Origin of the sequence: Pseudomonas urethralis, assembly GCF_021602465.1 — a bacterium.
GTDB lineage: Bacteria > Pseudomonadota > Gammaproteobacteria > Pseudomonadales > Pseudomonadaceae > Aquipseudomonas > Aquipseudomonas vlassakiae.
In genome coordinates, this window is sequence record NZ_BQIJ01000014.1 from 1 (window position 1) to 55,032 (window position 55,032).

Genomic DNA, 55,032 nt, shown 5'->3' on the forward strand with positions numbered 1-55,032 from the left:
AGGCCCTGCAAAAACACCGGCAAGCACCTGTCAGCCCTCACCCAATCCCCCGCCATGCACCTGCCAAACCCATCTCACCCCACCGGCACTTCCACCCCCACCCCATGACGCTTGCGCTGCACCAGGAAATACGCCGCATAGCACAGCGCAATAAAGCCAAAGCCCCAATACAGCGAAGGCCGCTGCGTCTCATCCATGGCCAGGAACACGAACAGCGAACTGCACAGGGTGATGCACAGCAACGGCACCAGCGGGTACAGCGGCGCGCGATACTTGAGGTCGCTCAGCTGGCCACCCTCGCTCAGGAACTGCTTGCGGAAGCGGTACTGCGCCAGGGCAATGACGATCCAGGTCACCGTGCCAGACATGCCGCTCACCGCCATCAGCACCATGAACAGGGTGTCGGCGGCGATAAAGCTGGTCATCAGCGACACCAGCGCAAAGCACAGGGTGATGAACAAGGCGCGCAGGGGGACGCCACGGCTGCTCAGCGGCGACAGGCTGCGCGGTGCCATGCCCGTTTTGGACATCGCCCAGAGAATGCGGGTGGAGGCATACAGCCCGGAGTTGCCCACCGACAAAATCGCGGTGAGGATCACGAAGTTCATCAGGTCTGCGGCGTAAGGAATGCCGACCATGTCGAACACCTGCACGAACGGGCTTTCCATCAGCCCGGCCTGCTGCCACGGCACGATCGCCGACAGCACCACGATCGCCAGCACGTAGAAGATCAGCACGCGGAACACCACGTTGCGCACGGCCCGCGGGATGCTCTTGTCCGGCTGGTCGGTCTCGCCCGCCGCCACCCCCATGATCTCGCAGCCCTGGAAGGCATAGACCACGGTCATCATCACCGCGAACACCGCTGACAGGCCATTGGGGAACAGCGAATCACCGATCAGGTTGCTCATCATCGGCGCCGGCGCCCCGCTGTTCAGCGAAATGCCACCGAAGATCACCAGCACACCGACGATGATGAAGCCGAGGATCGCCGCCACCTTGATCCCCGAGAACCAGTATTCCGCCTCGCCGAAGGCGCGGGTGGCCAGGGCGTTGATGCCGAACAGCACGGCCACGAACAGCGCTGACCAATACCAGATCGGCACCTCCGGGAACCAGCGGGTCATCAACATGCCGGCGGCGGTGAACTCCAGGCCCACGGTGGTGGCCCAGCTCATCCAGTACACCCAGCCGATCATGAAACCGGTGGCCGGGCCGATGAATTTCGTCGCATGGGCCTGGAACGAACCGGACACCGGCATCTGCACCGACAGTTCACCCAGGCAGACCATCACCAGGTACATCAGGAAACCGGCGACCAGGTAGGCCAGGATCGCGCCCACTGGCCCGCCCTGGTTGATGGTCACCCCCGAGCCCATGAACAGCCCGGTACCGATCACGCCACCCAGCGAGAGCATGAAGATGTGCCGGCTCTTCAATGCCCGCGTGAGGTGGATACCTTCAGCTTTACGGCCTTTCATTATTATTATCTCCAATAAGCGTCGAAGACCGCGTGTGCAGCGGTTGAGTCCGATTATTGGAAGGCGATGTAAGGCCCGGTTGATCGTAAAGATCAAAGATGTAAAAAGTCGTAAGTATTTTGTCGCTCAGGCGGCCAGCAACGCGGCGAGGGTGTCTTCGGCACGCTGCAGACGTTCGCCCAGCAGCGCCCCCATGGCCCGTACCCCCGCTTTGTCGCGGGCCAGGCCACGCGCTTCCAGTTCGCGCAAGGTCGCCGCCAGGCCGCACAGGCCCATGGAATCGCTGCTGCCGGCCAGCCGATGGGCCAGGTGGATCACCTCGGTGCAGTCCCCCGCCTCGACCGCTTCGAGCAAGGGCATGCGCTGTTGCACCAGGCTGTCCTGCAAGCCGGCCAGCAAGCCTTGCAGCTTCTGCTCGCCAAGCAGCGTGCGGTGCGTGCTCAGCAACCCGTGGTCAAGCCAGACGGAGGTTGTCGGCGCCCCCTCCTGGCATTGCCCCGCCAGGGCCTGGCGCAGGCTGGCCAGCTTCAGCGGCTTACCTAGCACCCCCTGCATGCCGGCATCCAGGTAGGCCCGCACCAACCCCGGCTGGACGCTGGCGGTCAGCGCCAGGATGCGCGTGTCGCGGTTGGGCGTGGCGCCGGCACGCAGCTGCCGGCACAGCTCCACGCCGCTGATGCCTGGTAGGTGCACATCCAGCAGAAGCAAGTCGAAGCGCTGCCGTGCACACAGTTGCAAACCCTGTTCGGCATCCTCCGCCAGCCAGACCTTGTGCCCGTCACGCGCCAGCAGCCCGCTGACCACCTCACGGTTCAAGGCCACGTCCTCCACCACCAGGATGTCCAGTGGCGCCGCGCCGGCAGCGGCCGCGGCCATGGCCTGGGGCGCCTGCGCCGTCTCGAGCTCCACCTCCAGCCAGAAGCAGCTGCCCTCCCCTTCGCGGCTGCGCACGCCGATCTGCCCGGCCATCTGCTCGACCAGGTGCTTGCTGATCGCCAACCCCAGGCCGGTGCCGCCATAGCGCCGGGCAACGGCCTCGCTGGCCTGGACGAAACGCTCGAAGATCTTCGGCTGCATCGCCTCGCAGATGCCGATGCCGTCGTCGGTGACACTCAGGCGCAGGCGCTGCCGCCCGGGTTGCTCCTGCATCACCTGCACTTCAACCAGGATCTCGCCGCCCTCGGTGAACTTGATGGCATTGGCCAGCAGGTTGCTCAGGACTTGGCGCAGGTACTGCTCGGCGCCGTGCTGGTACGCCGCCAGTTGCGGGTCGATGCGGCACAGCACCAGGCTGTCGTTGGCCAGCGCGCGGGGTTCGAGCAGGGTCACGACCTCGGCGCACAGCTGGCGCAGGGAGAAATCCACGGCCTCGGGGCGGCTTTCGCCTTCTTCCAGGCGGGCAAAATACAGCACCTCGTTGAGGATGCTCAGCAGCCCCTCGCCGGCCTTGTACAGCGCCTCCAGGCGTTGCCGGTCGGGCGCCGCGAGGCCGGCGCCACGCAGCAGCTCGGCCATGCCGAGAATGCCATTGAGCGGCGTACGCAGTTCATGGCTCATGGTAGCGAGGAAGCGCGACTTGGCCAGGTTGGCGGCCTCGGCATCGTCCTTGGCACGCATCAGGCTCGCCGTGCGCCGCTCCACCTGCTTCTGCAACTCGTCACGCTTGTCCTGCAAGGCCAGCCGGTCGCTTTCGCGGCGTTCGCTGTCACTGAGGATGGCCCGGCGCATGTCGTCCAGTGCCAGCGCCACGCTGTCGATTTCGTCGGTATGAGGGGAACGGCGCTTGTTCAGGCGCAGGGGCTCGTGCCATTGCCCGGCACCGATGCGCCGGGCGAATTCGGCCATGACCTGCAGGTGACGGGTAACCAGGCGATAGAACAAACCCGACAGTGCCAGGGCCAGCCCGCAGAGGAACACGCTCATCCACAACAGGCTGGTCAGGCCGGTAGCGAACAGCCGGCGGTGCACCGCGCCCAGGTCCGTGCTCACTTCCAGCTCACCCAGATGGCGCGCAGGGCCTGAAGGCGGCTGATAGTCCAAGGCAAAACGCTCGATGCGCAACGGCCCCTGCGGGCTCGGCTCGCCCTGCTGCAAGCTGAAGTCGGCGCTGTTCAGGCGCACCCGCGCCACATCGGAAAAATCCACCAGCCCACGCAACTGCACGTTCAGCTGCTCCTGGTTCAGGTCCCACAGGCTGCGCTCCAGGCTGGCCAGGTAGCCAGCGCGGATCAGCGCCATGCGCGCATCGATCTCGCGCATCTCGCGGCGGTACTCGAAATACAGCTGCACGCTGCTGGCCAGCACCGTGAAGCACAGGCTGAACAGCAGGATGAACAGCAACAGCCGCCGCAGCAGGCCCCCCGGTTGCAGGCGGCTCATGGCTGCTTGACCATGTCGCGGTAGGTGACTTCGCTTTCATGCAGCCAGCGCTCCAGCTCGCCGGCGTCGGCCATCTTCTGCAGTTGCGCGTCGATGTCGCCCATCCGCTCGCTCAACGGCGAATGGCGCGACACCGCCACGCGCAGGTAGTCGACGCTCAGTGCCGGTGGCAGCGCAACGATGTCCTGGGCCCCTGCCAGGTGCTCGACGAACAGCTGGCCGGTACGCCGCTCCTGAACCACGAAGTCGATACGCCCGCGAATCAGCTTGCCGAAGTTCTGCCCGCTGTCCGACACCCATTCGATGTTCTGGTGCTGCGCCACGAAGCGGTCGAATGCCGGGCCATAGCTTTCGCCGAACAATAGCCCGCCGCGGTATCTGGCCAGGTCTTCGAGCTGGTCGAACTGCAGCGGATGCTGGCGGTTGGCGAACACCGCCACCTCCTCGCGCAGCACCGGCACCTGGGAAAAGCGCATCGACCTGGCACGCTGTTCCGAGGCGTAGGCCAGCACCACATCCACCCGCCCTTCGGCAGCGTCGAGCAGGCAGCGTTGCCAGTTGCCCAGCACCACCATCTCGACCCGATAGCCCAGCCGCCCGAACAGCTCGCGCACCACCGTGGGGGCCAGCCCGCGCGGTTGCTTGCCATCGCTCCAGGACACCGGTGGGTACACCGGGTAATCGCAATAGCGCACGCTGTCGGCGGCCTGCAGCGCAGCACTGGCCAACAGCGCCAGCAGGCCGAACAGGAACGGGCTCACGCGGCCACGCTGGCGGTGAACAGATAACCGGCGCCGTGGATGGTGATGATCAGTTCAGGCTCGGCGGGGTCGTCGTGCAGCTTGCGCCGCAGGCGGCCGACCAGCACGTCGATGGAACGGTCGTTGGGCACCCACTCACGGTTGCGGATCTGGTCCATCAGCTGGTCGCGGCTCAGGGTGTGGCCGCTGTTGCGCAAGAACACGCTGAGCAGCTGGAACTCGCCATGGGTCAACAGGGTTTCGCCGCCCTGCGCATCGATCAGGCGGCGGCGGTCGCAGTCCAGCGACCAGTCGCCGAACTGTTTGAGGGTAACGGTAGCCAAGCTGGCTGGCCGCGCGCCTTGGGCGTGGCGCACGCGACGGATCAGGTTCTTGGCGCGGGACACCAGTTCGCGAGGGTTGAGCGGTTTGCTCACATAATCGTCGGCGCCGCATTCCAGGCCGACGATGCGGTCGATCTCGTCGTTGCGCCCGGTGATCAGGATTATCCCCACTTCCGAGCGCACCCGCAGCTCGCGGGTCAGGGTCAGGCCGTCCTTGCCCGGCAGGCGGATGTCGAGCATCACCAGTTCCACCGGCTGCTCGCTCAGCAGCGTTTCGGCCTGTTCCGCCGTAGCGGCACAGTGGACGGTATAGCCTTCCTGGGACAGGTAAGCCTGGAGCAAGTCACGAATCAGCGGATCGTCATCGACGACCAGTACCTGAGAGGTCATTGCAGTTAGTCCTGAAGTGCCCGAAGGCGATATTTTTATTAGAGTGAGCCAAGACTAGCGATTGCTGAACGGTCGATCAACAGCCCTCGGTGGCGCTACTGAAGCGTTGCCGACCACCGGCTTGCAGGCCATCGACCCAGGCCTCGCAGATCTGCACGCCCTGGGCCGGGGTAAAGGTGCCCGGGTTCAGCCCGGACTCCAGCCACAGGCCATCGAGCAAGGCGCTGAGGCTGATGGCGGCGAGGTCGGCATCGAAGTGTTGCCAGCCCTCCTCCCGCGCAAGCTCGGCAAGCAGCGTGCGCAGTTCGCGGCGGTATTCACCATAGGAGTGGTCGTGCACCTGGTTGATCGCCTCGGCGGTCTTCACCGCGCCCCAGAACGCCAGCCACGCATCGAGCAGCTGCGGGTCGAGCAGCTCGGCGCTGAACGAGCCACGGAAGAACGCCGACAACCGTTCGCGGGCGTTGGGTGCGGCCTGGGCCATGGCCTCGCGCAGCAGGTGCATGACCCGGCCGGTGACCGCCATGTAGGCTTCGGCGACCAGCTCGTCCTTGCCCGAATAATGGTGGCTGATCAAGCCTACCGAAACCCCGGCTTCGGCGCAGATCTTGCGGATCGAGGCGCCCTGGAAGCCATGGCGCTTCAGGCAGGCCAGGGTGGCCTCGACCAGGTTGGCCTTGCGCAGTTCGGGCAGCATGCGGCTGAAGCGGGCTTCCTGGGTCATCGGGGGCTCTCGTGGGTCGAATAGTTGAACGACTGTATAGCAACTCGCCTCGGTCGCGGAAGCCTGTTTATACTCGGCCACCCTGACAATAACAAAGGCACTGCCATGACCGACCTGATCCAGCAGCAGCTCGACGAAGGCCTGCTGACCGTGCGCCTGAACCGTGCGGACAAGCTCAACGCCCTGACCAACGCCATGTACACGCGGCTGGCAGAGCTGTTCGAGGCCGCCAACGGCGACCCGCAGGTCGAGGTGATCCTGATCACCGGCAGCACCGAGTGCTTCACCGCCGGCAACGACTTGGCGGACTTTCTCGACCAACCCCCGACCGACCTGCAAAGCCCGGTGTTCCGCATGATGTGGGCGGTGCTGGCGCTGGACAAGCCGCTGATCGCGGCGGTAGCAGGGCCGGCGATCGGCATCGGTACCACGCTGCTGTTGCACTGCGACCAGGTGCTCATCAGCCGTGACGCCAAGCTGCGCACGCCGTTCGTGGCACTGGGCGTATGCCCGGAGTTTGGCGCAAGCCTGTTGCTGCCGCAGATGCTGGGGCATGCGCGGGCGGCGCAGCTGTTGCTGTGCAACCAGGCGCTGAATGGCGAACAGGCAGTGCAGTGGGGCCTGGCGAGCGAACTGTTCGAAGATGGCGCGCAATGCCTGGCTGCCGCCGTCAAGCTGGCGCGGCGCCTGCAACAGTTGCCGGCCGATGCCCTGCGCATCAGCAGGCGTCTGCTCAAGGATGCGCAGCGCGAAGCACTGGCCGCCACGGTGGCCAAGGAAGGCCTGCTGTTCATCGAGCGGCTCAACAGCGACGAAGCCAGGGCTGCCTTGACCGCGATGGTATCGCGCAAGACGGGTTGATACGCTTGGTAGCACAGTATTACGGCATACCACATGCCAACCGGTAACACTGCCAAGCTCGACCCGTCAAAGTCGATGTTCCTGGCGCATCTGCGGTGATGGCCCGAATTTTGCTGCCATGGCTGAACGATTAACGCGAGTGTTCTGCTCATGGCCCGCCTCCTCTCCATCACTGCCAAGTTTCGCACCCGCCGCCCTGGCCGGGTATGTGCTTTGCCGTGCGGGGCCATGAACGGGTTCCTGCGCCGAGCGGCGGCACCGTTGCAGATCACGCTGCAACGCCTTCCCGCCGCTGTCGCCGCCAAGCAGAACGGGTTCTGGCAGATAGTCGGCTGATTTCTTCCACGAGCGTTGCGCTCGCCCCTCGCAGGCACCGTTGTCGCGGCGCCCGCCCACCTTCATCCGCAGCACCGCCCGGCGAGCCCTTTGTAGCGCGCCCGGGGTGCTGCACCTGGAAGAAATCCGATGACTCAAGACACCGCTATTCTCGTGGTCGACCTGCAGCAGGAGGACAGCTTCCCCCTGCCACGCCTCGACAGTGTGATCGAAAACGCGGCCGCGCTGATTGACCGCGCCCGCAGCCGCAACCTGCCGCTGTTCTACACCCGCCACGTCAACGATGCGCTCGGCCGCGACCTGGCATTCGGCGAGCCGGTCGACGCACAAGGCCAGCCAACCACCTACCGTGCCGGCACCCCGGCCATCGAGATCATCGACGCCCTGGCACCGCAGGCCGGTGACACGGTGATCGACAAGCAGCGCTACAGCGCCTTTCACGGCACGCGCCTGGCCCAAAGCTTGAAAAGCCGCGGCATCAAACGACTGGTGGTGATCGGTGTACTGACCGACGTGTGTGTGATGAGCAGTCTGTTCGATGCCTACCAGCACGACTTCCAGCTGGTGCTGGTCGCCGACGCCTGCACCGCGACCACGCTTTCCGCCCACTACTCGGCGCTGTTCATTCTCTCCAACTGGCTCTACGGGCTGGAAATCTTTTCCACCGAGCAGTTGCTGCGCAGCTGGAACAACCAGCCGGCCGCCTCTGTGCTCAGCGCAGAACCCGACCATCTTGCCTTTGCGCCAGAAGCGTTCGTGCAGACGATTGCGCGCTTCGAACGCCAACTGACTGCGCAGCGCTGAGCGGAGAACGACATGAAAGTAGAGAAAAGAAGCATCGACTTCATCCCGGAAGCCGAACGCCATGGCGAGCCGCACTCGCTGTTCTTCGTCTGGTTCGGCGCCAACGCCAACATCACCACGGTGGCCGCCGGGGTGCTGCCGATCAGCCTGGGGCTCAACCTGTTCTGGAGCGCGCTGTCGATAGTGCTCGGCGCATTGATCGGCGCAATCTTCATGGCGTCGCATTCCGCCCAGGGCCCGCGCCTGGGGATCCCGCAGATGATCCAGAGCCGTGCGCAGTTCGGCGTGTTCGGCGCCATCGTGCCGTTGCTGTTCGTGATGCTCATCTACCTGGGCTTCTTCGTCAGCAACACGCTGCTGGCCGCCCAGGCCATCGCCAGCGCCAGCCCGTTCGGCAACGGCGGCAACATTGCCCTGCTCGGCGCCCTGTGCTTCCTGGTGGCGCTGTTCGGCTACCAGCTCATCCACCGCCTGCAGAAGCTGCTGACGCTGCTGTCGATCGCGGTCTTCGGCATTGCCACCCTGCTCGCCCTGGCGCTGCCGATGGAAGCCGGACTATGGTCTGCGCAAGGCTTCAACCTGGCCAGCTTCCTGGCCTCGGTGAGCATCGCGGTCACCTGGCAGCTGTCCTACGCCCCTTACGTAGCCGACTACTCGCGCTATTTGCCGACCCGCACGTCCACCCGCCAGGTGTTCTGGTACAGCTACGCGGGCACCGTCATCGGCGGTAGCTGGATGATGCTGCTGGGCGCCGTGCTGGCCAAGGCCGTCGCTGGCTTTTCCGACAACGTCGGCCTGCAGCTGCTCGGCGTGCTCGGTGGCGGGACGTTGCTGGCGGTGGCGTTCGTGCTCTACGGGCAGATCGCGATCAACGTGTTCAACCTGTATGGCGCGTTCATGTCGACGGTGACGGTGATCGAACCGTTCGCGGCGCTGAAAGTCACCCCCGGGGTGCGCGCGGGCTTCATGCTGGTGATCTGTGCCCTGGCGACAGCGTTGTGCACCCTGGCCCAGGATGACTTCATCCAGTTCTTCCTGAACTTCATCTTCTTCATGAGCTACTTTTTGATCCCCTGGACCGCCATCAACCTGGTGGACTACTACGCGCTGCGCAAAGGGCAATACCAGATAGCCGACATCTTCGACCCCTCGGGCATCTATGGCCGGGTCAACTGGATTGCGGTGGGCGTGTTCCTCGCCACCATCGCCCTGGAGATCCCGTTCATGAACACCTCCCTCTACGTTGGGCCGGTCGCCGCCTCGTTGCAGGGCATCGACCTGGCCTGGGTGGTGGGGCTGCTGTTCCCGGCAGCCTGCTATTACCGCCTGATGAGCAAGCGCAGGAGCCTGGCAGCCGCCACTGTGAAGTCCTGATAACCGCTGGTGTTGCGGCCACCTGGGTGGCCGCAATGCCCGTCAGGTGCGCAAGACCTGCTCACCGGCATTGCCCGGCAGGCGCACGGCATCGACCAGCGCCAGGCAGGCAATCAGCGCCACGCCGAGCAACGCCCAGTGGAAGTCGCTGACCGTCATCCCACCCTCGCCGCCGCGCACCATCATCGCGACCCGCAACAACAGCGCCACCACGGCGACCCCCAGCGCCATCGCCAGCTGGAAGAACATGCTGAACAGTGTCGACGCCTCGCCCATCTGTGGCCTGGGCACCTCGGAGAAACCGACGGCATTGTAGGTGGTGAACTGCATCGAACGTGACAGCCCGCCCATGAACAGCACCAGCGCCATCCAGTACCACGGCATGCCCTGCTGCAAGCCCAGGCAGGCCAGGATGCTGCAGACACCGATCATGCCATTGACCAGCAATACGCGGCGGAAACCATAGCGGCGCAGCAAACCGGTGGTGAACGGCTTCATCGCGAGGTTGCCAGCGAAGATCGCCAGCACCAGCCAGCCGGCATCCACCGGTGACAGGCCGAAGCCGACCTGCAGCATCAGCGGAATCAGGAACGGCAAGGCGCTGATCGACAGGCGGAACAGCGTACCGCCGACGATGCTGGCCCTGAACGTAGCGATGCCCATGGCTGCCAATGGCAACAGCGGCGCCGGGTGGCGCTGGCAATGGCGAACCGCGAGCCAGCTCAGCAAGCCGCCCGCTGCCACCAGTACGGCCCCGCCAGGCAGGCTGCCAGCGGCCAGCGAACCGAGCATTTCCAGGCCGATCAACCACGCGGCGCAGGCCGAGGCGAGCAAGCCGAAGCCGAGCAGGTCGAAGCGGCGTGCTTCGCCAGGGCGGCCAGCGGGAATCAGCCACCACGCTGCCGCAAGGGCCAGCACGCCAAGCGGTATGTTCAGGTAGAAGATCCACGGCCACGACAGGTGGGTGACGATCAGCCCGCCGATGGGTGGCCCCAGTACCGGCGCGACCAGCCCGGGCCAGGTGATCACCGCGAGCCTCTTCACCAGGTCCTGCTTGTCGGTGGTGCGCAACACCACCAGGCGGCCGACCGGCACCATCAGCGCCCCGCCGATGCCTTGCAGCACCCGTGCGACGACGAAGGTCTCCAGGTCGGTCGCCAGGCCGCAGAGCCACGACGCCAGGGTGAACAGGGCGATGGCCCCGGCGAACACCTGCCGCGCGCCAAAGCGGTCGGCCAGCCAACCGCTGAGCGGGATGAACACCGCCACCGCCAGCAGGTAGGCGCTGATGCCGATGTTCAGGCTGACCGGGTGCTCGGCGAAGTCACGGGCCATCTGCGGCAACGCCGTGGCGATGACGGTGGCGTCGAGGTTCTCCATGAAGAAGGTTATGGCGACCAGCAAGGCGATGAAAGTGGTGTGCCGAGACGCGTTCACGAGTCCCTCCGGTGATTGATGGGTCCGGACCTGCGCGCTTTGTGCAGGCGCGCCGGCCATCAGATCATGTTCAGCGCCGCACGCAATGCCAGCAGGTAGGTCTCGACGCCAAACCCGCAGATCTGCCCGCGCACCACCTCGGCAAATACCGAGTGATGGCGGAACGGCTCTCTGGCGTGGATGTTCGACATATGCACTTCGACCACCGGCGCCTCGACAATCGCCAGTGCGTCACGAATGCCGTAGCTGTAATGGGTCCAGGCCCCGGCATTGATCAGCACGGCATCCACCCGTTGCTCATAGGCCCGATGGATGCGTTCGCACATTGCGCCTTCGTAGTTGGTCTGGAAGCACTCTACCTGTGCACCGAGTTCCTCGCCCAGCGCCTGCAGGGCCTGGTCGATGTCGGCCAGGGTGGCCGTGCCGTACTGGCGCGGGTCGCGCTTGCCGAACATGTTGTGGTTGATGCCGTGCAGCATCAGGACATTGGCGGGCATGGCTCACTCCAGGGGAATGGTCAGGCGGTCGATCACGGCACGGGTTTCAGGCCGTACCCCGCGCCACCAGGCAAATCCTTCTGCCGCCTGCTCCACCAGCATGCCGACGCCATCGGCCAGGCGCGCCACCCCTTGCGCCTGCGCCATGCGCAGGAACGGTGTCAGGCCTTTGCCATAGGCCAGCTCATAGGCCAGGCGCGCGCCGCCCAGCACGCCAGCAGGCAGCGGCGGCAACTCACCGGTCAGGCTCGCGGAGGTGGCGTTGACGACGATATCGAAGGCTTGCCCGTCCAGTTCTTCATAACGGCTGATGCGCAGCCGGGGGTGATCCAGTTCGTTGCGCAAGGCCAGTGCCTTGGCCATGTCGCGGTTGGCGATCACCAGCTCACGCGGCCCGGCCTGCAGGAACGGCAGCAAGGCGCCGCGCACTGCGCCGCCGGCACCAAGCAACAGCACCCGGCGCTGGCGCAGCGGTTCACCGAGGTTCTGCTCGATATCCCGCAGCAGGCCAATGCCATCGAAGTTCTCGGCGTAGATGCTGCCATCCTCGAACTTCAGCGCATTGGCCGCCCGTGCCAGCTGCGCACGCTCGCTGCGCCGGTCGGCCAGCTCGAAGGCGCGCAGCTTGAACGGCGCGGTGATGTTCATGCCCAGCCCGCCCTCACTGCGCAATTGCAGCACCTGGGCCTCGAAGCCCTCCAGCTCGCCCTCGATGGCGCCGTACTCCAGGGCCTGGCCAGTGGCCTCGGCGAACAGGCCATGGATCAATGGGGACTTGGTGTGGTTGATCGGCCGGCCGATCACTGCATAGCGGTCGCTCATCGTGCATCTCCGTGGGTGAACAGCACACCGTCTGCCTGCATGGCGGTGATTTCTTCGGGGCTGAAGCCAAGTGCCGCGGCGACTTCGGCGTTGTGCTGGCCGAGGTCCGGAGCCAGCTGGTGGATCGCGGTGTCGCAGTCGGAAAAGCGAAACGGCAGGTTGGGCAGGCGCAAGGTGCCGTAGCGCGGGTGCTGCTGTTCGATGACCATGTTGCGGGCCTGGATCTGCGGGTCGGCCAGCACTTCGTCGATGCGCTGCACCTTGGCGCTGGGGATGTCGATGCCATCCAGCAGCTGCAGGATATCGGCCACCTGGCGCGCGCCGACCCAGTCGCGGACCACGGCCAGGATCGCCTGGCGGTGGGCGTTGCGACCGTTGAGGCTGTGGTAGCGCGTGTCGCTGCCAAACCCGCTCGGGCCACCGTTGGCTTCGAGCATGGCGGCAAAGCGTTGCCAGGCATCGTCGACCTGGGCGGCGATCACCAGGTCGCCATCGGCAGCGCGGAACACGCCGTACAGGGTCGAGGTGGGCATGTCATGGCCCGTCTGCTCCGGCAACACGGTGCCATCGGACAAGGTGTAGCACTGCACCGCGTACTCATGCATCGACACCAGCGTGTCGTACAGGGCCATGTCGATGTGCTGGCCGCGGCCGCTGTTGGCCCGGCCCAGTAGCGCCGCGTTGATCGCCGCCACGGCATGGATGCCGGTGTACATGTCGCCCAGCGAAATGCGCAGCAGCGGCGGCGCTTCGCCGGGCACGCCGACCATCTGCATGATCCCGCTCTTGGCCTCGGCGATCAGCCCGAAGCCGGCGCGGTGGGCGTCCGGCCCGGTATGGCCGTAGGCGGAAATCGAGCAGTACACCAGGCGCGGGTTGCGCGCCGCGAGTTCGGCGTAGCCCAGGCCCAGCTTGTCCAGGGCGCCGGGGCGGTAGTTTTCGATGAACACGTCGGCCGAATCGGTCAGGCGCTGCATGAAGGCCTTGCCGCGCGGGTCCTTCATGTTCACGCTGACGCCCTGCTTGCCCATGTTCAGTTGCAGGAAGTAACCGCTCTGCTGGTCGTCCAGAGTGAATGCATGCTGCCGGCCGGCATCGCCGCTGCCCGGCCGCTCGACCTTGATCACCTCTGCGCCCAGGGCTGCCAGGCAGCGCCCGACATAAGGGCCGGCGAGGAAGTGGCTGTAGTCGATGACGCGGATACCCGCCAATGGCAATGCCTGGCTCATGCTCCGGCCCTCCGCGGCACCATCAGCCGGTGCTCGCCGCGTTGCACGACTTCGCCGTGCTGGTTGATCAGCTCCGAGGGCAGCACCACGATGCCCCAGCCTGGGCGACTTTTGCTCGGGCGCATCGCGCCCACGCGCATGCGCACATGGAGCACATCGTTGACCTTGATCGGCAGCACGAAGTCCCAGGTCCAGCCCAGCGACATGCCCGGCAGGAAACGGTAGTCGCACTGGGTCTTCAGGCCGTCGGCAATCGACAGCCCGAACAGGCCGTGGGCGACCAGGCAGCCGAAGTGGCTGGCGTTGGCGTACGCCTCGTCGACGTGCACCGGGGTGTGGTCACCGGTCAGGTCGGCGTAGGCCAGGATCCGTTCGCGGGTCACGGTGTAGGTCGGGCTGATGCATTCATCGCCTTCGCGGGCGTCGTCCCAGTATCTTTCCACCACGCTCATGCCTGAACCTCCGCGCGGGGGTCGATGGCCAAGGCCTGGGCGACGCAGGCCGCCGGCAACGCCTGGATGAATTCCACGGCCAGGCCGTCAGGCAGGCGCAACCAGTTACGCCCTTGGGGCATCTCGCTGACGCCGAAACGCTGGGCCGCCGCCAGGGCGGCTTCGAGGTCTTCGCACATGATGCCCAGGTGCGCCATGCGCCCTTCCGGGCCGGCGAAGTCCGGCTGGTGGATGAACTGCAGGCCCCCCAGGGTCCAGTACTGCGCGGGCCGCTCGACGTCGCCCTGCACTTCGCGCATGGTCATGCCGCACACTTCGCTGAAGAAACGGATATGCCACTGGATGTCGCGCACCCAGAACGCGACATGTTCGAGGTAGGCTTTTGGCTGGCTCATGGGTTTTCCCTCTTCTGGTGATCGGCCATGGCGCGTTCGATGCCCTTGATGCAGGCCACCAGGGTTGCGTTGACCGGTGTGGCCACGCCATGGCGCTGGCCCCAGCGCACGACGGAGCCGTTGATGAAGTCGATTTCGGTGATCGAGCCTTTTTCCAGGCTTTGCAGCATCGAGGTGCGGAAACTCGCCGGCAGGCCTTCGGCGGCCAGCGTCCAGGCAGCCTCAGGGCTGGTCAGGCTCAGGCGGATGCCGGCGCGCTCGGCCACGGCGATGGCCTCGGCCACGGCGGCCTTGGCGGTGCTCGCCAGCAGCGGTTCGCTGTACAGCTGGCCGTAGCTGAGCATGGTGATGCCGCTCAGCGCGCCGGTGGCGACGTTGACCAGAAGCTTGTCCCACATGGTGCCGAGGATGTTGTCGCTGACCGTGGTGGCCAGCCCGGCACCGTTGAAGGCGGCGGCAATGGCTTGCACACGGGGCGTGAGCTGGCCGTCCAGCTCACCGATGAAGGTCTGCTTGCCCGCCACACCGGCACGGATCGAGCCCGGCGCCAGCAGCACGCCGCCGACGTAGGTCTTGCCCGCCAGCACCCGCTCGCGCCCTACCGCCTCGGCCAGGATGTCCTCGTGGCCCAGGCCATTCTGCAGCGACAGCACCAGCGTCTGCGGCCCGATCAGCGCGCTGGCACCGGCAATGGCCTCGGCGGTGTGGAACGACTTGACCAGCACCACCACCAGGTCTGCCACGCCGACGTCCTCGGCATCCATTGCGGCGTTGACCCGCACCTGGCGCTCGCCGCGTTCGTCCTGCACCTGCAGCCCGTGCAGGTTCATGGCCTCGACATGCGCACGGCCACGGTTCAACAGCCAGGTTTCATGCCCCGCCTCGCTCAAGGCCGCGCCAATGGCGCAACCCAGGGCACCGGCACCGAGAATGCAGATTTTCACGTCGCAGACCTCCTGTGGTTTGCGACTACCTTATGCAGCGAGGCTTATTTGGGCTATACAATGGCCTCAATAGCACTATTGAGATTTTCAATAATGACCCCGTTCGAGCCCTTGCCGGAACCCAAGCTGCTGCAGTTGTTCGAGGTGCTTTACCAGTGCCGAAGCGTGACCCGCGCCGCCGAGCAGTTGGGCCAGAGCCAACCGACCCTGAGCATCTGGCTGGGGCGCCTGCGTGAGCAGTTGAACGACCCGTTGTTCGTGCGCACGCCGGGCGGCATGGCCCCAACCCCGCGGGCCGACCAGCTGATAGGCCCATGCCGGGAAGTGCTGGAATCGCTGCGCCGCCTCAGCGACTGGGCGCCACAGTTCATGCCAGCCACGGCACAACGGCGCTTTCGCCTGTGTGTCAGCGATGCCAGCCATATCACCTTGCTGCCCAGCATCCTCAACCATTTGCGCAGCCATGCGCCGGGCATTCGCCTGGAAGCGGCGCGGATCGATGGCAATACCGAGAGCGCGCTGGAATCCGGTGAAGCGGACCTGGCCATCGGCTTCGTACCCGGGCTTGGCGCGGGCATGTATCAACAGGTGCTGTTCGAGCAGGACTGGGTTTGCCTGAGCAGCGCACAGCATCCGCGGTTGGGCGATGGCATGAGCGTGGCGCGCTACCGGGCCGAGGGGCACGTGCAGATCAGTGCCGGGACCGGGCAGAAGCTGCTCGAAACCGGCCTGGCGCGGGCCGGGATCGAGCGCAGGACCATGCTCGAACTGCCCGGCTTTCTCGGCTTGGGCATGATCGTCGGGACCACCGACCTGGTCGCCACGCTGCCGCGGCACATCGGCCAGACGCTTGCCGACATGCACGGGCTGAGGCTGCATGACTGCCCGTTTGCCGTAGAACGCTTCACCGTCAAGCAGCACTGGCATGCGCGCTATCACCAGGACGCTGGCAATCGCTGGATCAGAGGGGTGATCCGCGAGTTGTTTCAACAGCCGCCAGCCTGATGCTGCACCTCAACGCAGGTAGTCCCGGACCCATTTCACCCAGCAATCGGCGCCTATCTTCACCAGCGCATCGTTGAAGTCATAGTGCGGGTTGTGCACCGAGCAGCCATGGAACTCGCCGGTACCGTTGCCCAGCATGAAATAACAGCCTGGCCGCGCCTGCAGCATGTAGGCGAAGTCCTCGGTGCCCATGACTTTTTTCGGCATCGTGTCCAGCAGCGCACCGTCAGCGAACAACGGCCTCAGGCTGTCACGCAGCAACGCGCTTTCCTGGTCGCTGTTGCACAGCGCCGGCGCCAGTTGAGTGAACTGCACATCGATCTGCACGCCGAAGCTTTCAGCATGGCCTTTGACCAGGGCGTCGATGCGACTGTTGATTTTCTGCTGCGTTTCGGCCGTGTCGGTGCGCACGCTCAGCAGCATGCACGCTTCATCGGGGATGATGTTGTAGACGGTGCCGGCCTGGATCATGCCAATGCTGATGACCGCGTATTCCTCGACACTCAGGTTGCGCGACTTGATGGTCTGGATGGCGTTGATCAGGCTGTTCAGCGCCATCACCGGGTCGACCGACAGTTCCGGCATCGCACCGTGGCCACCCTTGCCGGTGATGCGAATGCTGACGCGCTGCGAAGACGCCATGGTTGGCCCGGCCTGAACCACGCAGGTGCCCACCGGCAAGCCGGGCATGTTGTGCAGGGCGTACACCGAATCACACGGAAAACGCTCGAACAGGCCATCGTCGAGCATGGCCTTGGCCCCGGCCAGGCCTTCTTCATCCGGCTGGAAGATCACATTCAACGTGCCATTGAAATCGCGCGTGGCAGCCAGCTGCGAAGCGGCGGCCAGGAGGATTGCGGTATGCCCGTCATGGCCACAGGCATGCATGCGGCCGGGGATCTTGCTGGCATGGGCGAAGGGGTTTTTCTCGGTCATGGGCAAGGCATCCATGTCGGCGCGCAACCCGATGCTGCGTGGACCGTTGCCCACCTTCAACACGCCGACCACACCATGCCCGCCCACGTTGCGATGGACCTCGTAGCCCCACGCCTGGAGCCTGTCGGCCACCAGCGCGGCGGTGTCGGGGGTGTCGCCGCCCAGTTCCGGCGCGGCGTGGATCTGTCGGCGCAGCGTGACGAACTCATCCAGTGCCGCGGCCTCGCACTGAGGCGGTTTGCTCAGGAACGTACCCATGTCACTCGCATCCTTTGTTTTCAGGGAAATAACGGAGGCAGGCCAGGCTGACCACGCCACCCGCCAGGAGGAAATAGGCCGGCGCCATCGGGGTCTGCAGCGCGGCGATCAGCCAGGTGGCCACCAGCGGCGCGAAGCCGCCGAAGAGGGTCACGCCCAGGCTGTAACTGACCGAGGTGCCGAAGGAGCGCCGGGCTTTCGGGAAGCCCTCCATGATCAGCGCGAAGAATGCGCCCGCACCGATGCAGGTCGGCAAGATCAACACCGCGACGCACATCATGGCCAGGCCCAGGTCGCGCACCTGCCCAAGCAGGTGGAACACTGGCAGGATCAGCACCACCGGCGTGGCCACCGTCCAGGCCAGCAGGCGCTTGCGCAGCTGGTACCGGTCGGCAAACTTGCCCGCCAGCGGGCAGATCACTGCCATGCAGCCGCTGCTGATGCAGGCGATGGCCATGGCGCTGCCAGGCGGATACTGCAAGGTGGTGGTGAGGTAGGTGGGCATGTAGAACACCAACAGGTACATGCCGATGGTCGAACTGGCCATCAGGCCGATGCCCAGGGTGATGCGTTTGAGCAGTTGCGCATCGAGCCCTTGTCCGCCATGCGACACTGGCGTCGCCTCGTGGGTTTCTGGCAGGTGCGTGCGAATGTACCAACCCACCGGGCCGATCAGCAGCCCGACGATGAAGGGTAGCCGCCACCCCCAGCTTTCCAGGGCCACAGGGTCAAGCGACTGGTGCAGCGCAAAGCCGAATGCGGCGCCCACCAAGGCGGCATACCCCTGGCTGGCGGCCTGCCAGCTGACATTCCGACAACGGTTGCTGACCGCACTCGACTCCATCAGAAACACCGATGCAGTCCCGACCTCCCCGCCTGCCGACAGGCCTTGAATGAGTCGACCGAGCACCAGCAACAGCGTGGCGAAAATGCCAATCTGCGAATAGGTGGGCGCAAAGGCAATCAACGCGGTGCCCAGGGTCATCAGGCCGATGGTGAGGCTCAACGCGGCCTTGCGCCCATGCCGGTCGGCATAGCGGCCGATGACCATTGCCCCGATGGGACGCATGAGGAAACCCACACCAAAGGTGGCCAGCGACATCAATAACGACGCCGTCGCCGATTCGGCGGGGAAGAAATGCTTGCCGATCAGCACGGCGAAGAAGCTGTAGATCGTGAAGTCGTACATTTCCAGCGCATTGCCCAGCGAACAGGCGACCAAGGTCTTGCGCGAAGCACGCCCCCCTTGTGCGGCGCTATGCGCGCCGGGCTGCACGGCGGTCGATGCGGGTAGCGGTGTTGTCATTGTGTTCTCCGATGGCAAATCGCGGCGTGCCACGACTATCGGCCAATCGGGCACGCAACACACTTGCAGTTTCGGCATACACCTAACCGAGGGTTAATCACTCCGCGCAGGCGACGGCCAACATGCCCTGAAGTGGCGCACCGTTCGCCCTGCCTGTACCCGCTGCCCCGTTAACGCACACTGAGCGGCCCACCGCACGGCACCTTGTCGGGTGATGGCAGGCGCTCTGCAGCAGGCGTCGCCGCCAGACGTGGGCAGCGCCAGCAGCTGATTAACCAAGCGGCATAGGGTTGCCGAATAAGCAATCGCGCTGAAACGATCTGTTCATCGACGCTACGGGCCACCCCATCAGTGAGTTGGCCTGGAGTCGTGAATGAACACTCGCACTACCTCGATGCTGTTGATGATTCAATGTGCCGCCCTTGCCGTGCAGACGCACGCCGAGGGCTTCCCGAGCCTGGGCCGGATTGCGCCAGGCTTCGGTTATTACGGGGTGGATAACGGCTTCGATGACAAGCTCAAGGTCTACGGCACCGTGGACGCCTTCACCAGCTATCACGACTCGCAGCACCATTCGGGTTTTCGTCTGGCCGGTGGCGGCGCATGGACCAACAAGCTCGGGCTGTATGCCAGGAAGGCAGTGGGCACCGATACTGTCGTGGAGCTGGATGTCGAAGAGGGCTTCAACGTCAACGGCAAAGCCTTGGAAGGGACCTGGGACACGATCGGCAGCCTGCGCCTGGCCACGCTGGCCTTGCGCTCGCGAACCCTGGGCAAGCTCGAGTTCGGCAAGACCTACAGCATGGGCACCCCGACCTACGCCGACCCGTTCCTCGCCACGTATGGCTCGCCCTACACCTTCCTGGCCCTGCCTGCCGCCGGCAAAGGTGCCTACAACCTGGACCTGCGGCCGAAACATACCCTGGCCTACACCAGCCCGACCCTGAACGGTTTCAGCCTCGGCACCGCAGTGACCTTCGGCTTCGATGATGCCGCCAGCCAGGGGCGTACCGTGCGCGGTGGCGGCGCCAGGCTGCAATACCGCACCAGTACGCTGATGCTGCTGGCCTCCTACAACCTGTATTACAGCGACCCTTGGGACGACGGCGGCACCTCACGCCAGACCGCCAACCATTACAAGAGCCTGTCGACGTTCTACGATTTCGGCCCGCTGGCCACCAGCCTGACCTGGCAACACCAGGCCGTCGACCAGCACGGCACCCCGAGTACCACGCTGTACACCTTCGGCGTGATGGCACCGGTTGGCCAGCTGGACGTGCTGCGCCTGGCCGTGATGCAGCGCCAGGTCACGGCGCGCGACAAGAATGCCCAAGGGGTGATGCTCGGCTACGATCATTTCATCACCCCGCGCTGGGCTGTGTATGGACGGGTTGGCAAGATCTTCAACCAGCCTGCGTCCTCGGTCACCTACGCTGGCACCCCGCTGGACCAGTTGGGCGACGACCCCAGCAACCTCTCCCTAGGCATGTACTACCACTTCTGACGGCGCCGGGCGGGTTTGCCTGAGCACCTGCCCACGCAAGCTGTGAAACAGTTCCTGGGCGGGCGCGGTCAGGCTGTGGCGGTCGATGCAGACCAGGTTGACCGGGTAATCCGGAATCAGCTCCTGCACTGCCACGGCCAGGTACTCGCCATCAACGCCAAAGGCAAACCCCTGGTCCACGGCCAGCTCACTGATGGTCATCAACGATTCGGTGTTCTTCAACAGCTTCAGCGCCATCATCACCGACGTGCATTCAATGGTGTTCTGCGGCACCCGCAGGCCGTTGCTATCGAACAGCTGGTGAAACTGCGATGCCGGGTCCGAGAGTTCATCCAGGCTGATCCACGGAGCGTATTGCAAGGTGCGCAGTGACTTGGCGAACTTCTGCTGATTCGACGCATGGCAGATCACCCGGCCCTTGATGCTGCCAAGCGCTTCCCAGTCCAGGTTGAGCCGGCTCAACGGCTGCTGCGAAGTAATGGCGAAATCCAGGCTGCCATCGCGCAGCCGTTGCAGAATCTGACTGGGGCGCAGGTCGGTGATGGTGATCTTCACCCGCGGGTATTTGCGCCGGAAGGCCAGGATGCTGTCGTCGACCCCGTCCAGCATCGCGGTCAGCGAAGTCACCCCGATGGACACTGCGCCCACCGCGGCGTCCTGGATACTGGCCGCTTCGATCTGCAGGCGGCGAATGCTTTCCACCACCAGGTTGGCATGGCGGATGACGCGCTTGCCTTCCTCGGTCAGGGCCATGCCTTTGGATGAGCGCTGCAACAGGGTGAAACCGACCTCGCGCTCCAGCTCCTTGATCGACCGGCTCAGTGCAGGCTGGGTGATATGCATGAGCTTGGACGCTTCGAGAATGCTGCCTGCGTTGTGGATGGCGACCAGCGCCTTGAGTTGGTGAAGTTTCAAAGGTCTCTACCTTGTTGTCAGCGGGCCAGTTCCATGCCGCGCACAGATTACCGCAAGCACCACCTGCGCAGTGCAACGTCCGTGCCGCTTGCGTTACCATGGCGGCCCCTTCGTTGAGGTCGCGTGCAATGAGCAAACACGGCCAGACCATCCTGGTCGCCCTGCGCAAGATGATCGCCTCCGGCGAACTGGCCGGCGGTGAACGGTTGATGGAAGTCCCTACCGCAGAACGTTTCGGCGTTTCCCGCATGCCGGTGCGCATGGCGTTCCGCACCCTGGAACAGGAAGGCCTGCTGGTGCGCCATGGCGGCAAGGGTTTTCAGGTGCGTACATTGAGCGTCGATGACCTCACCGGCGCGGTGGAGGTCCGCGGCGTTCTTGAAGGGCTGGCGGCACGCCTGTGCGCCGAACGTGGCCTGGACGCGCAGGCCATGGCCACCCTGGTGCAATGCCTCGATGAGGGCGACGCCCTGTTCGCCAAGGGCTACATCACCGAACAGGACCTGGCGGCCTATCACGACCTCAACGTGCGCTTGCACCAGGTGATCGTGGCCGGCAGCGGCAACCCCGCCATTGCCGAGGCGCTGGCGCGCAATGACCATCGCCCGTTCGCCTCGGTGTCGGCGCTGGCCTTCGACCGCCACGACATGGCCCGCGAGTACCGGCGCTTCAATTACGCCCACATGCAGCACCACTCATTGGTCGATGCACTGCGCAACGGCCAGGGCGCACGCGCCGAAAACATCATGCGCGAACACGCCAATGCCACGCTGCGCTATGCCGAAGTGTTCGGCGCGGCCAGCACGGCAAGTGGCGTCCAGGTGATTTCCAGGGGCGACTAGGCGCACCCTACAGGTCCAGCACCAGCATGGGCGTCCTGGCCCGTGAACAGCACGGGGTGAACTGGTCATTGGCGGCCTGCTCGGCTTCGGTCAGGTACAGGTCGCGATGCTCCGGCACGCCTTCCAGCACCCGGGTCAGGCAGGTGCCGCAGACCCCCTGCTCGCACGACACCGCCATCGGCACGCCGTGGCTTTGCAAAACCTGAACCACGGTCTTGTCCGCGGGGATCTCGAACACCTGGCCGGTGCTGGCGAGCCTGACCGAAAACACCCCGTCACCCGCGGTGTCGACTGGCGCGGCGGCGAAGTACTCGCGGTGCAGCTGGGTGTCCTGCCAACCCTGACGGCGGGCATTGTCCAGTACCTGCTGCATGAAGCCAGCCGGGCCGCAGACGTACAGGTGATCCTCCGCGCCGGGCACGGCCAGTACCTGGGCCAGGTCGAGCCGGGTCTGCGGGAGCGCGTCGAAATGCAGATGGACCCGGCCGGCGAACGGTGTCGCCGCCAGGCGCTGGAGAAATGCCGCACGCTCGCTGGAGCGGGCGCAGTAGTGCAATTCGAAGTGATCGCCTTGCAGCCACAACTGTTCTGCCATGCACAGGATCGGGGTGATCCCGATGCCGCCGGCAAACAGCAAACTACGGCGGGCACCGGGCGCCAGGGCAAAGAGATTGCGCGGCTCGCTGATCAGCAGCCGCTGCCCCGCTTCGACCTGCTCGTGCAGGCAGCGGGAGCCGCCGCGCGATGCTGCATCATTAAGCACGCCGATCAGGTAGCGGTGACGCTCCTGCGGGTGATTGCACAAGGAGTACTGGCGCACCAGGCCGCCGGGCAAGTGCACATCGATGTGCGCCCCGGCACTGAATGCGGGTAGCGGCTGGCCTTGGGCGCAGCGCAATTCGTAGCTGCAGATACCTTCGGCTTCACGGGTTCGGGCTGTGACGACGACTTCAATCATGGCTCACCTTGCATGGACGGCCACCGGCATGGCCGGTCTGGGCATCGACGGGGACGGTTACTGCGCGGTTGCGATCAGCGCTGCAGCGGCGCCGGCCTGTTCTTGGGCGACCCGCCGCTCGAGTATGCGTCGCGCCTGCACGCCGCCCGCATCGATATTGAGCTTGAGCAGGTTGCGCTGCGGGTTCGCCAGCAGGTTGGCCTGTTGCTGTTCAAGCATGTCGAGGTCTTCGCTGAAGATCTTGCCCTGCCCTTCGCGAATGCTGGCGGTCAGGGCCTGATCCTGAGGGTTGAAGTTGCGCGCCATGCCCCAGAAGTACCAGATCGAGGTCTCGGTCTCCGGTGTGATGAAGTCGACCACGATGCTCGACGCTTTGTCCTGGACCGCCGCGTGGTAGCCCCCTTTGCCGGCGAGCGCCACGCCCACTTCGATCAGGACATGGCTGGGTGGGGTGAAACGGCAGATCTGCCAGCGGTCGACCGGCTGGTCGTCGGGTAGCTGATTGCCCCGCAGCGCCATGCGCCAGAACGGTGGCGCCATGATGTTTTGCATGTGGCGGGCAGTGACCACCTCGTCGCCGTTGACCGTAGTGACCGGCGGTGCTTCGTCGATTTCCTTCTGGCCGATGCTGGAGGCGTGAACGTAGGTTTCGTGGGTCAGGTCCATCAGGTTGTCGATCATCAGGCGATAGTCGCAATTGATGTGGAACAACCCGCCGCCGTAAGCCCACTCGTCACTCTCTGCCCACGGCAGGTGGCACAGGCTGGCGGGGTCGGCCAGTGCCTGATCGCCGGGCCAGACCCAGACAAAGCCATAACGCTCGACCGTGGCATAGGCCTTGTTGCAGGGGAAGCCCCGTACCCGCTGGCCTGGCATCTCGACGGCCTTGCCATCGCCGCCCATGACCAGGCCATGGTAACCGCAGACGAGGTTGCCATGCTCGACATAGCCCATGGACAACGGTGCCCCACGGTGCGGGCAGAAATCCTCGACGGCGCGGATCAGGTTCTGCTGACCGCGGTAGAACACCATCTTTTCCCCGCAGATCTGCCGGCCCAGGGGCTTTTCGGTGATTTCGTCAGGGGTGCAGGCGACGTACCAGGCGTTTTTCGGGAACATCCGATTCTCCGATTGATTGTTTTTGTGGATCCATTAACAACCAGAAACCGGAAATCAGTCAACAAAAAAGTGGCTTGTGGATATTTATGGATCCACAAGCCACTTAAAACGCGTGGCTACTTGCTGGCGATCGACGGGTTGGCCAGCGGGCAGCTCTGGGCGTTGAGAAACCGCGACTTCTTCAGCCACTCCTGCTGCGGGTAGTAGGCAAACACGTAGCTGCCGCGTTGCAGCGTGTCGATCAGCTTGCCGGCGATGGCCGGCCGCACGGCGGGGCAGCCCTGGCTGCGCCCCAGCCGACCGAGGCCGGGTACGACCTTGGGGTCGGCATAGGCGGCTGCGTGCATGACAATCGCCCGCGACATGCTGTTGTCGTTGAACCCAGGCTCGAGCCCCTGCAGACGCAGCGAGCGGCCGTGCTTGCCGCTGTAGGTCTGACCGGTTTCATACAGGCCGAGGGAGGACTGGTAGCTGTTGGGGGCGTTGGAGAACGTCGTCGGCACATCGGCGCCGCTGTTCTTGCCGTGGGCCACCCACTCCTCGAACAACAGCTTGCGCGCGCGCAAGTCGAACACCCACAGGCGCTTGTCTCGCGATGCCTTGGAGTAATCGATCACGGTCAGCAACTTGTCCCCCTCGCTGTGGCTGGCACAGGCATAGGCGGTGAGTGCCAGGTCCAGGGTCGACAGGTTGGCATTGGGCGCCAGTTGCTGCAGTTCGGCGGCGCTGGGCAGGGGTTGCGCGTGGGCAGCATGCCAGGCGCTGAGGAAAAACAGGCCAAGACTGGCCAAAGAGAGCCGTACGGCTCCCCGCAAGGGATCGAACATCGACATGGTTACCCCGGTAAAGGCCGCTCAGCAAGCGGAGCTGGCTTGCGGCCAAAAGCCACCACTTTGCTTGAATTCTTTGGGCTTGCCGATCATTTCTTGACCAATGGCTTGAGTTTTTCACCGTCATCGGTGCTGATCACCGTGAATTTGCCGTCGCTGCGGGTCTCCCGGGTCGACGCCCAATCCGTGATCACCAGCATCGTGCCGACATCCATCGCCGCGCGCAGGTGGTGGCGGAACTCCGGGTTGATGTCCAGTTGCCCCAACTGCTCATAGGGGGTATCGCCGTACTCCGGGTTGCTCAAGCCCACCACTGACCAACGCAAGGGTAGCGCACCGTCGAGCGCCAGGGCGGACGGTTTTTGCAGCAGCGAATACACCGCCATGCCACTGCGGTGCTGGCTGTTGGCAAGCGAGAGTGCTGGCGCCGAGCCGATCAGCTGGCCACCGCGATAGACGTAGGCGCGCAGGTCGGCGCGGCTGATCAGGATCGACAGCGGCCCCGACGTCGGGTCCGGGTCGTTCCAGAACTGCTGGTTACTCAACACCAGCGGGCCCTGGGCCTTGCCTGCGCTGACCGTGGGCGCCAGCACGCCAGGGTGGTTGACCTCCACCGGAGCACTGTGGGTATCGGAAACGATCACGGTGGTCGAGCTGAAGCCGGTGACCTCGTACAGCTTCTTGGCAAACTCCAGCGGCAGGCGCACGCAGCCATGGGAAGCCGGGTAGCCCGGCAGATGGCCGGCGTGCAAGGCGATACCGTCCCAGGTCAGCCGCTCCATGTACGGCATCGGTGCGCTGTTGTAGAGGCTGGATTTGTGCTCGACCTTCTTCTGCAGAATGCTGAACACCCCGGTAGGGGTTTCCCGCCCCGCCTTGCCGGTGCTCACGGTGCTGACGCCAATGGCAATGCCATTGCGATAGACGTAGGCGCGTTGCTCGGTGAGGCTGACCACTACGGTCACCGGCCCTGCCGGCGAGACCTGCGGGTACCAGAGAAACTGGCCGGGCTTGAGGCTTTCGAGCTGGCTCCTGAGTGCAGCCGGGGTCGGTACCTGGAGCGGCGCCGCCTCGACCACGGTGGCGGCAAGCAACAGACCCAGCGCGAGTGGTACATGCAACATCGAACTGATCCTCATGGCATCCTGCGGTAACAACGGTGCACGAAAACGTGCACAAATTTCCCACTTCAAAGCGTAATCCACAACGCAAATAACGGCGAGAACCCGCAGAGGGCTTGTAATCCAGCACGATCATGGGTTGGTACGAATCTTGTTTGTATACAAATACAAACAATAAAAGTACACAACCATCATGGAGTCCCGATGGCGTCGATTTCCCGTTCCGATGTTGACCAGCTTGCCGATCTCCCCGCCGAATCGGCCGGCTCCAGTGCGTCGCAGCTGAGCCCGCGGCTGTACAGTAACGACCTTGCACCGACCCGGGCGGCCAATCGCACCTGGGGGCGCTACAGCCTGTTCGCGCTGTGGACCAATGACGTGCACAACATCGCCAACTACTCCTTCGCCATCGGCCTGTTCGCCTTGGGCATGAGCGGCGCGCAGATCCTCGCCGCCTTCGCGCTCGGTGCGCTGGTGATCTACGGCCTGATGAACCTGTCCGGTTACATGGGGCAGAAGACCGGCCTGCCCTACCCCGTCATGTGCCGGATCAGCTTCGGCATCCATGGCGCGCAGATCCCGGCCCTGATCCGTGCAGTGATCGCCATCGCCTGGTTCGGCATCCAGACCTACCTCGCCTCGGTCGTCCTGCGCGTGCTGCTCACCGCCATCGCGCCAGACCTCAGGCCCTACGACCAGAACTCGATCCTCGGCCTGTCGACCCTGGGCTGGGTCACCTTCGTGGCCATCTGGTGCGTGCAGGTCGCAATCTTCGCCTATGGCATGGAGATGGTGCGCCGGTTCGAATCGCTCGCCGGGCCGATCATCCTGGTCGCCTTCAGCGCCCTGGCGGCCTGGATGTACTGGCGCAGCGGCCTGTCGATCGCCTGGTCCAGTGGTAACGCGCCGACCGGCGCCGGCATGTGGCTGAAGGTGTTCGGTGCTGCCGCGCTATGGGTATCGCTGTACGGCACCATGATTCTCAACTTCTGCGATTTCACGCGTAACTGCCCAGACCGGCGAACCATCAGCGTTGGCAACTTCTGGGGTCTGCCAGTCAACATGCTGGGTTTCGCGCTGATCGCCGTGGTGCTTGCCGGCGCGCAATTCAGCATCGACGGCAAGCTGGTGCAAAGCCCCAGCGAAATCGTCGCCGCCATCCCCAACACCGCCGGCCTGGTGCTGGCCTGCCTGGCCTTCCTGCTGGTCACCGTGGCGGTGAACATCATGGCCAACTTCGTCGCCCCGGCCTTCGTCCTCACCAACCTGGCGCCAAAGGTATTGAACTTCCGCCGCGCAGGCTTGCTCAGCGCCACCATCGCGGTGGTGATCCTGCCATGGCACCTCTACAACAGCCCGGCGGTGATCGTGTACTTCCTCGGCGGCCTGGGCGCCCTGCTCGGCCCGCTGTACGGCATCATGGTCACTGACTACTACCTGGTGCGCCGTAGCCGGGTGAACCTGCCGCAGCTCTACAGTGAAAACCCTGCGGGCGACTATCACTACCGCGGTGGGGTCAACCTGCGCGCCGTGGCAGCGTTCATCCCGGCTGCGCTGATCGCCATCCTGCTGGCGCTGGTGCCGGCGTTCGAGACGCTGTCGCAGTTCTCCTGGTTCTTCGGCGCCGGGCTGGGTGGGCTGATCCACTACGCTATCGCCAACCGCGGTGTCCGCTACCAGGACGTGTCTGGCGAAGCCATCGCAGTGGACGCCGCGCAGCACTGATCAGGGCTGGTATAGCGGGCGCCTGCCTTGAGTTCAGAGGTGAGGCATAGATCGAGCGCCGCCCGCGCGGCGCTTGATCGTACAGGCGCTATAAATTCAACGGCGAAAGAGACGCTCAGGAAGCCAGCGCTTGCTCACGCCGCCGCACCGGTGCCGCAAACCGCTGCGGTTGCTGCCAGGCCAGCTGGGCCTGCACCTGCTCCGCCGCATCCATCACCTTCTGCGCCCAATCGCCGTCTTGCGGGTCGACCACGACCACCCGGAAACCGTGGTCGAAGCCCTCGATCCCCACCCCTTCGGAATCGTCCACGTGCAAGTCGATATCGAACGCCGGCGGGTACTTCGAAGGGGCATTCTCAAGCCGGTGCTGCGCCAGCACATGCTGATGGCGATCACTGTTGACCACGCCGTCGACGTGAATACCGTACAGCATCAGCCAGCGGCGGATATAGGCCGGTGTGCGGCCCGACGAGGTGTAGATCCAGATGCTGCAGCCTTGGCGGCGCAGGTCGCGGATCAACGACCGCGTGCCGCGGCGCAGCGGCTCGCCCAACCAGCGGTGGACGAACGCCGGCAGCTTGCTGTGTTCTTCATCGGCGTGGTGTGGCAGGCAGGCGAGCGTGTCATCGATATCGAAGGATATGCGCATCTGCGGGCGCCTGAATGTGCGCCCGATGGCTTGCCACGCGCGTCGGCCACCGGCCTTGCCTTGCTCCAGCATCGAATACCTTTCCATCATCGGCTCCCCTGGCGGGCCGGCACACCGGTGCCGGGCAGGAAGAACTTTTCGGGTTCAGGCGCCTGCGCTTCGAGGAAGGCGGCGTACTTTTTCTTGATCTTGGGCAATTCGTACAACGCTTTCACACCATGCTTGGCGGAGTTGCGAATGACCGAGGACGGGTTGAAGTAACCCTCCGCGTTGTCCAGCGTCAGCACGAACGGCGGCAGCCCGGCCCGCATCAGCAGATAGCTGACGATGAGCGACCCGGTGCGGTTGTTACCTTCGATGAACAATTGCGGCTTGCTGAGGATGCGCACATAGACACCGGCAGCGCGCTTCCAGATCGACTCGCTGCGGTACGCCCAATACCAGTTGTACAGGTCCTTGATGCCACCTTCCACGTTGTTGAAAAAGCGTGCCTCGGTGGCCGCGAGGTGCGGGGCGAACTCGCGGCGGCGCGCCGGGTCGCTGCCGCACAGCACGGTGGCGTTGATCTCCAGCATCAGGTTCAGCTGCTGCAGGTCGAACAGGTCAACGCCCCGTGCGACATAGTCGTCAACCAAGGCATAGCCTTCAAGCACATTCAGCAGCACCTCGTCGGTGAACGGATCACGCGGTTCGGTGAAGTGCTGGCTGAGTTCGCCAAAGCGGGCCTGCACTTCGCGCAGTGCGCGCTCTACCGCTGGCAGGTGAAGACGACAGGTCGCATCCATTTCAGCTGAACTTGCCGCTGATGTAGTCACTGGTCAGTTGCTCACGCGGATTCTGGAAGATCTGCGTGGTCGGCCCCATCTCCACCAGGTAACCGGTGCGGGTGCCCTGGGAGATGTCGACCGAGAAGAACGCCGTGGTATCGGCAACACGGATCGCCTGCTGCATGTTGTGCGTCACCAGGGCGATGGTGTAGTCCTTCTTCAGCTCGACCATCAGCTCTTCCACGCGGCGGGTGGCGATCGGGTCCAGTGCCGAGCAGGGCTCATCGAGCAGCAGCACTTCCGGCTCGGTGGCGATGGCACGGGCGATGCACAGGCGCTGCTGCTGGCCGCCGGACAACGACAGGCCGCTGACCTTGAGCTTGTCCTTGACCTCGTCCCACAGCGCGGCGCCTTGCAGGGCGTGCTTGACGCGGTCGCCGATGTCACCCTTGTAGCGGTTCAGGCGCAGGCCGAAGGCGACGTTGTCGAAGATGCTCATGGAGAACGGGTTCGGCTGCTGGAACACCATGCCGATGTAACGGCGCACCACCACCGGGTCCACGCCCTTGCCATAGACATCCTGGCCGAGGAAGTGCACATGGCCTTCGAAGCGGAAGCCTTTGACCAGGTCATTCATGCGGTTGAGGCTACGCAGCACGGTACTCTTGCCGCAGCCCGACGGGCCGATGAAGCCGGTGATCTGGTTCTTGCGGATCGGTACATGGCTGTCACGCACCGCCATGAAGTTGCCGTAGAAAATCTTGTCCAGCTTGCAGTCCATGACGATTGGCGCTTCGCTGACCATGGGAGCGGCTCTCTGTGCAGTTGATACGTTCACGGTCGAATGCTCCCTTTCAATACTTTGGCTTGCCGAAGATTCGGCTAAGAATGTTGACTACCAGCACGATCATCACCAACACCAGCGAGGCCGCCCAGGCGAGCTCCAGCTGGTTGTCGAACGGCATGCCGGAGAAGTTGTAGATCAGTACGGCAAGCGAGGCCGTGGGGTTCATGACGGCCAGGCTGCCGTCGTGGTAGATCCAGTAGTTGCTGAACAGCGCGGTGAACAGCAGCGGCGCGGTTTCGCCTGCGGCGCGGGCCACGGCCAGCATGACGCCGGTAAGGATGGCCGGCATGCCGGTCGGCAGGACGATCTTCCAGATCACCTGGGCGCGGGTGCAGCCCATGCCGTAGGCGGCGTCCTTCATGATCTTGGGCACCATCTTCATGGCTTCTTCAGCGGTCAGCACGACGATCGGCAGCATCAGCACCGCCAGCGCCACACCACCGGCCGGGGCCGAGTAAGTACCGGTGGTCATCACCACCAGGGCATAGGCGAATACACCGGCAAGGATCGACGGCAGGCCGGTGAGCATCTTCGCGGCGAAGCGCGAGGCGTTGGCCAGCTTGCTCTCAGGCCCAAGCTCGGCGAGGAAGACCGCCGCCAGGATACCGACCGGTACCGCAATGGCGGCGGCGATGCCGACCATGACAAAGGTACCGGCCAGGGCGTTACCGAACCCCCCGCCCATCTCGAAACCGGTGGGCGGCAGTTCGGTGAACACTTCCAGGCTCAGGCGCGCACCGCCCCGGGTGATCAGCATGTACAGCACGGAAATCAGCGGCACGCTGGCCAACAGGGCCACGCACCAGACCATGCTGGTCAGCACCAGGCTGCGCAGGGCGCGGCCTTCGAAGCGGCGCTGCAGGCTGGGCAAGGCGGTAGTGGCTGCAGAGAGGTCAGTCATTATTTGTTACCCCGCTGGGCGTAGAGCATGATCAGCGACCCGAACACGTTCACCAGCAAGGTGATGAACATCAGGACCAGTGCGGCGTACATCAGTACTTCGATCTCGTTCGGCCCGGCTTCCGGGAAGTTCAGCGCCAGCAAGGCTGCCAGCGTGTTGGCCGGGGCAAACAGGGACAGGGTGATGGTGTTGGCGTTACCCACCAGCATCGCCAGGGCCATGGTTTCGCCCAGTGCACGGCCAAGGCCCAGCACCAGGGAGCCGAAGATGCCGGTGGCGGCCGACGGTACCATGACCTTGAGGATGGCCTCCCAGTGGGTGGTGCCCATGCCGTAGGCAGCCTGCTTGGTCTTCATCGGTACGCTGGTCAGCGCATCCTGGGAAACCGCGGCGATGGTCGGCAGGATCATGATCGCCAGCACCAGCGCCGCCGGCAGCAGGCCGGGGCCACTCAGGGAGGTGCCGAAAAACGGGATCCAGCCCAGCTCGCTGTTCAGCCAGGCGGTCAGCGGCCGGATGGCCGGAATCACCACGTAGATGCCCCACAGGCCGTAAACGACGCTGGGGATGGCGGCGAGCAGCTCGACGATGGTGCGAAACACCGCGGCGAGCCTCGCCGGCAAGAAATCCTGGGTAAGGAATATGGCCATGCTGACGCCGAAGAAGCCAGCGATCAACAAGGCGATCAGGGCGCTGTAAAGCGTGCCCCAGATGGCGGGCAGAATGCCGTATTTGCCCTGGTTGACGTCCCACACACTGCCGAACAGCACGTCGAAACCGTGCTTTTCCATTCCTGGAAGTGCTTTGCGTCCTACTTCGTATACCAATGCGAATACCAGCGCGAGAATCAGCACCACACCGATGCGCGCAAGGGCACGGAAGGTGCGATCGACCAGGAAGTCCTTGGTGGACGGCGGCTGGCACGCGGAGTCTGGGTTATCCGGTATGGCAAAAGGTGTGTTCATTTAGCGGGTTCCGGGACTAAGGGCAAACACCCCCGGCACGGCTGTCACACCGCGCCGGGAGCGCCTGAAGCTATTACTGGATGCTTTGCGAGGCTTTGCGCACTTCCTCGACCACCGACGGCGGCAGCGGGATGTAGCCCATCGAGTCGGCGATCTGCTGGCCCTTGGTCAGGCCGTACTCGACCATGTCACGCATGGCCTTGGCCTTTTCCGGGCTGCCGTTGTCCTTGCGGAAGATCATCCAGGTGTAGGACGTGATCGGGTAGGACTTGGCACCTTCCGGGTCTGGCAGGTGAGCGATCAGGTTTTCCGGCATCTTCACTGCAGCCAGCGCTTCGGCACCGCTTTCAGCGTTCGGCACGACGTATTGGCCAGCCTTGTTCTGCAGCGAGGCGAAATCGACCTTGGCCAGCTTGGCGAAGCCGTATTCGATGTAGCCGATGGCGCCCGGGGTCTGGCGAACGGTGGCGGTCACGCCGTCGTTCTTCGGCGACTTGATGAACTTGTCGGTGGCCGGCCAGTTGACGGTGTTGCCTTCGCCCAGGTCTTTCTTGAAGTCAGCATTGATGGCCGACAGGTGCTTGGTGAAGACCGCGTTGGTGCCGCTGGAATCGGCACGCACGACCACGGTGATCGGCATATCAGGCAGTTTCAGCTCTGGGTTGGCCTTGACGATCTGCGGGTCGTTCCACTGGGTGATCTTGCCGAGGAAGATGTTGGAGTACACATCGCGTGGCAGCTTCAGGCCTTTCGGGTTGCCTGGCAGGTTGTAGGCCAGGACGATTTCACCGGCGGTCATCGGCAGCAGCTGCACGCCTTCGCCGACCTTGGCAATGTCTGCTTCGCTCATGGCCGAGTCGCTGGCGGCGAAGTCGACGGTCTTGTTCAGGAAGTCCTGGACACCTGCCCCGCTGCCCTTGGACTGGTAGTCGACGGTGACGCCAGCAGTGTTCTTGCTGAAGTCCTTGAACCAGGTCAGGTAGATCGGTGCAGGGAAACTGGCGCCGGAACCGGTCAGGCGAACGTTGTCTGCGGCAAAGGCCGAAGTGGCGCTGAGCGAGACGGCAACGGCGAGTGCAGCAGACTTCATCAGGCGTATCATGGAAAAAGCGCTCCGTGTGATGGCCGACACACTTTGCAGCAGCTGTGTTACAGCTTTGTGACTGTTGAATGGCAGTGAACCCTTCAATCCCCTCTAGAACGGGGCACACAGTCAGCGGGCTGTCATTGCTTGGTAACCAAATGTGACTTGATACCTTGCCATCAGCTGCCTGCGCTGATCATGAAGCACTGCACCTGGCCGAGGTCAGAGCGCCATGACCATTTCATGCCAGGCCATGCCACCGTGGTCCGAGGGCGAAGGCCGCACATACTGGTAGCCCATCTTGCGGTACAGCTCGACGTGCTGTTCCTTGCACATCAGGTGGATTGTCTGCTTGCCCTGGGTCTGCATGCGGCCGATGAACTCGCGCATCAGCCGCTTGGCGTAGCCCTTGCCCTGGTGGGCCGTGTCCACCACCACCGACATGATCACCACGTTCGGCGCCAGCGGGTCGTGGCCGACCAGTTCCTTGAATGCCTCGTCGGACATCACCACCTCGTGGGCGCAGCCACTGTTGATGAAGCCGACGATGCCGTGGGGGTCCTGGAGCAGCAGGAAGCCTTCGGGATATTGGCTGATGCGCGTGCGGATCTTCTCCAGCGTGGCCGCTTCGTCGCCCTCGTAGGCACCGATTTCGATCGCGTAGCAGCGCTCGGCGTCAGCGATGACGGGCTGGCGGAATGAGGTGTTGCTCATGGGTAGGCATCCATCAATGAAATGATCGTGCCACTAGGGTAATAGAGCTGAGCGGCAAACCGCGCATTCTTTTCGAGGGCTATGATGGAACGCCTGCTGCGCCCTGCCCTCCCATGATCATGCAGGACGAACGGCGCACTGCCCATTTACCCCTGGAGGACTGGCTCGCATGAAAAAGATCCTGATGGTACTGACCTCGCACGACCAGCTGGGCGACACCGGCAGGAAGACCGGCTTCTGGCTGGAAGAGTTCGCCGCGCCCTATTACGTGTTCGTCGACGCCAATGCCGACGTCACCCTCGCCTCGCCCAAAGGTGGCCAGCCACCGCTGGACCCGAAAAGCGACGAAGCCGATGCCCAGACCGACGCCACCCGGCGCTTCGCCAGCGACACCGAGGGGCAGATGGCCCTGGCCGACACCGTGCCGCTGGGCGAGGTCGACCCTTATCACTTCGATGCGGTGTTCTACCCCGGTGGCCACGGCCCGCTGTGGGACCTGGCCGAGGATACCGATTCGAAGACCTTGCTCGAAGCGTTCTATGCCGCCAACAAGCCGATTGCGACGGTATGCCATGCCCCAGGCGTTCTGAAGAACGTGAACACGCCAGACGGCCACCCGGTGGTCAAAGGCAAGCGGGTCACGGGCTTCGCCAACAGTGAGGAAGAGGCCGTCGGGCTGACCCACGTGGTGCCCTTCCTCGTGGAAGACATGCTCAAGGCCAAAGGTGGCGAGTACTCCAAGGCAGCGGACTGGGCAAGCCATGTGGTCGAGGACGGCCATCTGATCACCGGGCAGAACCCTGCCTCATCCGAGGCGGTGGCCAAGGCATTGCTCAAGCGCTTGGCCAGCTGACGGTGCAACGCCCCAGGCGGCCAGGCATGCTGGCTGCCTGGGGCGCAGGCCAGAGTTGGCGAGTTAGCGAGGCGGTTGATCTGGCTTCAACCTCCAGAGAGCCTAAAATTCCACCTTCCCCCGCCCCGCCTTGACAGTACTACGCCTGGCTTTTCCTTCCAGCCGTCGGGTCTTCGAGCCGAGGGTCGGCTTGGTAGGCCGGCGTTTCTTCTCGACCTTGCCGGCAGCAACGATCAACTCGGCAAGGCGCGCCAAAGCGTCAGCGCGGTTCTGTTCCTGGGTACGGTATTGCTGGGCCTTGATGATCAACACGCCATCGCCAGTGATGCGGCTGTCACGCAGCGCCAGCAGCCGCTCCTTGTAGAACGCGGGCAGCGACGAGGCGCGAATGTCGAAGCGCAGGTGCACAGCGCTGGACACCTTGTTGACATTCTGCCCACCCGCGCCTTGCGCGCGGATGTAGGTCAGCTCGATGTCGGCATCTGGCAACTGCACGTTATTGGAAATGGTCAGCATGGCATGGCCCTTGGGATGGCCCTCCATTATCACCGCCTACACCGCTCGCCCAAAGCACAAACCACGCTGGACGTTAGGCTCACTGCCGGGCTTTCTCATCGACCTCGGCCAAGCGCTTCCTGGTCGCGCGGGTCAGCGCTTCCTGCTCCTTGACCGATGTCGGCGTAATCACCTTGTCCACGGCCTCGGTATCGGGATCCGGATTTTCAAGCACCGGGTCCGGCGCCTTCTCGCCGCGCTGCGCCTCCTCAGAGGAAATCGGCCGAGGGACTTTGTCGCCGGTCTTGCCATCGGTGTGCTTCATGGGTTGCTCCTCGTGACAGTGGTGTCTTTTAAGAAGAGCCCTGCGGCACGCAAAAGTTTGATCCATTCGCGCCCGGGCAAACGCCCTGGCAGCCACTGGCGAATCGGATTGAACAGCAGCGCCCCTGCGCGCCCTAACGGGAGGTAACCATGCTTTCAGGAGACAGGCCATGATCGACCCCAACCACCCTGACCCGTATGTCGACGAGGTGCCGCACAATCCGGGCGAGCCCGTACCCAAGCCGCGCCCCGAGCCGCAACAGGAGGCTCCAGACTGGCCTGAGGGGCAGGTGCCGCCAGAAGAGCAATCGGACGGCTGAACAAAGGCATTGCAGTGACGACTCAAGCCTTGCAGGGGCGCGGCGCTGCCGCGGTGTACAGCACCGACATCCCTGCCCGCCTCGACCGCCTGCCGTGGACGCGCTTTCATACCTTGCTGGTGCTGGCGCTGGGCATCACCTGGCTGCTCGATGGCCTGGAAGTCACCCTGGCGGGCTCGGTGGCGGGCGCGCTCAAGGACAGCCCTGCGCTGCACCTGAGCAACACCGACATCGGCCTGGCAGGCGCCACGTACATCGCCGGCGCGGTCATCGGTGCGCTGTTCTTCGGCTGGCTGACCGACCGCCTGGGGCGGCGCAGGCTGTTCTTCATCACCTTGTTCCTGTACATCGGCGCCACGGCAGCCACGGCGTTCTCTTGGAGCCTGTGGAGCTTCCTGCTGTTCCGCTTTCTCACCGGTGCCGGTATCGGCGGCGAGTACACGGCCATCAACTCGACCATCCAGGAATTCACCCCGGCGCGCTACCGCGGCTGGGTCGACCTGACCATCAACGGCACTTTCTGGATCGGCGCAGCGCTCGGCGCGGCCGGTGCGGTGTTGCTGCTCGACCCGGCGATTGCCGGTGGTGACCTGGGTTGGCGCCTGTGTTTCGGCATCGGCGCAGTGCTGGGCCTGCTGATCATGCTGATGCGCCTGTGGGTGCCGGAAAGCCCGCGCTGGCTGATGATCCACAACCAGCCGCAACACGCCGAGCGCATCGTCGCCGACATCGAACGGCATTACCACGATCGCGGGATCGCGATCCCACCGCTTCAAGACCCTCCGCTGAAACTGCGCGCGCGCGACCATACGCCTTTGCGCGAGGTGTTCCAGAGCTTGTTCGTCGAGCATCGGCGTCGTGCCCTGGTAGGCCTGACCTTGCTCAGCGCACAAGCATTCTTCTACAACGCGATCTTCTTCACCTATGCCCTGGTGCTGACCGACTTCTACCAGGTGCCGACGGCCAAGGTGGGCTGGTACATCCTGCCGTTCGCGCTGGGCAACTTCTGCGGCCCACTGTTGCTGGGCAGGCTGTTCGACGTGGTCGGCAGGCGCATCATGATCAGTTCCACCTACCTGGTCTCGGGGGTGCTGCTGGCCATCAGCGGCTACCTGTTCCAGCGAGAGCTGCTCGACGTGACCCAGCAGACCCTGGCCTGGATGGTGATTTTCTTCTTCGCTTCGGCGGCGGCCAGTTCCGCCTACCTCACCGTGGCGGAAACCTTCCCGCTGGAAATCCGTGCCCTGGCCATTGCGGTGTTCTATGCCTTCGGCACCGGTCTGGGAGGCCTGGTCGGGCCGACCCTGTTCGGCGCGCTGATCGAAACCGGTGAACGCGCCTACGTGCTGTACGGCTACCTGATCGGCGCGGCGCTGATGATCATTGCCGCCCTGACCCAGGCGCTATGGGGCGTGGCGGTCGAGCGGTGTTCGCTCGAACGGGTGGCCAGGCCGCTGTCGCAGATGAGCGAACCCTGAGCGCACCGTCCGTCCATTCAATGGCACTCCGGGCGCCCCAGGCCTTCAACCCTTCAGGTACACCACGCAGGAGTGAATGCCATGCCACGCGGCGACAAGGACAAATACACCGACAAGCAGAAGCGCAAGGCCGAGCATATCGAAGAGAGCTACGAGCACAAGGGCGTGTCGAAGGATGAAGCCGAGGCGCGCGCCTGGGCCACCGTCAACAAGCAGTCCGGGGGTGGCGAGAAGTCAGGCGGTTCTGGCAGCAAGACCTCCGCTGGCGAGAAGAAGACGGCCCGTTCGGACTCGGCCAGGCGTGCAGCGAAGTCACGCGAGGGGCACGCCCGCTCATCCGGCAGCTCGCTGGAAAGCCAGACCAAGGCAAGCCTGCTCAAGGAGGCGCGCAGCAAGGACATCAAAGGTCGCTCGACCATGACCAAGGCCGAACTGGTGGCAGCCCTGCGCAAGAGCGCCTGACACTGTTGCACAGGCAACAGCCGGCCAACAGTTGGCGGCGATCCACACACGGACGCTCGCCCCCGGCTGGCTGCAAGGCCCTGGTTTGCGGCACTTCCGGGGCTGGCACAACAGCTGCAATGTGAAGTCGTCCGACTACACATCGAGTTGTCCATGCCTAGCGAAATCCTCTCTGCAGCCTACGAAATCCGCCGCCCTGCAGCGCACATCATCGAAGACGACGGCGAGGCGATCGCCGTCGCCCACCAGGTCGCTGCACTGTTGCGCGAAGGCGCGGCCGAACGCGATCGACAGCGGCATGTACCGGCAGACATTGTCGACGCCTTCTCCAACAGCGGGCTGTGGGGCATCACCGTGCCACGGGCCCATGGCGGTGCCGAGGTCTCGTACGCCACGCTCGCGCGCGTCATCGCCATCGTCTCGGCCGCCGACCCCTCGTTGGGGCAGATTCCGCAGAATCACTACTGCCTGCTCGAAGACATCCGCCTGCAAGGCACCGCCGAACAACAGCGCCACTTCTTCGGCCTGGTGCTGCAGGGCCATCGCTTTGCCAATGCTTTGTCGGAAACCGGCGGCAAGACCGTCCAGGACATCCGTACACGCCTGGTGGCCGAAGGCGACGGCTTTCGCATCGATGGGCGCAAAGGCTACTGCACCGGCTCGTTGTACGCCCACTGGATCGGGGTACTGGCGCTGGATGAGCAGGACCGTGCGCAACTGGCATTCGTCGAACGCGGCACGCCTGGCCTGGTGATCGTCGACGACTGGAGCAGTATCGGCCAGCGCACCACCTCCAGCGGTACCGTGCTGCTCGATGGCCTGCGGGTACAGGCGTTCAACCTGTTCCCCAGCTACCGCTCCTACGAGAGCCCGACCCTGGCCGGCCCCTTCGCCCAGCTGACCACCGCCGCCATCGATGCCGGCATCGGCCGTGCGGCGCTGGACGACACCATGGCCTTCGTGCGCCAGCACGCCCGCCCGTGGATCGACGCCAAGGTGGAAAAGGCCAGCGAAGACCCGCTGACCATCATCCAGGTCGGCTCACTGGAAATCCGCCAGGAAGCGGCCGAGGCGCTGCTGGAGCGCGCCGGCCTGGCGCTGGACGCGGCCAGACCGGCACCGGATGAAGACAACGTGGCCCTGGCCTCGGTGGCCGTGGCCAAGGCCAAGGTGCTCACCACCGAGGTGGCCATCGAGGCCAGCAACCGCCTGTTCGAACTGGGCGGCACGCGCTCGTCGCTGACGCAGCACAACTTCGACCGCCACTGGCGCAACGCCCGGGTGCATACCCTGCACGACCCGGTGCGCTGGAAATATCACCTGGTCGGCAACTGGGCCTTGAACGGCATCAAGCCTGCCCGCCATGACTGGAACTGAGGCCGCGCGACCATGACCAAGCAGATCCGCCTCAATGCCTTTGCCATGAACACCGTCGGCCATCTTTCGCCAGGGCTCTGGCGCCACCCGCGGGACCAGGCCACCCGCTATACCGATATCCACTATTGGGTTGAGCTTGCCAAGACCCTGGAGCGGGGCTGCATCGACGGGTTGTTCATCGCCGACGTGCTGGGCGTCTATGACGTGTATGGCGGCAATGCCGACGCGGCCTTGCGCAGCGCTGCCCAAGTGCCGGTCAACGACCCGTTGCAGCTGGTACCGGCCATGGCCGCTGCCACCCGCCACCTGGGTTTCGGCGTGACCGCATCGGTGTCGTTCGAGCACCCCTACCCGTTCGCCCGGCGCATGAGCACCCTCGATCACCTGACCCAGGGGCGCGCCGGCTGGAACATCGTCACCTCTTACCTGGCCAGCGGCGCACGCAACCTGGGGCAACCGCCACTCAGCCACGATCAGCGTTATGCACTGGCCGAGGAATACCTGCAGGTCTGCTACAAGCTCTGGGAAACCAGCTGGGAAGACGATGCGGTCCAGGCCGACCGGGCGACCGGGGTGTATGCCGACCCGCGCAAGGTCCACGGCATCGACCACCAGGGCACCTGGTTCAAGGTGCCGGGTTTTCACTTGAGCGAGCCCTCGCCGCAACGCTCGCCGGTGATCTACCAGGCCGGCGCCTCGAGCCGCGGCCGAGCCTTCGCCGCCGCCCATGCCGAGTGCGTGGTCGTCGCCGCCCCCAGCAAGGCGGTGCTGCGCAAGCAGGTGGCCGAACTGCGGGCGGCAGTGGCTGCCGCCGGGCGCGCGGCCGATGAGGTACAGATCCTCGAACAACTGACGGTCATCGTCGCCCTGACCGACCAGCAGGCGCTGGCCCTGCTCGATGAGTATCGCCAGTACGCCAGCGCCAGCGGCGCCTTGACGCTGATGGCCGGCTGGACCGGTATCGACTTCGCCGAATACGCCCCCGACCAGGTGCTGCGCGACGTGCCCAGCGACGCCATCCAGTCCGCCGTGGAGGCCTTCACCCGCGCCGACCCGACACGCACCTGGACCACCGCCGAAATTGCCGAATATTGCGCCATCGGTGGCGACGGCCCGGTGCTGGTAGGCTCGGCACAGACCGTGGCCGATCAATTGCAGGAATGGGTGGAGGAAACCGGCGTCGATGGCTTCAACCTGGCCAGCGTGGTCGCGCCGGAAACCTTTGCAGCGGTGGTCGACCTGCTGGTGCCGGAGCTGCAGGCCCGCGGGCTGTTCAAGCGTGCCTACCCACCCGGCACGTTGCGCAACAAGCTGTTCGGCCGCGGTGACCGCCTGGGCGGATCGCACCCGGTCGCCGCGCTGCGCCGTGAGGCTGGCCGATGAACGAACTGCTGAGCAACCTCGATTGGGGCGAAATCGCCCAGGCCTGCCTCGACACCCTGAGCATGCTGGGCGCGGCACTGGGCTTCACGGTGCTGTTCGGCCTGCCCCTGGGGGTATTGCTGTACCTCACCGGGCAACGCCAACTGCTCGCCAACGGGCCGCTCTACCGCAGCCTCTGCGTGGTGGTCAACGTGCTGCGTTCGCTGCCATTCATCATCCTGCTGATCGTGCTGATCCCGTTGACCACGCTGCTGACCGGCACCTCCCTCGGGGTCAAGGGCACCATCCCGCCGCTGGTGGTCGGTTGCACGCCGTTCTTCGCCCGCCTGGTGGAAACCGCCCTGCGCGAAGTCGACCGCGGCCTGGTAGAGGCCAGCCAGGCCATGGGCGGCAGCATCGCCCAGATCATCCGCTACACCCTGCTGCCCGAAGCGCGCACCGGGCTGATCGCGGCCGTCACGGTCACCGCCATCGTGCTGGTCGACTATACCGCCATGGCCGGCGTGATCGGCGGCGGCGGCCTCGGCGACCTGGCGATCCGCTTCGGCTACCAGCGCTTCCAGACCGATGTGATGGTGGTCACCGTGCTGCTGCTGATCCTGCTGGTGCAGGTGTTGCAGATGAGCGGTGACCGCCTGGTAAGACATTTCACCCGACGCTGAATCCCTTCAAGGTATCCCCATCATGAGAAAGACCCTCACTGCCCTCGCCGCCTTCATCGCCTTCAGCGCGCAGGCCGCCGAACATCTGGTGGTCGGCGCCACGCCGGTGCCCCACGCCGAGATCCTCGAATTCGTCAAGCCAGCCCTGGCCAAGGAGGGCGTGGACCTCGACATCAAGGTGTTCAACGACTTCATCCAGCCCAACCTGCAACTGGCGCAAAAGCACCTGGATGCCAACTACTACCAGTACCGGCCGTTCCTCAACGACTTCAACCAGACCCGGCATACCGACCTGGTCCCGGTGGTCGGTGTGCACATCGAGCCGTTCGGCGCCTACTCGGCCAAGTACAAGACCCTGGCCGAGCTGCCCGATGGCGCCAGCGTGGCCATCCCCAATGACCCGGTGAACACTGGCCGCGCCCTGGTGCTGCTGGCCGAGGCCGGATTGCTCAAGCTCAAGGACCCGGCCAACCCGCAATCCACCCAGCGTGACATCACCGACAACCCGCGCCATCTGAAGATCCGCGAACTGGAAGGCGCCATGCTGGCCCGTTCGGTCAAGCAGGTGGACCTGGCCTTCGTTTTCGCCAACTACGCACTGGAGGCGGGTATCGACACCAACAGCGCGCTGATCGTCGAGAAAGGCAAGGACCTGTATGTCGAGTACCTGGTCGCCCGCCCCGATAACCTGCAGGACCCCGGTATCCAGAAACTGGCCAAGGCACTCAACTCGCCAGAAGTGCGCAATTTCATCCTGACCCGCTACAAGGGCCAGATCGCCCCGGGGTTCTGAGCCATGAGCCGCTTTCAGCAGCAGCTCCAGCCAGCCCTGGCCCACGTACAGCTGCAGGGCATCCACAAGCGCTACGGCGGGGTCAGCGCGCTGGATGCCATCGACCTCGAGATACGCCGCGGCGAGGTATTCGGCATCATCGGCCGCAGTGGCGCGGGCAAGTCCTCGCTGCTGCGCCTGCTCAATCGCCTGGAGACGCCCAGCGCTGGCCAGGTGCTGATCGACGGCCAGGACATTGCCGGCCTGCAGGGCAAGCCCCTGCAGAGCCTGCGGCGCAAGGTGGCGATGATCTTCCAGCACTTCAACCTGCTGGCCAACAGCAGCGTCTGGGAGAATGTCGAGCTGCCGCTGCGCATGGCCGGTGTGCCTCAGGCGCAGCGCGCCGCCCGGGTGCGGGAACTGTTGCAGCTGGTGGGCCTGGCAGAACGCGCCGGGAACTACCCGGCGCAACTGTCAGGCGGCCAGAAGCAGCGCGTCGGCATTGCCCGGGCGCTGGTGTTGCAACCGCAGATCCTGCTGTGCGACGAGGCCACTTCGGCACTCGACCCGCAAAGTACCGAGTCGGTGCTTGAGCTGTTGCGCGACATCAACCAGCGGCTGGGCCTGACCATCGTCCTGATCACCCACGAAATGCAGGTGATACGTGACCTGTGCGACCGCGTGGCAGTGCTGGAACAAGGCCGTATCGTCGAGGCCGGCGAGGTGTGGCAAGTGTTTGGCGATCCCCAACACCCTGTCAGCCGCATCCTCCTGAGCGACGCCGCCCTGCCGCGCCAGGCCAGCCACCCCGGTCAGCGTCATATCGACCTGCACTACACCGGAAACCAGTACTTGCAGCCTGACCTGCCGGCTATCAGCGCAGCACTGGGCGAAGGTGTGAGCCTGCATTCGGCTTCCATCGAGCCTATTCAAGGCCGCTACCTCGGGCGCCTGCGCCTGGCGATCAGCAGCGCGACCCCGGCCGACGTGCTGATGCAGCGGGCCAGCCGGCTGGCCGACCGGGTCGAGTGGGTTTGACAGCCCAGGGCCACAGCGTCCAGGCCGAGCAGGCTACAGGGCCATGCGCGCCCTCAGTCGTTTGAGGTTCGGTTATGCCAGTGGGTCATCTGCATGCCGGTGGCCGGATCCTGCGCGGGGACGGGGACGGCAGCGATACGCGCCAACGCCTGTTGGTGCATTGCCCGATCGGGACGCTGGATGTCGTACTGCTCCTGCCCGTGCGGATAGGCGCCGACCACCAGAAAGTCATCGCTGGCTTCTACGCAGCGATGGCCGGTACCCGCCGGCAACACCAGCACATCCCCCACTTTGACACTCAGCGTCTGCCCTGCTTCGCCGCCAAGGGTGACCTGGGCATGCCCCGTGGCGACGCCCAGGGCCTCGTGGGCGTTGGGGTGAAAATGGTGGTAGTCGAAGATGCCGGCACGCCATAGCGGTGCCCACTGGTGCGCCGAGAACAGCGCCTCGAACGCACTGGCATTGTCCTCTGCAGGGTCAAGCTGAAACCGGTACAGCAGTACCGGAAATCGGTTGTTGGGTGTGGCCCCGTCATCGTCGAAAAGCAGGGTCTGCAAGTTGCCGCTGGTGGTGTCGATAGCGCTCATCTGCATGGGTCCTGATCAGTGGGTCGATGTGCCTGGGAAGCCTGCGAGGACGACGAGGTTCCGGTCAGCCGACAGACGTGAACACGGGTGAAACTTTCCCGAAGCCAGCCAAGTCCAGACCCCTATCGAGCACATTCTGGGAGAAGACGATGACTGGCACGGTAGGCGACTTTCTGGTGGAGCGCTTGTATCAATGGGGCGTGCGACGCATCTTTGGCTACCCTGGCGATGGCATCAATGGCGTGTTCGGCGCCCTGAACCGGGCCAAGGGCAAGATCGAGTTCATCCAGGCCCGCCACGAAGAAATGGCCGCGTTCATGGCCAGCGCCCACGCCAAGTTCACCGGCGAACTGGGCGTGTGCATCGCCACCTCCGGCCCCGGCGCCTCGCACCTGCTCACCGGCCTGTACGATGCGCGCATGGACCACCAGCCGGTGCTGGCCATCGTCGGTCAGCAGGCGCGCGCCGCGCTTGGCGGGCACTACCAGCAAGAGCTCGACCTGCTGTCGATGTTCAAGGATGTGGCCGGTGCCTTCGTCCAGCAAGCGTCCACGCCGGAACAGGTCCGCCACCTGCTCGACCGCGCGGTGCGCACCGCGGTCGGTGAGCGCCGGGTCACCGCCATCATCCTGCCCAACGATCTGCAGGACCTGCCCTACAACGAGCCGCCCAAAGCCCATGGCACGGTGCATTCCGGCATCGGCTACAGCAAGCCCAAGGTCGTCCCCTTCGACGCGGACCTGCAGCGCGCCGCCGACGTGCTCAACGCTGGGCGCAAGGTGGCGATACTGGTTGGGGCCGGCGCGCTGCAGGCCACCGAGCAGGTCATTGCGGCCGCGGAAAAACTCGGCGCAGGCGTGGCCAAGGCGCTGCTGGGCAAGGCTGTGCTGCCCGACGACCTGCCGTGGGTCACCGGTTCCATCGGCCTGCTCGGCACCGAACCCAGCTACCGGCTGATGAGCGAGTGCGACACCCTGCTGATGATCGGCTCGGGCTTCCCGTATTCCGAATTCCTGCCCAAGGAAGGCCAGGCCCGTGGCGTGCAGATCGACCTGCAACCCGACATGCTCAGCCTGCGCTACCCGATGGAGGTGAACCTGGTCGGCGACGCCGCGCAAACCCTGCACGCGCTGCTGCCACTGCTGGAGCACAAGGCGGACCGGCGTTGGCGTGACAAGGTCGAAAGCTGGCGGGCGCACTGGGACAAGACCCTGGAAAAACGCGCGCTGGTCAAGGCCGAGCCGATCAACCCGCAACGCGTGGTGCACGAGCTTTCCCCACGCCTGCCCGACAACGCCATCATCACCAGCGATTCCGGCTCCTGCGCCAACTGGTTCGCCCGCGACCTACAAATCCGCCAGGGCATGCAGTGCTCGTTGTCCGGCGGCCTGGCCAGCATGGGCGCGGCCGTGCCTTACGCGATCGCCGCCAAGTTCGCTCAGCCAGAGCGTGCCGTGGTCGCCCTGGTCGGTGATGGCGCCATGCAGATGAGCAACCTGGCCGAGCTGATCACCGTGGCCAAGTATTGGCAGCAGTGGGCCAACCCGCAATGGATCTGCGCCGTGTTCAACAACGAAGACCTCAACCAGGTCACCTGGGAGCAGCGGGTGATGGAAGGCGACCCGAAGTTCGAAGCTTCGCAATCGATACCCGATGTGCCCTACCACCTGTTCGCCATCTCCATCGGCCTGCAAGGCATCTACGTCGAGCGCGAAGAAGACATCGCCGGCGCCTGGGAGCGGGCCCTGGCCGCCGACCGGCCGGTATTGATCGAGTTCAAGACCGACCCCGACGTGCCGCCCCTGCCGCCGCATATCAAGCTGGAACAAGCGAAGAAGTTCGCCAGCACCCTGCTGCAAGGCGACCCGGACCAGGCCGGCGTCATCGTGCAGACGGCCAAACAAGTGCTCAGTTCGGTATTGCCGGGCAAGAAATGACCCACCGTGAGGACCTCCCATGCGTGCAATCACCCCCGAAGACGCCCAGGCGCACCCCATCAGCCTGACACTGAACGGGCAGGCCCGCTCGCTGCAGGTCCTGCCATGGACGACGCTGCTGGATCTGCTGCGTGAGCAGCTCGACCTGACCGGCACCAAGAAAGGCTGTGACCACGGCCAGTGCGGCGCTTGCACCGTGTTGCGTGACGGCCGGCGGGTGAATGCCTGCCTGACCCTGGCGGTCATGTGCGACGGCGCCGAACTGGTCACCATCGAAGGGCTGGCCGCTGGCGACCAGTTGCACCCCATGCAGCGCGCGTTCATCACCCATGATGCTTTCCAGTGCGGCTATTGCACCCCCGGGCAGATCTGCTCGGCTGTCGGCCTCGCCCGCGAAGGGCGGGCCGACAGCCGCGAAGCCATACGCGAGCAGATGAGCGGCAACCTGTGCCGTTGCGGCGCCTACAGCAACATTGTCGCGGCCGTTGAAGAAGCCCTGCCGCTGATGCAGGAGACAGGCAAATGAACCCCTTCAGCTACCACAAACCTGCCTCCGTCAACGAAGCCATCCACCTCGCCAGCCTGTCGTCCCGGTTCATTGCCGGCGGCACCAACCTGGTCGACCTGATGAAGGAAAACGTCATACGGCCTGAGCGCCTGATCGACATCTCGGGCCTGCCGCTCAAGGACATCGAAGCCACTGCAAACGGTGGCTTGCGCATCGGCGCACTGGTCAGCAATGCCGAACTGGCCTGGGACCCACGGGTCGAGCAAGGCTATCCACTGCTGTCCCAGGCCATCCTGGCAGGCGCCTCGCCGCAGTTGCGAAACATGGCGACCACCGGTGGCAACCTGCTGCAACGCACACGCTGCGCTTACTTCTACGACACCGGCACGCCGTGCAACAAACGCGAGCCTGGCAGCGGCTGCCCGGCGCGCAGCGGGCTGAACCGGATGCATGCGATCCTCGGAGCCAGCGCCGCCTGTGTCGCCACCCATCCCTCTGACATGTGCGTCGCCCTGGCCGCCCTGGACGCGGTGGTACATGTGCAAGGTACGGGCGGTGAGCGCCAGATCGCCTTCGCGGAGTTCCACCGCCTGCCGGGGAACGCACCCGAGCGCGACAATCACCTGAGCGACGATGAACTGGTCGTCGCCATCGAGCTGCCCCCGCCACACTTCGCGGCGCATTGCAGCTACCTGAAGATCCGCGACCGGGCATCGTATGCCTTCGCCCTGGTATCGGTGGCAGCGGGCCTGACTATCAAGGGGGGGCTCATTGAGCAGGCCCGCCTGGCGCTCGGCGGTGTAGCGCACAAGCCTTGGCGCGAAGCCACTGCTGAACAGGCATTGCAGGGCCAGGCGCCTTCCGAGGCACTGTTCACGCAAGCCGCCGACCTGTTGCTGCAAGGTGCCAGGCCGCTGAACCACAACGGTTTCAAGGTCCCCCTCGCACAGCGGGCCATCGTCCGTGCGCTAAGTGAAGCCGCCTTTGGCAAAACCTACCCAGGAGCCACCCCATGAATGGCATTACCCCCGTTGTCGGCCAGCCCATAGACCGTGTCGATGGCCTGGCAAAGGTTACCGGGCAGGCTCGCTATGCCGGCGAATACCCTGACACCGGCCTGCTGCATGGCAGCGTCGTCTGCAGCACCATCGCCCGTGGCCGGGTGCTTCGCATCGACAGCAGCGAGGCGCTCAAGGTACCCGGCGTCATCGCCGTGCTGGACCATGCCCACCGTCCTCGGGTTTCCAGTTACGACGATGACTACAGCGACGCAGACTCGGCCGAAGGCGCGCCCTTTCGCCCATTGTTCAATGACCGCGTGCTGTACAGCGGGCAGCCGCTGGCACTGGTGGTGGCGGAAAACCTCGAGCTGGCCCGCTACGCAGGCTCGCTGATCACCATCGAGTACAGCCAGGAGGCGCACCAGACCGACTTGCTGGCCGCCCTTGATCACAGCCACCCGGCCCCCGCCGAGACACCCGCGCCGCGGGGCGACTTCGCCGGGGAGTTCGCCCAGGCGCCGGTCAAGGTCGATGCGACCTACCAGACCGCCAACGAACATCACAACCCTATGGAACCGCATGCATCGACGGTCCTCTACAAACCCGGCGATCAGCTCGAGATACACGACAAGACCCAAGGCACGCAGAACTGCCAGGACTACCTGCACAAGGTGTTCGGGCTGCCCAAGGACAACGTCCGGGTGCTGGCCGCGTATGTCGGCGGGGCGTTCGGCTCAGGGTTGCGTCCGCAGTACCAGTTACCGCTTGCGGTCATGGCCGCACTGCAACTGAAACGCTCGGTCAGGGTCACCCTCACCCGCCAACAGATGTTCACCTTTGGCTACCGGCCTCGCACGCTGCAGCGCCTGCGCCTGGGCGCCGATACCGACGGCCGGTTGCTGGCGGTTGCCCATGACGCGATCGGCCAGACGTCTCGCTTCGAAGACTTCACCGAGCACCTGGTGGAATGGAGCGGCATGCTGTACCGCTGCGATAACGTTGCCCTGAGCTATCGCCTGACCCCGCTCGACGTGTACACCCCACTGGACATGCGGGCGCCCGGTGCAGGCTCCGGTGTCCTTGCCCTGGAATGTGCGATGGATGAACTCGCCTGTGCGCTCGACATCGACCCGGTGCAATTGCGGCGGGTCAATTTCGCCGACCATAACGGCAACGAAGGCAAGCCGTACTCCAGCAAGGCATTGCTGGCCTGCTATGACCAAGGCGCCAGGCGCTTCGGCTGGAGCGGCCGTACTGCCGTACCACGTAGTATGCGAGAAGGTCGGCAACTGATCGGTTGGGGCATGGCGGGTGGCGTGTGGGAAGCCATGCAGATGAAGGCCAGCGCCAAGGCGCGGCTGGATGCACAAGGCCACTTGACGGTCAGCAGTGCGACCACCGATATCGGTACCGGTACCTACACGGTCATGACCCAGATTGCCGCCGACGCGGTGGGAATGCCGGTCGCGGACGTGACCTTCATGCTGGGTGACTCCTCACTGCCCACCGCGCCCTTGCAGGGCGGCTCGTTCACCGTCTCGTCCGTCGGTGCAGCAGTGCTGCAGGCCTGCCAGGTCCTGCGCAGCAAGGTGCTGGAGCACGCACGCGCGACCTACCCTGCCCTCGCCAGCCTGCCCGTGGAAGCGATCCGCTTTGCCGATGGCCACCTGCATTTCGGCCACCAGCGCATCGCGCTCGCGGACATTGCCGCCACTGCGGAAAAAGGCTGTTTCGAGGTACAGATCGATGCAGAGCCGAGCGCGAAGCGTGACGCGTTTTCCACCGCAACGCACTCGGCAGTGTTCGTTGAAGTCCAGGTGGATGAGGCGCTGGGCACGATCAAGGTCACGCGCGTGGTCAGCGCCGTCGCGGCCGGGCGTGTGGTCAACCCGAAAACCGCTCGCAGCCAGATCCTGGGCGGTGTCGTGTGGGGGCTTGGCATGGCCCTGCAGGAACAGAGCCAGACTGACCACGCGCTGGGCCGGATACTCAACCACAACCTGGCCGAGTATCACATTCCGGTCAACGCCGACGTCGCCGATGTCGAGGTGATATTTGTCGACGAGCAGGACGATATCGTCAACGAGCTGGGTTCCAAAGGCGTGGGTGAAATCGGCGTGGTCGGGGTGGCGGCGGCAGTCGCCAATGCGGTCTACCACGCCACCGGCAAGCGCATCAGGGCGTTTCCGATCACCCTGGACACGCTGCTGTGAGCTATCGCTTGCGCCCACCCACCTCGATCCACACCGGCGCGTGGTCACTGGCCTTGGCTTCGTTACGCACCCAGGCGTCGACGCCGGCCCGTTTCAGGTAAGGCGCAAGGTCCGGGTTGAGCAGCAGGTGGTCGATGCGCAGCCCGGCGTTGCGTGCCCAGTGATTACGGAAGTAATCCCAGAAGGTGTACACGCGCTCGTCGGGGTGCAGGTGGCGAATGGCATCGACCCAGCCCTGGTCCAGCAACTGCTGGTAGCATGCGCGCGACTCGGGCTGCAGCAGCGCATCCTTGAGCCATGAGCGGGGGTTGTAGATATCCATGTCGGTCGGCACCACGTTGAAATCGCCGGCCAGCAGCGTCGGGTGGCCGCTTGCGTACAGCCCTTGGGCATGCTCGATCAGGCATTCGAACCAGCGCAGCTTGTAGTCGAACTTCGGCCCCGGCTGCGGGTTGCCGTTGGGCAGGTACAGGCACGCGACCAGCACGCCATGCACCGCTGCCTCCAGATAGCGGCTCTGGCTGTCATCCTCCATGCCAGGCAAGCCGCGGCGGACCTCCAGCGGTTCGCTGCCACGGGCCAGGATCGCCACGCCGTTCCAGGACGGCTGCCCCTGGTAAAGGCAGCCGTACCCCGCTGCCTCCAGGTCCTGACGAGGGAACTGCACATCCGGCGCCTTGAGTTCCTGCAGGCAGGCGATATCCGGCTGCTCCCGTTCCAGCCAGGCCAGCAGCGCCGGCAAGCGGCTGCGGATGCCGTTGATGTTGAAGGTGGCAATCTTCAGCGCTTTCATGCGTCCGGGTCGCTCACGTGGGCCTGCACGGCATCTTCAAGGGCATGGACATGGGCGTCATCGGCCAGCGCTTTGAGTGCCAGCCAGTCATCCCAGTCGATGGCACCATCGTCGCGCAAGGCCTCCGCCGTGCGAACCAGTTCATGATAGTAGGCATCCGGCGACTCGCGGCGGTAGCTGATGTCGTCGTACTGGGCGTACCAGGCCTCAAGCTCGGGGATGCTGCGTTCGATGCTCATGGGTGACACTCCTCGCTGTGCCCTTTGCATGTATGAGCCCTGCACCCTGGCAACGTTCAACCGCAACGTGGTCGGCGGCCGCTGGCAATGCTTCGACAGGTTTTCACCCGCTAATGATTGGCCCGAGGTTGGTTAAAGCGTCTTGTCTGAATTGCCGAAAGTTTTTGCAGTGCGGCGCAACCTTCGCCAGTCACACAAGAACACAGAACGTTCTGTGTCTGACTTGAGGTAAGCGATCATGGCTAACAATCAAGACAAAGATAGAAGCCAGGGCGGCAGCAATCAGGCCGGTGCCGGAGATGCTGGTGGCAAAGGCGGCCAAGGCGATATGCCTGGTTCGCAGAAAGGCGGCCAGCAGTCCGGGCAAAAACCTGAAGACAAGATGAACAAGGATTGGGAAAAGTCCAGTGATACCGGCCACCAGGGTGGACAGGCCGGCGGCCAGCAGACGCCTGCTGACAGCGGGCGCATGGGTGGCCAATCCACCCAGGGTGGCACCCAACAACAAGACAAGGATCGTTGATAATGCCCGGCTTGCACCGGGGTGGCGAAGCTGCCCCGGTGCATCAGGTTTCAGCGGCGCACCAGCCCGAAAGCCCTCCGCACGCGTCGTCTTCACTCGCCCCTGACAGGCCATTGCGGCAGGCACAGGCGTAGTCAGCTTCAGCCCTCGTAGGAAAGTTCAGCGGTAGCCTGAGCTTGTCTTGTGTGTCGTAGAGGTCATAACCCTTGCCCAATGCCTTCGGAAAGCCGGCACTCCTCGGTAGGTATTCCTTTTCCAGCGGTAGTGCGGGTACCACAACGAAGCGCGTCTGCATGACCATCCCTCTTCTCGGCAGCTCTTTAGTATTAGTCGCATTATGTGAATGCATCAAGGCAGCTCATGCTTGAATTTCGCCCCACTTTGGCGCCCGCAACGCCCCAAAACCACACACCCCGCCTACCGCTGCACCTGCCCGGCACCCCGCCCTGACTGGCCGCAGCCCTGTCTGCAACGGCCGTCGAACGGGAATCTGACCACCTGGCCATGTTTTTGCTTTGCAAGCTGCTCACCTCCAGCACATCGAGCAGCCCATGTCCGAAACCCCTGCGCACCTGCGCCTCGAGCTACGTGCCATCAGCAAGCGCTACCCAGGCACGCTGGCCAACGACCGCGTCGACCTGCGCATCGCCGCCGGTGAGATCCATGCCCTGCTGGGCGAGAACGGCGCGGGCAAGAGCACCCTGATGAAGATCATCTACGGCGTCACCCGGCCGGACGCCGGCCAGCTGTGGTGGGAAGGTCGGCCGGTGCAAGTGGATGATCCGGGCCAGGCCCGCAGGCTGGGAATCGGCATGGTGTTCCAGCATTTTTCGCTGTTCGAGACCCTGACCGTGGCGCAGAACATCGCCTTGGCCCTGGGCCGCGAGGCGGGCTCGCCGAAGCAGCTGGCGCCGCGCATCCGCAAGGTCTCGCAGCGCTATGGCATGGCGCTGGAGCCGGAGCGCCTGGTGCACAGCCTGTCGATCGGCGAACGCCAGCGGGTGGAGATCGTGCGCTGCCTGATGCAGGACATCAAATTGCTGATCCTCGATGAACCGACCTCGGTGCTGACGCCCCATGAGGTCGAGCAACTGTTCGTCACCCTGCGCACGCTGGCCAGCGAAGGCTGCAGCATCCTGTTCATCAGCCACAAGCTCAATGAAGTGCGCGCCCTTTGCCACAGCGCCACCGTGCTGCGTGCGGGCCGGGTTGCCGGCGCCTGCGTACCTGCCGACTGCAGCGACCTGCAGCTGGCGCGGCTGATGGTCGGCGATGCCGAAGGGCTCGAAGCCAGCTACCCGAAGCGCGCCGGCGGCCTGCCACGCCTGCGGATAGACGACCTCAGCTGGCGCAACCAGGACCCGTTCGGCACCTCGTTCGAGCACCTGCGCCTGGAAGTACGCTGCGGTGAAATCGTCGGTATCGCCGGAGTTGCCGGCAACGGCCAGGACGAATTGCTGGCCTTGCTCAGCGGCGAAACCCGCCTGCACGCCAGCGAGCGTGAACGCATCAGCCTCGACAACCAGCCCATGGCCAACCTGCATCCGGATGCCCGTCGCGCCCTGGGCCTGGCGTTCGTCCCGGCCGAGCGCCTGGGCCACGGCGCGGTGGCGGACATGAGCCTGGCCGACAATGCCCTGCTCACCGCCTTCCAGCAAGGCCTGGTCGAACGTGGCCTGGTCCGCTCGGGCAAGGTGCAGGCGCTGGCCGACCAGATCATCCAGCGCTTCGCGGTCAAGGCGCCGGACGCGCAGGCCACGGCACGCAGCCTGTCTGGCGGCAACCTGCAGAAGTTCATCCTTGGCCGGGAAATCCTGCAGAACCCCAGGCTGCTGGTCGCCGCCCACCCGACCTGGGGCGTCGACGTCGGGGCCGCCGCAGCCATCCACCGCGCCCTGATCGCCCTGCGCGATGCCGGCGCGGCGATCCTGGTGATTTCCGAAGACCTCGATGAACTGTTGCAGATCAGCGACCGCATCGGCGCCCTGTGCAGCGGGCGCCTGTCGCCGCTCAAGGCCACTGCCGACACCCACAGCGTGGAGGTCGGCAGCTGGATGGCCGGCCAGTTCGATACCGCGCACGCCGCCACCTGACGAGAACCCGCCATGTTGCTATCCCTCGAACCCCGTATCCAGCAGTCGCGTGCCATGCTGGCGCTGTCACCGCTGCTCGCCGGCCTGCTGACCCTGGTCAGCGGGGCGATCCTGTTCAGCGCCCTGGGGCATGACCCGCTGCTGACCTTGCACACCTTGCTGATCGCCCCGGTCAGCGACCTCTACGGCCTCAGCGAGCTGCTGCTCAAGGCCCTGCCGATTTTGCTCTGTGCCCTGGGCCTGGCGGTGGCCTACCAGGCGCGCATCTGGAACATCGGCGCCGAAGGCCAGCTGCTGATCGGTGCCCTGGCCGGCAGTGCCGTGGCGATCCACATCATCGACTGGGAAAGCCGCTGGGCCCTGCTCTGGGTGCTGCTGGGCGGCACCCTCGCTGGCGCACTGTGGGGCGCATTGGCGGCGTGGCTGCGCACGCACTTCAATGCCAACGAGATCCTCACCACCATCATGCTCAACTACATCGCCCTGAACCTGCTGCTGTATTGCGTGCACGGCCCGCTCAAGGACCCCGAAGGCTTCAGCTTCCCGCAGTCGGCGATGTTCGGCGATGCCAGCCGCCTGCCAGCGCTGTTCGAGGATGGCCGCCTGCATGTCGGCCTGTACTTCGTGCTGCTGGCGCTGGTGGCGGTGTGGGTGCTGCTGCACAAGAGCTTCCTGGGCTTCCAGATCAAAGTGCTCGGCCTCGACCAACGCGCCGCCGGTTTTGTCGGCTTTCGCGAAAGGCGCCTGGTGTGGCTGGCGTTGCTGATCAGCGGCGGCCTGGCGGGCCTGGCCGGGGTGACTGAAGTCAGCGGGCCAATCGGCCAGCTGGTGCCGCAAGTGTCGCCGGGCTACGGCTATGCGGCGATCACCGTGGCCTTTCTTGGCCGGCTCAACCCGCTCGGCATTCTGGTTGCCGGCCTGCTGATGGCCCTGCTCTACCTGGGCGGCGAGAACGCGCAAATGACCCTCAACCTGCCGCAGGCGCTGACCGGGCTGTTCCAGGGACTGATGCTGTTCTACCTGCTTGCCTGCGACGTGCTGATCCTCTACCGGCCGCGGCTGACGCTGAATTGGCGGCGTACGCCGGTGGCCGAAACGGCCAGTGCCTGACCTCCCCGACCTGAGGCTTCGACTATGGATCTCGATCTGCTTGGCAACATTCTCTACGCCATGGTGCGTTGCGGTACCCCGCTGCTGCTGGTGGCCCTGGGCGAACTGGTGTGCGAGAAGAGCGGCGTGCTCAACCTCGGCCAGGAAGGCATGATGTTGTTCGGCGCGGTGGTGGGCTTCATCGCCGCCTTCGCCACCGGCAGCCTGTGGCTTGGCGTGCTGCTGGCGTGCCTGGCCGGCATGCTGCTGGCCTCGCTGTTCGCCGTGGTCGCCCTCGGCTGCCAGGCCAACCAGGTGGCGACCGGCCTGGCCCTGACCATCTTCGGCGTCGGCCTGTCGGCGTTCGTCGGCAGCGCCTGGGTCGGCAAGCCGTTGAGCGGCTTCGAACCGCTGGCGATTCCGCTGTTGGCCGACCTGCCGATCATCGGCCACATGCTGTTCAACCAGGACGTGCTGGTGTACCTGTCCTTCGCCCTGTTCGTCCTGGTCGCCTGGGTGCTGCTGAAAAGCCGTACCGGCCTGATCCTCCAGGCCGTCGGCGAAAACCCCGACGCGGCCAGCGCCATGGGCCTGCCGGTACTGCGCGTGCGCACCCTGGCGGTGCTGTTCGGCGGCGCAATGGCGGGCCTTGCCGGCGCCTACCTGTCACTGGCCTACACCCCGATGTGGGCAGAAAACATGACCGCCGGCCGCGGCTGGATCGCCCTGGCGCTGGTGGTGTTCGCCAGCTGGCGGGTGCAGCGGGTGCTGCTCGGCGCCTACCTGTTCGGCCTGGCCAGCATCCTGCACCTGGTAGCCCAGGGCATCGGTGTGAGCGTCCCGGCCAACCTGCTGGCGATGCTGCCCTATGTGGCGACGATCCTGGTGCTGGTGGTGCTTTCACGCGACGCGATCAAGACCCGGCTGTACGCACCGGTTTCGCTCGGCCAGCCCTGGAAAGCAGGTCGCTGACGACACGGCGCAGACAAGAAAACAACACAAGACCCACAGGAGTGAACCCTCGATGCATCAGAAGAAAAGCAACAAGCTGCTGCGCACCCTGGCCGCCGCTATCGGCCTGAGCACGGTACTGTCGGCCTCCGCCGCCGACCCGCTGAAAGTGGGCTTCGTCTACATCGGCCCGATCGGCGACCACGGCTGGACCTACCAGCACGAACAGGGCCGCCAGGCGCTGATCAAGCAGTTTGGCGACAAGGTCGACACCAGCTT

57 protein-coding genes (1 of these 57 only partly in view) are annotated in these 55,032 nt (G+C 64.7%); 25 read left to right on the forward strand and 32 right to left on the reverse strand.

Annotated elements, in window-relative coordinates; all coding sequences use genetic code 11:
* Positions 1–74 precede the first annotated feature (74 nt).
* The 5 genes from L6D64_RS20295 to L6D64_RS20315 form a co-directional block, all read right to left on the reverse strand.
* Positions 75–1,481 (reverse strand): amino acid permease, encoded by a 1,407-nt coding sequence (locus tag L6D64_RS20295; protein WP_176509365.1) that lies wholly within the window; start codon positions 1,479–1,481, stop codon positions 75–77.
* Between the two features lie 126 nt (positions 1,482–1,607).
* On the reverse strand, positions 1,608–3,860 hold the full coding sequence (locus L6D64_RS20300; protein WP_176509364.1) for an ATP-binding protein: 2,253 nt from the start codon (positions 3,858–3,860) through the stop codon (positions 1,608–1,610).
* The gene (locus L6D64_RS20305) at positions 3,857–4,621 is read right to left on the reverse strand and encodes a substrate-binding periplasmic protein (RefSeq protein ID WP_176509363.1); all 765 of its coding nucleotides are present in this window, start codon (positions 4,619–4,621) and stop codon (positions 3,857–3,859) included. Before L6D64_RS20305 ends, L6D64_RS20300 begins: the two co-directional genes overlap by 4 nt.
* Positions 4,618–5,334 carry a response regulator gene (locus L6D64_RS20310; RefSeq protein ID WP_176509362.1) on the reverse strand — a complete coding sequence of 239 codons (717 nt, stop codon included), beginning with the start codon at positions 5,332–5,334 and terminating at the stop codon, positions 4,618–4,620. Before L6D64_RS20310 ends, L6D64_RS20305 begins: the two co-directional genes overlap by 4 nt.
* A gap of 76 nt (positions 5,335–5,410) precedes the next feature.
* A complete protein-coding gene (locus L6D64_RS20315) occupies positions 5,411–6,058 on the reverse strand; it encodes a TetR family transcriptional regulator C-terminal domain-containing protein (protein WP_176509361.1) in 648 nt (215 codons plus the stop codon).
* Positions 6,059–6,163: 105 nt separating this feature from the next.
* On the opposite strand from L6D64_RS20315, the gene L6D64_RS20320 reads away from it, so the two are divergent.
* From L6D64_RS20320 to L6D64_RS20330, 3 genes are all read left to right on the forward strand, one after another.
* Positions 6,164–6,919 carry an enoyl-CoA hydratase-related protein gene (locus L6D64_RS20320; protein ID WP_176509360.1) on the forward strand — a complete coding sequence of 252 codons (756 nt, stop codon included), beginning with the start codon at positions 6,164–6,166 and terminating at the stop codon, positions 6,917–6,919.
* 465 nt (positions 6,920–7,384) lie between these two features.
* Positions 7,385–8,059, forward strand: a complete 675-nt coding sequence (locus L6D64_RS20325; protein ID WP_176509359.1) for a cysteine hydrolase family protein — start codon at positions 7,385–7,387, stop codon at positions 8,057–8,059.
* Between the two features lie 12 nt (positions 8,060–8,071).
* Complete coding sequence (locus tag L6D64_RS20330) at positions 8,072–9,433, forward strand: purine-cytosine permease family protein (protein WP_176509358.1); 1,362 nt, start codon at positions 8,072–8,074, stop codon at positions 9,431–9,433.
* A 42-nt stretch (positions 9,434–9,475) separates the two neighbouring features.
* Here the strand turns inward: L6D64_RS20330 and L6D64_RS20335 are convergent, their stop codons facing one another.
* From L6D64_RS20335 to L6D64_RS20365, 7 genes are read right to left on the reverse strand one after another with little or no spacing between them, the layout of a single operon-like run.
* A complete protein-coding gene (locus L6D64_RS20335; protein WP_176509357.1) occupies positions 9,476–10,930 on the reverse strand; it encodes an MFS transporter in 1,455 nt (484 codons plus the stop codon).
* Positions 10,930–11,367, reverse strand: coding sequence for a type II 3-dehydroquinate dehydratase (gene aroQ, locus L6D64_RS20340; RefSeq protein ID WP_176509356.1), 438 nt, complete (start codon positions 11,365–11,367; stop codon positions 10,930–10,932). The genes L6D64_RS20335 and aroQ overlap by 1 nt, the downstream gene beginning before the upstream one ends.
* A 3-nt stretch (positions 11,368–11,370) precedes the next feature.
* Positions 11,371–12,189: a shikimate dehydrogenase gene (gene aroE / locus L6D64_RS20345; RefSeq protein ID WP_176509355.1), complete on the reverse strand. Its 819-nt coding sequence runs from the start codon at positions 12,187–12,189 to the stop codon at positions 11,371–11,373.
* Positions 12,186–13,418, reverse strand: a complete 1,233-nt coding sequence (locus L6D64_RS20350) for a CaiB/BaiF CoA transferase family protein (RefSeq protein WP_176509354.1) — start codon at positions 13,416–13,418, stop codon at positions 12,186–12,188. The genes aroE and L6D64_RS20350 overlap by 4 nt, the downstream gene beginning before the upstream one ends.
* A complete protein-coding gene (locus L6D64_RS20355; RefSeq protein ID WP_176509353.1) occupies positions 13,415–13,870 on the reverse strand; it encodes a MaoC family dehydratase in 456 nt (151 codons plus the stop codon). Before L6D64_RS20355 ends, L6D64_RS20350 begins: the two co-directional genes overlap by 4 nt.
* Positions 13,867–14,265: a VOC family protein gene (locus L6D64_RS20360; protein ID WP_176509352.1), complete on the reverse strand. Its 399-nt coding sequence runs from the start codon at positions 14,263–14,265 to the stop codon at positions 13,867–13,869. Before L6D64_RS20360 ends, L6D64_RS20355 begins: the two co-directional genes overlap by 4 nt.
* Positions 14,262–15,209 (reverse strand): ketopantoate reductase family protein, encoded by a 948-nt coding sequence (locus tag L6D64_RS20365; RefSeq protein WP_176509351.1) that lies wholly within the window; start codon positions 15,207–15,209, stop codon positions 14,262–14,264. The genes L6D64_RS20360 and L6D64_RS20365 overlap by 4 nt, the downstream gene beginning before the upstream one ends.
* Before the next feature lie 93 nt (positions 15,210–15,302).
* Here L6D64_RS20365 and L6D64_RS20370 point away from each other — a divergent pair, with 93 nt between their 5' ends.
* Positions 15,303–16,214 carry a LysR family transcriptional regulator gene (locus L6D64_RS20370; protein ID WP_176509350.1) on the forward strand — a complete coding sequence of 304 codons (912 nt, stop codon included), beginning with the start codon at positions 15,303–15,305 and terminating at the stop codon, positions 16,212–16,214.
* Positions 16,215–16,223: 9 nt separating this feature from the next.
* On the opposite strand, the gene L6D64_RS20375 is transcribed toward L6D64_RS20370, so the two are convergent.
* Both L6D64_RS20375 and L6D64_RS20380 read right to left on the reverse strand, forming a co-directional pair.
* Positions 16,224–17,408: a M20 aminoacylase family protein gene (locus L6D64_RS20375; RefSeq protein WP_176509349.1), complete on the reverse strand. Its 1,185-nt coding sequence runs from the start codon at positions 17,406–17,408 to the stop codon at positions 16,224–16,226.
* Between the two features lies 1 nt (position 17,409).
* A complete protein-coding gene (locus L6D64_RS20380; RefSeq protein WP_176509348.1) occupies positions 17,410–18,714 on the reverse strand; it encodes an MFS transporter in 1,305 nt (434 codons plus the stop codon).
* A gap of 373 nt (positions 18,715–19,087) precedes the next feature.
* Here L6D64_RS20380 and L6D64_RS20385 point away from each other — a divergent pair, with 373 nt between their 5' ends.
* The gene (locus L6D64_RS20385; RefSeq protein ID WP_176509347.1) at positions 19,088–20,218 is read left to right on the forward strand and encodes a porin; all 1,131 of its coding nucleotides are present in this window, start codon (positions 19,088–19,090) and stop codon (positions 20,216–20,218) included.
* Here L6D64_RS20385 and L6D64_RS20390 read toward each other — a convergent pair.
* Complete coding sequence (locus tag L6D64_RS20390; protein ID WP_176509346.1) at positions 20,195–21,133, reverse strand: LysR family transcriptional regulator; 939 nt, start codon at positions 21,131–21,133, stop codon at positions 20,195–20,197. The genes L6D64_RS20385 and L6D64_RS20390 overlap by 24 nt on opposite strands.
* A gap of 128 nt (positions 21,134–21,261) precedes the next feature.
* Between L6D64_RS20390 and L6D64_RS20395 the strand changes: the two genes are divergently transcribed.
* Entirely contained in the window at positions 21,262–21,975 is a 714-nt protein-coding gene (locus tag L6D64_RS20395) for a GntR family transcriptional regulator (RefSeq protein ID WP_176509345.1), read from the forward strand.
* A gap of 7 nt (positions 21,976–21,982) precedes the next feature.
* Here L6D64_RS20395 and L6D64_RS20400 read toward each other — a convergent pair whose 3' ends face one another.
* The 4 genes from L6D64_RS20400 to L6D64_RS20415 form a co-directional block, all read right to left on the reverse strand.
* The gene (locus L6D64_RS20400) at positions 21,983–22,933 is read right to left on the reverse strand and encodes a PDR/VanB family oxidoreductase (RefSeq protein WP_176509344.1); all 951 of its coding nucleotides are present in this window, start codon (positions 22,931–22,933) and stop codon (positions 21,983–21,985) included.
* Positions 22,934–22,990: 57 nt separating this feature from the next.
* A complete protein-coding gene (locus tag L6D64_RS20405; protein ID WP_176509343.1) occupies positions 22,991–24,052 on the reverse strand; it encodes an aromatic ring-hydroxylating dioxygenase subunit alpha in 1,062 nt (353 codons plus the stop codon).
* 116 nt (positions 24,053–24,168) lie between these two features.
* Positions 24,169–24,885 (reverse strand): murein L,D-transpeptidase catalytic domain family protein, encoded by a 717-nt coding sequence (locus L6D64_RS20410; RefSeq protein WP_176509342.1) that lies wholly within the window; start codon positions 24,883–24,885, stop codon positions 24,169–24,171.
* Between the two features lie 86 nt (positions 24,886–24,971).
* Positions 24,972–26,006 (reverse strand): L,D-transpeptidase, encoded by a 1,035-nt coding sequence (locus tag L6D64_RS20415; RefSeq protein ID WP_176509341.1) that lies wholly within the window; start codon positions 26,004–26,006, stop codon positions 24,972–24,974.
* Between the two features lie 201 nt (positions 26,007–26,207).
* Between L6D64_RS20415 and L6D64_RS20420 the strand changes: the two genes are divergently transcribed.
* A complete protein-coding gene (locus L6D64_RS20420; RefSeq protein ID WP_176509340.1) occupies positions 26,208–27,728 on the forward strand; it encodes an NCS1 family nucleobase:cation symporter-1 in 1,521 nt (506 codons plus the stop codon).
* A 115-nt stretch (positions 27,729–27,843) separates the two neighbouring features.
* Here L6D64_RS20420 and L6D64_RS20425 read toward each other — a convergent pair whose 3' ends face one another.
* From L6D64_RS20425 to L6D64_RS20455, 7 genes are all read right to left on the reverse strand, one after another.
* Positions 27,844–28,464: a hypothetical protein gene (locus L6D64_RS20425; RefSeq protein WP_176509339.1), complete on the reverse strand. Its 621-nt coding sequence runs from the start codon at positions 28,462–28,464 to the stop codon at positions 27,844–27,846.
* A complete protein-coding gene (locus L6D64_RS20430; RefSeq protein ID WP_176509338.1) occupies positions 28,464–29,162 on the reverse strand; it encodes a hypothetical protein in 699 nt (232 codons plus the stop codon). Before L6D64_RS20430 ends, L6D64_RS20425 begins: the two co-directional genes overlap by 1 nt.
* A gap of 1 nt (position 29,163) precedes the next feature.
* Positions 29,164–29,949: a phosphate ABC transporter ATP-binding protein PstB gene (gene pstB / locus L6D64_RS20435; RefSeq protein ID WP_189660624.1), complete on the reverse strand. Its 786-nt coding sequence runs from the start codon at positions 29,947–29,949 to the stop codon at positions 29,164–29,166.
* Between the two features lie 49 nt (positions 29,950–29,998).
* Entirely contained in the window at positions 29,999–30,892 is an 894-nt protein-coding gene (gene pstA / locus L6D64_RS20440) for a phosphate ABC transporter permease PstA (protein WP_054883789.1), read from the reverse strand.
* Positions 30,892–31,857 (reverse strand): phosphate ABC transporter permease subunit PstC, encoded by a 966-nt coding sequence (gene pstC / locus L6D64_RS20445; RefSeq protein ID WP_054883790.1) that lies wholly within the window; start codon positions 31,855–31,857, stop codon positions 30,892–30,894. Before pstC ends, pstA begins: the two co-directional genes overlap by 1 nt.
* Before the next feature lie 73 nt (positions 31,858–31,930).
* Positions 31,931–32,959: a phosphate ABC transporter substrate-binding protein PstS gene (gene pstS, locus L6D64_RS20450; RefSeq protein ID WP_176509336.1), complete on the reverse strand. Its 1,029-nt coding sequence runs from the start codon at positions 32,957–32,959 to the stop codon at positions 31,931–31,933.
* A gap of 204 nt (positions 32,960–33,163) precedes the next feature.
* Positions 33,164–33,655 carry a GNAT family N-acetyltransferase gene (locus L6D64_RS20455; RefSeq protein WP_176509335.1) on the reverse strand — a complete coding sequence of 164 codons (492 nt, stop codon included), beginning with the start codon at positions 33,653–33,655 and terminating at the stop codon, positions 33,164–33,166.
* Between the two features lie 169 nt (positions 33,656–33,824).
* On the opposite strand from L6D64_RS20455, the gene L6D64_RS20460 reads away from it, so the two are divergent.
* A complete protein-coding gene (locus L6D64_RS20460) occupies positions 33,825–34,508 on the forward strand; it encodes a type 1 glutamine amidotransferase domain-containing protein (protein WP_176509334.1) in 684 nt (227 codons plus the stop codon).
* Positions 34,509–34,610: 102 nt separating this feature from the next.
* Here L6D64_RS20460 and arfB read toward each other — a convergent pair whose 3' ends face one another.
* Together arfB and L6D64_RS20470 are read right to left on the reverse strand one after the other, a co-directional pair.
* The gene (gene arfB / locus L6D64_RS20465) at positions 34,611–35,024 is read right to left on the reverse strand and encodes an alternative ribosome rescue aminoacyl-tRNA hydrolase ArfB (RefSeq protein ID WP_176509333.1); all 414 of its coding nucleotides are present in this window, start codon (positions 35,022–35,024) and stop codon (positions 34,611–34,613) included.
* A gap of 79 nt (positions 35,025–35,103) precedes the next feature.
* A complete protein-coding gene (locus tag L6D64_RS20470) occupies positions 35,104–35,328 on the reverse strand; it encodes a hypothetical protein (protein WP_176509332.1) in 225 nt (74 codons plus the stop codon).
* Positions 35,329–35,497: 169 nt separating this feature from the next.
* On the opposite strand from L6D64_RS20470, the gene L6D64_RS20475 reads away from it, so the two are divergent.
* From L6D64_RS20475 to L6D64_RS20510, 8 genes are all read left to right on the forward strand, one after another.
* A complete protein-coding gene (locus L6D64_RS20475; RefSeq protein ID WP_156351877.1) occupies positions 35,498–35,647 on the forward strand; it encodes a hypothetical protein in 150 nt (49 codons plus the stop codon).
* Positions 35,648–35,661: 14 nt separating this feature from the next.
* The gene (locus L6D64_RS20480) at positions 35,662–37,125 is read left to right on the forward strand and encodes an MFS transporter (protein WP_176509331.1); all 1,464 of its coding nucleotides are present in this window, start codon (positions 35,662–35,664) and stop codon (positions 37,123–37,125) included.
* A gap of 81 nt (positions 37,126–37,206) precedes the next feature.
* A complete protein-coding gene (locus L6D64_RS20485; RefSeq protein WP_176509330.1) occupies positions 37,207–37,587 on the forward strand; it encodes a termination factor Rho in 381 nt (126 codons plus the stop codon).
* A gap of 153 nt (positions 37,588–37,740) precedes the next feature.
* Positions 37,741–38,964, forward strand: a complete 1,224-nt coding sequence (locus tag L6D64_RS20490; RefSeq protein ID WP_176509329.1) for an SfnB family sulfur acquisition oxidoreductase — start codon at positions 37,741–37,743, stop codon at positions 38,962–38,964.
* A gap of 12 nt (positions 38,965–38,976) precedes the next feature.
* On the forward strand, positions 38,977–40,347 hold the full coding sequence (locus L6D64_RS20495; RefSeq protein WP_176509328.1) for an LLM class flavin-dependent oxidoreductase: 1,371 nt from the start codon (positions 38,977–38,979) through the stop codon (positions 40,345–40,347).
* Positions 40,344–41,009 carry a methionine ABC transporter permease gene (locus tag L6D64_RS20500; protein ID WP_176509327.1) on the forward strand — a complete coding sequence of 222 codons (666 nt, stop codon included), beginning with the start codon at positions 40,344–40,346 and terminating at the stop codon, positions 41,007–41,009. Before L6D64_RS20495 ends, L6D64_RS20500 begins: the two co-directional genes overlap by 4 nt.
* Positions 41,010–41,031: 22 nt before the next feature.
* Positions 41,032–41,802, forward strand: coding sequence for a MetQ/NlpA family ABC transporter substrate-binding protein (locus tag L6D64_RS20505; RefSeq protein WP_176509326.1), 771 nt, complete (start codon positions 41,032–41,034; stop codon positions 41,800–41,802).
* Positions 41,803–41,805: 3 nt separating this feature from the next.
* On the forward strand, positions 41,806–42,819 hold the full coding sequence (locus tag L6D64_RS20510; protein ID WP_176509325.1) for a methionine ABC transporter ATP-binding protein: 1,014 nt from the start codon (positions 41,806–41,808) through the stop codon (positions 42,817–42,819).
* A gap of 53 nt (positions 42,820–42,872) precedes the next feature.
* Here the strand turns inward: L6D64_RS20510 and L6D64_RS20515 are convergent, their stop codons facing one another.
* Entirely contained in the window at positions 42,873–43,406 is a 534-nt protein-coding gene (locus L6D64_RS20515) for a cupin domain-containing protein (RefSeq protein ID WP_176509323.1), read from the reverse strand.
* A gap of 149 nt (positions 43,407–43,555) precedes the next feature.
* Here L6D64_RS20515 and L6D64_RS20520 point away from each other — a divergent pair, with 149 nt between their 5' ends.
* The 4 genes from L6D64_RS20520 to L6D64_RS20535 are packed head-to-tail and all read left to right on the forward strand — an operon-like array spanning position 43,556 to position 49,065.
* Complete coding sequence (locus L6D64_RS20520; protein ID WP_176509322.1) at positions 43,556–45,343, forward strand: thiamine pyrophosphate-requiring protein; 1,788 nt, start codon at positions 43,556–43,558, stop codon at positions 45,341–45,343.
* 19 nt (positions 45,344–45,362) lie between these two features.
* Positions 45,363–45,869, forward strand: a complete 507-nt coding sequence (locus L6D64_RS20525) for a (2Fe-2S)-binding protein (protein ID WP_176509320.1) — start codon at positions 45,363–45,365, stop codon at positions 45,867–45,869.
* On the forward strand, positions 45,866–46,867 hold the full coding sequence (locus L6D64_RS20530; RefSeq protein ID WP_176509319.1) for an FAD binding domain-containing protein: 1,002 nt from the start codon (positions 45,866–45,868) through the stop codon (positions 46,865–46,867). The genes L6D64_RS20525 and L6D64_RS20530 overlap by 4 nt, the downstream gene beginning before the upstream one ends.
* Complete coding sequence (locus tag L6D64_RS20535) at positions 46,864–49,065, forward strand: xanthine dehydrogenase family protein molybdopterin-binding subunit (protein ID WP_176509317.1); 2,202 nt, start codon at positions 46,864–46,866, stop codon at positions 49,063–49,065. The genes L6D64_RS20530 and L6D64_RS20535 overlap by 4 nt, the downstream gene beginning before the upstream one ends.
* A 1-nt stretch (position 49,066) precedes the next feature.
* Here L6D64_RS20535 and xth read toward each other — a convergent pair whose 3' ends face one another.
* Positions 49,067–49,858 (reverse strand): exodeoxyribonuclease III, encoded by a 792-nt coding sequence (xth, locus tag L6D64_RS20540; protein WP_176509315.1) that lies wholly within the window; start codon positions 49,856–49,858, stop codon positions 49,067–49,069.
* Positions 49,855–50,097: a hypothetical protein gene (locus L6D64_RS20545; RefSeq protein WP_176509314.1), complete on the reverse strand. Its 243-nt coding sequence runs from the start codon at positions 50,095–50,097 to the stop codon at positions 49,855–49,857. Before L6D64_RS20545 ends, xth begins: the two co-directional genes overlap by 4 nt.
* 238 nt (positions 50,098–50,335) lie before the next feature.
* On the opposite strand from L6D64_RS20545, the gene L6D64_RS20550 reads away from it, so the two are divergent.
* Positions 50,336–50,620, forward strand: coding sequence for a hypothetical protein (locus L6D64_RS20550; protein ID WP_176509311.1), 285 nt, complete (start codon positions 50,336–50,338; stop codon positions 50,618–50,620).
* A 43-nt stretch (positions 50,621–50,663) separates the two neighbouring features.
* Here L6D64_RS20550 and L6D64_RS20555 read toward each other — a convergent pair whose 3' ends face one another.
* Positions 50,664–50,921, reverse strand: coding sequence for a hypothetical protein (locus L6D64_RS20555; RefSeq protein ID WP_236192539.1), 258 nt, complete (start codon positions 50,919–50,921; stop codon positions 50,664–50,666).
* 250 nt (positions 50,922–51,171) lie between these two features.
* Between L6D64_RS20555 and L6D64_RS20560 the strand changes: the two genes are divergently transcribed.
* The 4 genes in view from L6D64_RS20560 to L6D64_RS20575 are tightly spaced (at most 52 nt apart) and all read left to right on the forward strand, a layout consistent with a single transcriptional unit that may run on beyond the window.
* On the forward strand, positions 51,172–52,713 hold the full coding sequence (locus L6D64_RS20560) for an ABC transporter ATP-binding protein (RefSeq protein WP_176509308.1): 1,542 nt from the start codon (positions 51,172–51,174) through the stop codon (positions 52,711–52,713).
* A 12-nt stretch (positions 52,714–52,725) separates the two neighbouring features.
* Positions 52,726–53,823: an ABC transporter permease gene (locus L6D64_RS20565; protein ID WP_176509306.1), complete on the forward strand. Its 1,098-nt coding sequence runs from the start codon at positions 52,726–52,728 to the stop codon at positions 53,821–53,823.
* Positions 53,824–53,847: 24 nt separating this feature from the next.
* Entirely contained in the window at positions 53,848–54,774 is a 927-nt protein-coding gene (locus tag L6D64_RS20570; RefSeq protein ID WP_176509303.1) for an ABC transporter permease, read from the forward strand.
* A gap of 52 nt (positions 54,775–54,826) precedes the next feature.
* Positions 54,827–55,032, forward strand: the 5' portion of a protein-coding gene (locus tag L6D64_RS20575) for a BMP family ABC transporter substrate-binding protein (RefSeq protein WP_176509301.1). It continues 877 nt past the right edge of the window; the window shows 206 of its 1,083 coding nt (coding positions 1–206); its start codon is at positions 54,827–54,829; its stop codon lies beyond the right edge, outside the window.

Excerpts from the sequence above, each read along its gene's own strand:
- L6D64_RS20295 (WP_176509365.1), bottom strand. The coding sequence starts at position 1,481 with ATGAAAGGCCGTAAAGCTGAAGGTATCCACCTCACGCGGGCATTGAAG.
- L6D64_RS20300 (WP_176509364.1), bottom strand. The coding sequence starts at position 3,860 with ATGAGCCGCCTGCAACCGGGGGGCCTGCTGCGGCGGCTGTTGCTGTTC.
- L6D64_RS20310 (WP_176509362.1), bottom strand. The coding sequence starts at position 5,334 with ATGACCTCTCAGGTACTGGTCGTCGATGACGATCCGCTGATTCGTGAC.
- L6D64_RS20315 (WP_176509361.1), bottom strand. The coding sequence starts at position 6,058 with ATGACCCAGGAAGCCCGCTTCAGCCGCATGCTGCCCGAACTGCGCAAG.
- L6D64_RS20320 (WP_176509360.1), top strand. The coding sequence starts at position 6,164 with ATGACCGACCTGATCCAGCAGCAGCTCGACGAAGGCCTGCTGACCGTG.
- L6D64_RS20325 (WP_176509359.1), top strand. The coding sequence starts at position 7,385 with ATGACTCAAGACACCGCTATTCTCGTGGTCGACCTGCAGCAGGAGGAC.
- L6D64_RS20330 (WP_176509358.1), top strand. The coding sequence starts at position 8,072 with ATGAAAGTAGAGAAAAGAAGCATCGACTTCATCCCGGAAGCCGAACGC.
- L6D64_RS20335 (WP_176509357.1), bottom strand. The coding sequence starts at position 10,930 with ATGGCCGGCGCGCCTGCACAAAGCGCGCAGGTCCGGACCCATCAATCA.
- aroQ (WP_176509356.1), bottom strand. The coding sequence starts at position 11,367 with ATGCCCGCCAATGTCCTGATGCTGCACGGCATCAACCACAACATGTTC.
- aroE (WP_176509355.1), bottom strand. The coding sequence starts at position 12,189 with ATGAGCGACCGCTATGCAGTGATCGGCCGGCCGATCAACCACACCAAG.
- L6D64_RS20350 (WP_176509354.1), bottom strand. The coding sequence starts at position 13,418 with ATGAGCCAGGCATTGCCATTGGCGGGTATCCGCGTCATCGACTACAGC.
- L6D64_RS20355 (WP_176509353.1), bottom strand. The coding sequence starts at position 13,870 with ATGAGCGTGGTGGAAAGATACTGGGACGACGCCCGCGAAGGCGATGAA.
- L6D64_RS20360 (WP_176509352.1), bottom strand. The coding sequence starts at position 14,265 with ATGAGCCAGCCAAAAGCCTACCTCGAACATGTCGCGTTCTGGGTGCGC.
- L6D64_RS20370 (WP_176509350.1), top strand. The coding sequence starts at position 15,303 with ATGACCCCGTTCGAGCCCTTGCCGGAACCCAAGCTGCTGCAGTTGTTC.
- L6D64_RS20375 (WP_176509349.1), bottom strand. The coding sequence starts at position 17,408 with ATGGGTACGTTCCTGAGCAAACCGCCTCAGTGCGAGGCCGCGGCACTG.
- L6D64_RS20380 (WP_176509348.1), bottom strand. The coding sequence starts at position 18,714 with ATGACAACACCGCTACCCGCATCGACCGCCGTGCAGCCCGGCGCGCAT.
- L6D64_RS20385 (WP_176509347.1), top strand. The coding sequence starts at position 19,088 with ATGAACACTCGCACTACCTCGATGCTGTTGATGATTCAATGTGCCGCC.
- L6D64_RS20395 (WP_176509345.1), top strand. The coding sequence starts at position 21,262 with ATGAGCAAACACGGCCAGACCATCCTGGTCGCCCTGCGCAAGATGATC.
- L6D64_RS20400 (WP_176509344.1), bottom strand. The coding sequence starts at position 22,933 with ATGATTGAAGTCGTCGTCACAGCCCGAACCCGTGAAGCCGAAGGTATC.
- L6D64_RS20405 (WP_176509343.1), bottom strand. The coding sequence starts at position 24,052 with ATGTTCCCGAAAAACGCCTGGTACGTCGCCTGCACCCCTGACGAAATC.
- L6D64_RS20410 (WP_176509342.1), bottom strand. The coding sequence starts at position 24,885 with ATGTCGATGTTCGATCCCTTGCGGGGAGCCGTACGGCTCTCTTTGGCC.
- L6D64_RS20415 (WP_176509341.1), bottom strand. The coding sequence starts at position 26,006 with ATGTTGCATGTACCACTCGCGCTGGGTCTGTTGCTTGCCGCCACCGTG.
- L6D64_RS20420 (WP_176509340.1), top strand. The coding sequence starts at position 26,208 with ATGGCGTCGATTTCCCGTTCCGATGTTGACCAGCTTGCCGATCTCCCC.
- L6D64_RS20425 (WP_176509339.1), bottom strand. The coding sequence starts at position 28,464 with ATGGAAAGGTATTCGATGCTGGAGCAAGGCAAGGCCGGTGGCCGACGC.
- L6D64_RS20430 (WP_176509338.1), bottom strand. The coding sequence starts at position 29,162 with ATGGATGCGACCTGTCGTCTTCACCTGCCAGCGGTAGAGCGCGCACTG.
- pstB (WP_189660624.1), bottom strand. The coding sequence starts at position 29,949 with ATGGTCAGCGAAGCGCCAATCGTCATGGACTGCAAGCTGGACAAGATT.
- pstA (WP_054883789.1), bottom strand. The coding sequence starts at position 30,892 with ATGACTGACCTCTCTGCAGCCACTACCGCCTTGCCCAGCCTGCAGCGC.
- pstC (WP_054883790.1), bottom strand. The coding sequence starts at position 31,857 with ATGAACACACCTTTTGCCATACCGGATAACCCAGACTCCGCGTGCCAG.
- pstS (WP_176509336.1), bottom strand. The coding sequence starts at position 32,959 with ATGATACGCCTGATGAAGTCTGCTGCACTCGCCGTTGCCGTCTCGCTC.
- L6D64_RS20455 (WP_176509335.1), bottom strand. The coding sequence starts at position 33,655 with ATGAGCAACACCTCATTCCGCCAGCCCGTCATCGCTGACGCCGAGCGC.
- L6D64_RS20460 (WP_176509334.1), top strand. The coding sequence starts at position 33,825 with ATGAAAAAGATCCTGATGGTACTGACCTCGCACGACCAGCTGGGCGAC.
- arfB (WP_176509333.1), bottom strand. The coding sequence starts at position 35,024 with ATGCTGACCATTTCCAATAACGTGCAGTTGCCAGATGCCGACATCGAG.
- L6D64_RS20470 (WP_176509332.1), bottom strand. The coding sequence starts at position 35,328 with ATGAAGCACACCGATGGCAAGACCGGCGACAAAGTCCCTCGGCCGATT.
- L6D64_RS20475 (WP_156351877.1), top strand. The coding sequence starts at position 35,498 with ATGATCGACCCCAACCACCCTGACCCGTATGTCGACGAGGTGCCGCAC.
- L6D64_RS20485 (WP_176509330.1), top strand. The coding sequence starts at position 37,207 with ATGCCACGCGGCGACAAGGACAAATACACCGACAAGCAGAAGCGCAAG.
- L6D64_RS20490 (WP_176509329.1), top strand. The coding sequence starts at position 37,741 with ATGCCTAGCGAAATCCTCTCTGCAGCCTACGAAATCCGCCGCCCTGCA.
- L6D64_RS20495 (WP_176509328.1), top strand. The coding sequence starts at position 38,977 with ATGACCAAGCAGATCCGCCTCAATGCCTTTGCCATGAACACCGTCGGC.
- L6D64_RS20500 (WP_176509327.1), top strand. The coding sequence starts at position 40,344 with ATGAACGAACTGCTGAGCAACCTCGATTGGGGCGAAATCGCCCAGGCC.
- L6D64_RS20505 (WP_176509326.1), top strand. The coding sequence starts at position 41,032 with ATGAGAAAGACCCTCACTGCCCTCGCCGCCTTCATCGCCTTCAGCGCG.
- L6D64_RS20510 (WP_176509325.1), top strand. The coding sequence starts at position 41,806 with ATGAGCCGCTTTCAGCAGCAGCTCCAGCCAGCCCTGGCCCACGTACAG.
- L6D64_RS20515 (WP_176509323.1), bottom strand. The coding sequence starts at position 43,406 with ATGAGCGCTATCGACACCACCAGCGGCAACTTGCAGACCCTGCTTTTC.
- L6D64_RS20520 (WP_176509322.1), top strand. The coding sequence starts at position 43,556 with ATGACTGGCACGGTAGGCGACTTTCTGGTGGAGCGCTTGTATCAATGG.
- L6D64_RS20525 (WP_176509320.1), top strand. The coding sequence starts at position 45,363 with ATGCGTGCAATCACCCCCGAAGACGCCCAGGCGCACCCCATCAGCCTG.
- L6D64_RS20530 (WP_176509319.1), top strand. The coding sequence starts at position 45,866 with ATGAACCCCTTCAGCTACCACAAACCTGCCTCCGTCAACGAAGCCATC.
- L6D64_RS20535 (WP_176509317.1), top strand. The coding sequence starts at position 46,864 with ATGAATGGCATTACCCCCGTTGTCGGCCAGCCCATAGACCGTGTCGAT.
- xth (WP_176509315.1), bottom strand. The coding sequence starts at position 49,858 with ATGAAAGCGCTGAAGATTGCCACCTTCAACATCAACGGCATCCGCAGC.
- L6D64_RS20545 (WP_176509314.1), bottom strand. The coding sequence starts at position 50,097 with ATGAGCATCGAACGCAGCATCCCCGAGCTTGAGGCCTGGTACGCCCAG.
- L6D64_RS20550 (WP_176509311.1), top strand. The coding sequence starts at position 50,336 with ATGGCTAACAATCAAGACAAAGATAGAAGCCAGGGCGGCAGCAATCAG.
- L6D64_RS20555 (WP_236192539.1), bottom strand. The coding sequence starts at position 50,921 with ATGGTCATGCAGACGCGCTTCGTTGTGGTACCCGCACTACCGCTGGAA.
- L6D64_RS20560 (WP_176509308.1), top strand. The coding sequence starts at position 51,172 with ATGTCCGAAACCCCTGCGCACCTGCGCCTCGAGCTACGTGCCATCAGC.
- L6D64_RS20565 (WP_176509306.1), top strand. The coding sequence starts at position 52,726 with ATGTTGCTATCCCTCGAACCCCGTATCCAGCAGTCGCGTGCCATGCTG.
- L6D64_RS20570 (WP_176509303.1), top strand. The coding sequence starts at position 53,848 with ATGGATCTCGATCTGCTTGGCAACATTCTCTACGCCATGGTGCGTTGC.